Annotated in this window: 46 protein-coding genes and 12 pseudogenes (1 of these 58 cut by a window edge); 30 read left to right on the top strand and 28 right to left on the bottom strand. The window is 68.5% G+C overall.

The window, feature by feature from the left end; translation table 11 throughout:
- A protein-coding gene (tpg, locus tag AB0I23_RS33130) for a telomere-protecting terminal protein Tpg (RefSeq protein ID WP_359114913.1) crosses the window boundary here: on the bottom strand, positions 1 to 196 show its 5' end (the start). It extends 359 nt beyond the left edge of the window; 196 of the gene's 555 nt are visible here — the first part of the coding sequence; the start codon lies at positions 194 to 196; the stop codon falls past the left edge of the window.
- 9 nt (positions 197 to 205) lie between these two features.
- A complete protein-coding gene (gene tap, locus AB0I23_RS33125; protein WP_359114911.1) occupies positions 206 to 2,413 on the bottom strand; it encodes a telomere-associated protein Tap in 2,208 nt (735 codons plus the stop codon).
- A gap of 421 nt (positions 2,414 to 2,834) precedes the next feature.
- Between tap and AB0I23_RS33120 the strand changes: the two are divergent.
- The 5 genes and pseudogenes from AB0I23_RS33120 to AB0I23_RS33100 form a co-directional block, all read left to right on the top strand.
- Positions 2,835 to 3,575, top strand: a pseudogene (locus AB0I23_RS33120) (Mu transposase C-terminal domain-containing protein); the annotation flags it as partial.
- The gene (locus AB0I23_RS33115; RefSeq protein ID WP_359114943.1) at positions 3,569 to 4,489 is read left to right on the top strand and encodes an ATP-binding protein; all 921 of its coding nucleotides are present in this window, start codon (positions 3,569 to 3,571) and stop codon (positions 4,487 to 4,489) included. The pseudogene AB0I23_RS33120 and the gene AB0I23_RS33115, both read left to right, overlap by 7 nt.
- Positions 4,486 to 5,130, top strand: coding sequence for a hypothetical protein (locus tag AB0I23_RS33110; protein ID WP_359114908.1), 645 nt, complete (start codon positions 4,486 to 4,488; stop codon positions 5,128 to 5,130). Before AB0I23_RS33115 ends, AB0I23_RS33110 begins: the two co-directional genes overlap by 4 nt.
- Before the next feature lie 125 nt (positions 5,131 to 5,255).
- Complete coding sequence (locus AB0I23_RS33105) at positions 5,256 to 6,665, top strand: LCP family protein (protein ID WP_359114905.1); 1,410 nt, start codon at positions 5,256 to 5,258, stop codon at positions 6,663 to 6,665.
- A gap of 376 nt (positions 6,666 to 7,041) precedes the next feature.
- The gene (locus AB0I23_RS33100) at positions 7,042 to 7,197 is read left to right on the top strand and encodes a hypothetical protein (protein WP_359114902.1); all 156 of its coding nucleotides are present in this window, start codon (positions 7,042 to 7,044) and stop codon (positions 7,195 to 7,197) included.
- Positions 7,198 to 7,399: 202 nt separating this feature from the next.
- Here AB0I23_RS33100 and AB0I23_RS33095 read toward each other — a convergent pair whose 3' ends face one another.
- Positions 7,400 to 8,341 (bottom strand): MerR family transcriptional regulator, encoded by a 942-nt coding sequence (locus AB0I23_RS33095; protein WP_359114899.1) that lies wholly within the window; start codon positions 8,339 to 8,341, stop codon positions 7,400 to 7,402.
- A 250-nt stretch (positions 8,342 to 8,591) separates the two neighbouring features.
- Between AB0I23_RS33095 and AB0I23_RS33090 the strand changes: the two genes are divergently transcribed.
- Both AB0I23_RS33090 and AB0I23_RS33085 read left to right on the top strand, forming a co-directional pair.
- Positions 8,592 to 9,119 (top strand): DinB family protein, encoded by a 528-nt coding sequence (locus AB0I23_RS33090; RefSeq protein ID WP_359114896.1) that lies wholly within the window; start codon positions 8,592 to 8,594, stop codon positions 9,117 to 9,119.
- A gap of 6 nt (positions 9,120 to 9,125) precedes the next feature.
- Positions 9,126 to 9,275 carry a hypothetical protein gene (locus tag AB0I23_RS33085; RefSeq protein ID WP_359114893.1) on the top strand — a complete coding sequence of 50 codons (150 nt, stop codon included), beginning with the start codon at positions 9,126 to 9,128 and terminating at the stop codon, positions 9,273 to 9,275.
- 430 nt (positions 9,276 to 9,705) lie between these two features.
- Here AB0I23_RS33085 and AB0I23_RS33080 read toward each other — a convergent pair whose 3' ends face one another.
- The 3 genes and pseudogenes from AB0I23_RS33080 to AB0I23_RS33070 form a co-directional block, all read right to left on the bottom strand.
- Positions 9,706 to 10,635 (bottom strand): LLM class F420-dependent oxidoreductase, encoded by a 930-nt coding sequence (locus AB0I23_RS33080; RefSeq protein ID WP_359114891.1) that lies wholly within the window; start codon positions 10,633 to 10,635, stop codon positions 9,706 to 9,708.
- 61 nt (positions 10,636 to 10,696) lie between these two features.
- On the bottom strand, positions 10,697 to 11,029 hold the full coding sequence (locus tag AB0I23_RS33075) for a YkvA family protein (RefSeq protein WP_359114888.1): 333 nt from the start codon (positions 11,027 to 11,029) through the stop codon (positions 10,697 to 10,699).
- Positions 11,030 to 11,045: 16 nt separating this feature from the next.
- Positions 11,046 to 11,185 (bottom strand): annotated as a pseudogene (locus AB0I23_RS33070) (WhiB family transcriptional regulator); the annotation flags it as partial.
- A 252-nt stretch (positions 11,186 to 11,437) separates the two neighbouring features.
- Between AB0I23_RS33070 and AB0I23_RS33065 the strand changes: the two are divergent.
- The 3 genes from AB0I23_RS33065 (at position 11,438) to AB0I23_RS33055 (ending at position 14,180) form a co-directional block, all read left to right on the top strand.
- On the top strand, positions 11,438 to 11,680 hold the full coding sequence (locus AB0I23_RS33065) for a hypothetical protein (protein WP_359114886.1): 243 nt from the start codon (positions 11,438 to 11,440) through the stop codon (positions 11,678 to 11,680).
- Between the two features lie 41 nt (positions 11,681 to 11,721).
- Entirely contained in the window at positions 11,722 to 12,354 is a 633-nt protein-coding gene (locus AB0I23_RS33060) for a hypothetical protein (RefSeq protein WP_359114883.1), read from the top strand.
- A gap of 284 nt (positions 12,355 to 12,638) precedes the next feature.
- Positions 12,639 to 14,180 carry an HAL/PAL/TAL family ammonia-lyase gene (locus AB0I23_RS33055; protein WP_359114880.1) on the top strand — a complete coding sequence of 514 codons (1,542 nt, stop codon included), beginning with the start codon at positions 12,639 to 12,641 and terminating at the stop codon, positions 14,178 to 14,180.
- A gap of 588 nt (positions 14,181 to 14,768) precedes the next feature.
- On the opposite strand, the gene AB0I23_RS33050 is transcribed toward AB0I23_RS33055, so the two are convergent.
- Together AB0I23_RS33050 and AB0I23_RS33045 are read right to left on the bottom strand one after the other, a co-directional pair.
- Positions 14,769 to 14,996 carry a hypothetical protein gene (locus tag AB0I23_RS33050; protein ID WP_359114878.1) on the bottom strand — a complete coding sequence of 76 codons (228 nt, stop codon included), beginning with the start codon at positions 14,994 to 14,996 and terminating at the stop codon, positions 14,769 to 14,771.
- A gap of 17 nt (positions 14,997 to 15,013) precedes the next feature.
- Positions 15,014 to 15,454 carry a VOC family protein gene (locus AB0I23_RS33045; RefSeq protein WP_359114876.1) on the bottom strand — a complete coding sequence of 147 codons (441 nt, stop codon included), beginning with the start codon at positions 15,452 to 15,454 and terminating at the stop codon, positions 15,014 to 15,016.
- A 701-nt stretch (positions 15,455 to 16,155) separates the two neighbouring features.
- Here AB0I23_RS33045 and AB0I23_RS33040 point away from each other — a divergent pair.
- The 3 genes and pseudogenes from AB0I23_RS33040 to AB0I23_RS33030 all read left to right on the top strand — a co-directional run.
- Positions 16,156 to 16,662 (top strand): hypothetical protein, encoded by a 507-nt coding sequence (locus AB0I23_RS33040; protein WP_359114873.1) that lies wholly within the window; start codon positions 16,156 to 16,158, stop codon positions 16,660 to 16,662.
- 56 nt (positions 16,663 to 16,718) lie between these two features.
- Positions 16,719 to 17,935: pseudogene (locus AB0I23_RS33035) on the top strand (ISL3 family transposase).
- Between the two features lie 115 nt (positions 17,936 to 18,050).
- Positions 18,051 to 18,227 (top strand): annotated as a pseudogene (locus AB0I23_RS33030) (IS5/IS1182 family transposase); the annotation flags it as partial.
- 109 nt (positions 18,228 to 18,336) lie between these two features.
- On the opposite strand, the gene AB0I23_RS33025 reads toward AB0I23_RS33030, so the two are convergent.
- The 3 genes and pseudogenes from AB0I23_RS33025 to AB0I23_RS33015 all read right to left on the bottom strand — a co-directional run bounded on the left by AB0I23_RS33025 (position 18,337) and on the right by AB0I23_RS33015 (position 22,309).
- A complete protein-coding gene (locus tag AB0I23_RS33025) occupies positions 18,337 to 21,027 on the bottom strand; it encodes a SpoIIE family protein phosphatase (RefSeq protein WP_359114940.1) in 2,691 nt (896 codons plus the stop codon).
- A gap of 249 nt (positions 21,028 to 21,276) precedes the next feature.
- Positions 21,277 to 21,570: pseudogene (locus tag AB0I23_RS33020) on the bottom strand (telomere-protecting terminal protein Tpg); the annotation flags it as partial.
- 103 nt (positions 21,571 to 21,673) lie between these two features.
- The gene (locus tag AB0I23_RS33015; RefSeq protein WP_359114870.1) at positions 21,674 to 22,309 is read right to left on the bottom strand and encodes a hypothetical protein; all 636 of its coding nucleotides are present in this window, start codon (positions 22,307 to 22,309) and stop codon (positions 21,674 to 21,676) included.
- A gap of 425 nt (positions 22,310 to 22,734) precedes the next feature.
- On the opposite strand from AB0I23_RS33015, the gene AB0I23_RS33010 reads away from it, so the two are divergent.
- Together AB0I23_RS33010 and AB0I23_RS33005 are read left to right on the top strand one after the other, a co-directional pair.
- Complete coding sequence (locus AB0I23_RS33010; RefSeq protein ID WP_436847041.1) at positions 22,735 to 24,249, top strand: Mu transposase C-terminal domain-containing protein; 1,515 nt, start codon at positions 22,735 to 22,737, stop codon at positions 24,247 to 24,249.
- Positions 24,249 to 25,025: an ATP-binding protein gene (locus tag AB0I23_RS33005; RefSeq protein ID WP_359114864.1), complete on the top strand. Its 777-nt coding sequence runs from the start codon at positions 24,249 to 24,251 to the stop codon at positions 25,023 to 25,025. The genes AB0I23_RS33010 and AB0I23_RS33005 overlap by 1 nt, the downstream gene beginning before the upstream one ends.
- Before the next feature lie 153 nt (positions 25,026 to 25,178).
- Here the strand turns inward: AB0I23_RS33005 and AB0I23_RS33000 are convergent.
- The 5 genes and pseudogenes from AB0I23_RS33000 to AB0I23_RS32980 all read right to left on the bottom strand — a co-directional run.
- Positions 25,179 to 25,454 (bottom strand): annotated as a pseudogene (locus AB0I23_RS33000) (helix-turn-helix domain-containing protein); the annotation flags it as partial.
- Positions 25,455 to 25,657: 203 nt separating this feature from the next.
- Positions 25,658 to 26,263 carry an MBL fold metallo-hydrolase gene (locus tag AB0I23_RS32995; protein WP_359114859.1) on the bottom strand — a complete coding sequence of 202 codons (606 nt, stop codon included), beginning with the start codon at positions 26,261 to 26,263 and terminating at the stop codon, positions 25,658 to 25,660.
- Positions 26,260 to 27,360, bottom strand: a complete 1,101-nt coding sequence (locus tag AB0I23_RS32990; RefSeq protein WP_359114857.1) for an S-(hydroxymethyl)mycothiol dehydrogenase — start codon at positions 27,358 to 27,360, stop codon at positions 26,260 to 26,262. Before AB0I23_RS32990 ends, AB0I23_RS32995 begins: the two co-directional genes overlap by 4 nt.
- Positions 27,361 to 27,464: 104 nt before the next feature.
- Entirely contained in the window at positions 27,465 to 27,740 is a 276-nt protein-coding gene (locus tag AB0I23_RS32985) for an aromatic amino acid lyase (RefSeq protein ID WP_359114938.1), read from the bottom strand.
- Between the two features lie 138 nt (positions 27,741 to 27,878).
- Positions 27,879 to 28,694 carry a HalD/BesD family halogenase gene (locus AB0I23_RS32980; protein WP_359114854.1) on the bottom strand — a complete coding sequence of 272 codons (816 nt, stop codon included), beginning with the start codon at positions 28,692 to 28,694 and terminating at the stop codon, positions 27,879 to 27,881.
- Positions 28,695 to 28,775: 81 nt separating this feature from the next.
- On the opposite strand from AB0I23_RS32980, the gene AB0I23_RS32975 reads away from it, so the two are divergent.
- The gene (locus tag AB0I23_RS32975) at positions 28,776 to 29,756 is read left to right on the top strand and encodes a LysR family transcriptional regulator (protein ID WP_359114851.1); all 981 of its coding nucleotides are present in this window, start codon (positions 28,776 to 28,778) and stop codon (positions 29,754 to 29,756) included.
- Positions 29,757 to 29,873: 117 nt separating this feature from the next.
- Here the strand turns inward: AB0I23_RS32975 and AB0I23_RS41820 are convergent.
- Positions 29,874 to 30,493: pseudogene (locus AB0I23_RS41820) on the bottom strand (IS256 family transposase); the annotation flags it as partial.
- A 427-nt stretch (positions 30,494 to 30,920) separates the two neighbouring features.
- Between AB0I23_RS41820 and AB0I23_RS32960 the strand changes: the two are divergent.
- From AB0I23_RS32960 to AB0I23_RS32945, 4 genes and pseudogenes are all read left to right on the top strand, one after another.
- On the top strand, positions 30,921 to 32,261 hold the full coding sequence (locus AB0I23_RS32960) for an MFS transporter (protein WP_359114845.1): 1,341 nt from the start codon (positions 30,921 to 30,923) through the stop codon (positions 32,259 to 32,261).
- Positions 32,261 to 33,721, top strand: coding sequence for an aromatic amino acid ammonia-lyase (locus AB0I23_RS32955; protein ID WP_359114844.1), 1,461 nt, complete (start codon positions 32,261 to 32,263; stop codon positions 33,719 to 33,721). The genes AB0I23_RS32960 and AB0I23_RS32955 overlap by 1 nt, the downstream gene beginning before the upstream one ends.
- A 104-nt stretch (positions 33,722 to 33,825) precedes the next feature.
- Positions 33,826 to 34,620: pseudogene (locus AB0I23_RS32950) on the top strand (Tn3 family transposase); the annotation flags it as partial.
- Between the two features lie 305 nt (positions 34,621 to 34,925).
- A pseudogene (locus tag AB0I23_RS32945) lies at positions 34,926 to 35,666 on the top strand (Tn3 family transposase); the annotation flags it as partial.
- A 127-nt stretch (positions 35,667 to 35,793) separates the two neighbouring features.
- Here the strand turns inward: AB0I23_RS32945 and AB0I23_RS32940 are convergent.
- Positions 35,794 to 36,993 carry a PP2C family protein-serine/threonine phosphatase gene (locus AB0I23_RS32940; protein WP_359114842.1) on the bottom strand — a complete coding sequence of 400 codons (1,200 nt, stop codon included), beginning with the start codon at positions 36,991 to 36,993 and terminating at the stop codon, positions 35,794 to 35,796.
- A 232-nt stretch (positions 36,994 to 37,225) separates the two neighbouring features.
- Here AB0I23_RS32940 and AB0I23_RS32935 point away from each other — a divergent pair, with 232 nt between their 5' ends.
- Positions 37,226 to 38,317, top strand: coding sequence for a recombinase family protein (locus AB0I23_RS32935; protein WP_359114840.1), 1,092 nt, complete (start codon positions 37,226 to 37,228; stop codon positions 38,315 to 38,317).
- Between the two features lie 225 nt (positions 38,318 to 38,542).
- On the opposite strand, the gene AB0I23_RS32930 is transcribed toward AB0I23_RS32935, so the two are convergent.
- Complete coding sequence (locus AB0I23_RS32930; RefSeq protein WP_359114839.1) at positions 38,543 to 39,451, bottom strand: recombinase family protein; 909 nt, start codon at positions 39,449 to 39,451, stop codon at positions 38,543 to 38,545.
- A gap of 272 nt (positions 39,452 to 39,723) precedes the next feature.
- On the opposite strand from AB0I23_RS32930, the gene AB0I23_RS32925 reads away from it, so the two are divergent.
- The 3 genes from AB0I23_RS32925 to AB0I23_RS32915 all read left to right on the top strand — a co-directional run bounded on the left by AB0I23_RS32925 (position 39,724) and on the right by AB0I23_RS32915 (position 43,522).
- Entirely contained in the window at positions 39,724 to 40,833 is a 1,110-nt protein-coding gene (locus tag AB0I23_RS32925; protein ID WP_359114837.1) for a tyrosine-type recombinase/integrase, read from the top strand.
- Entirely contained in the window at positions 40,830 to 42,053 is a 1,224-nt protein-coding gene (locus AB0I23_RS32920; RefSeq protein WP_359114835.1) for a tyrosine-type recombinase/integrase, read from the top strand. The genes AB0I23_RS32925 and AB0I23_RS32920 overlap by 4 nt, the downstream gene beginning before the upstream one ends.
- Before the next feature lie 254 nt (positions 42,054 to 42,307).
- On the top strand, positions 42,308 to 43,522 hold the full coding sequence (locus AB0I23_RS32915) for an MFS transporter (protein WP_359114834.1): 1,215 nt from the start codon (positions 42,308 to 42,310) through the stop codon (positions 43,520 to 43,522).
- Between the two features lie 90 nt (positions 43,523 to 43,612).
- Here the strand turns inward: AB0I23_RS32915 and AB0I23_RS32910 are convergent, their stop codons facing one another.
- Positions 43,613 to 44,497, bottom strand: coding sequence for a Tn3 family transposase (locus tag AB0I23_RS32910; protein ID WP_359114832.1), 885 nt, complete (start codon positions 44,495 to 44,497; stop codon positions 43,613 to 43,615).
- Between the two features lie 115 nt (positions 44,498 to 44,612).
- On the opposite strand from AB0I23_RS32910, the pseudogene AB0I23_RS32905 reads away from it, so the two are divergent.
- Positions 44,613 to 45,956 (top strand): annotated as a pseudogene (locus AB0I23_RS32905) (DUF4158 domain-containing protein); the annotation flags it as partial.
- A 129-nt stretch (positions 45,957 to 46,085) separates the two neighbouring features.
- On the opposite strand, the gene AB0I23_RS32900 reads toward AB0I23_RS32905, so the two are convergent.
- Complete coding sequence (locus tag AB0I23_RS32900) at positions 46,086 to 46,781, bottom strand: HEAT repeat domain-containing protein (RefSeq protein ID WP_359114830.1); 696 nt, start codon at positions 46,779 to 46,781, stop codon at positions 46,086 to 46,088.
- Between the two features lie 431 nt (positions 46,782 to 47,212).
- Between AB0I23_RS32900 and AB0I23_RS32895 the strand changes: the two genes are divergently transcribed.
- Both AB0I23_RS32895 and AB0I23_RS32890 read left to right on the top strand, forming a co-directional pair.
- On the top strand, positions 47,213 to 47,335 hold the full coding sequence (locus AB0I23_RS32895; protein WP_359114828.1) for a hypothetical protein: 123 nt from the start codon (positions 47,213 to 47,215) through the stop codon (positions 47,333 to 47,335).
- Positions 47,332 to 47,613, top strand: a complete 282-nt coding sequence (locus tag AB0I23_RS32890; protein ID WP_359114826.1) for a hypothetical protein — start codon at positions 47,332 to 47,334, stop codon at positions 47,611 to 47,613. The genes AB0I23_RS32895 and AB0I23_RS32890 overlap by 4 nt, the downstream gene beginning before the upstream one ends.
- An 81-nt stretch (positions 47,614 to 47,694) precedes the next feature.
- Here AB0I23_RS32890 and AB0I23_RS32885 read toward each other — a convergent pair whose 3' ends face one another.
- The 4 genes and pseudogenes from AB0I23_RS32885 to AB0I23_RS32870 form a co-directional block, all read right to left on the bottom strand.
- Positions 47,695 to 48,057, bottom strand: a complete 363-nt coding sequence (locus AB0I23_RS32885; RefSeq protein ID WP_359114824.1) for a hypothetical protein — start codon at positions 48,055 to 48,057, stop codon at positions 47,695 to 47,697.
- A 189-nt stretch (positions 48,058 to 48,246) separates the two neighbouring features.
- Positions 48,247 to 48,762: a hypothetical protein gene (locus AB0I23_RS32880; protein WP_359114823.1), complete on the bottom strand. Its 516-nt coding sequence runs from the start codon at positions 48,760 to 48,762 to the stop codon at positions 48,247 to 48,249.
- Between the two features lie 116 nt (positions 48,763 to 48,878).
- Positions 48,879 to 49,853 (bottom strand): tyrosine-type recombinase/integrase, encoded by a 975-nt coding sequence (locus AB0I23_RS32875; protein WP_359114821.1) that lies wholly within the window; start codon positions 49,851 to 49,853, stop codon positions 48,879 to 48,881.
- Between the two features lie 205 nt (positions 49,854 to 50,058).
- Positions 50,059 to 50,226: pseudogene (locus AB0I23_RS32870) on the bottom strand (Tn3 family transposase); the annotation flags it as partial.
- Between the two features lie 222 nt (positions 50,227 to 50,448).
- Between AB0I23_RS32870 and AB0I23_RS32865 the strand changes: the two are divergent.
- Entirely contained in the window at positions 50,449 to 51,150 is a 702-nt protein-coding gene (locus tag AB0I23_RS32865) for a hypothetical protein (RefSeq protein WP_359114819.1), read from the top strand.
- 80 nt (positions 51,151 to 51,230) lie between these two features.
- Here AB0I23_RS32865 and AB0I23_RS32860 read toward each other — a convergent pair whose 3' ends face one another.
- Positions 51,231 to 51,776 (bottom strand): hypothetical protein, encoded by a 546-nt coding sequence (locus AB0I23_RS32860; RefSeq protein WP_359114818.1) that lies wholly within the window; start codon positions 51,774 to 51,776, stop codon positions 51,231 to 51,233.
- 85 nt (positions 51,777 to 51,861) lie between these two features.
- Positions 51,862 to 52,134, bottom strand: a complete 273-nt coding sequence (locus tag AB0I23_RS32855) for a hypothetical protein (RefSeq protein ID WP_359114817.1) — start codon at positions 52,132 to 52,134, stop codon at positions 51,862 to 51,864.
- Between the two features lie 394 nt (positions 52,135 to 52,528).
- On the opposite strand from AB0I23_RS32855, the pseudogene AB0I23_RS32850 reads away from it, so the two are divergent.
- A pseudogene (locus AB0I23_RS32850) lies at positions 52,529 to 54,266 on the top strand (aminotransferase class I/II-fold pyridoxal phosphate-dependent enzyme).
- Positions 54,263 to 55,066, top strand: a complete 804-nt coding sequence (locus AB0I23_RS32845; RefSeq protein ID WP_359114815.1) for a phosphatidate cytidylyltransferase — start codon at positions 54,263 to 54,265, stop codon at positions 55,064 to 55,066. Before AB0I23_RS32850 ends, AB0I23_RS32845 begins: the two are co-directional and overlap by 4 nt.
- 706 nt (positions 55,067 to 55,772) lie before the next feature.
- Here AB0I23_RS32845 and AB0I23_RS32840 read toward each other — a convergent pair.
- Positions 55,773 to 55,997 (bottom strand): ASCH domain-containing protein, encoded by a 225-nt coding sequence (locus tag AB0I23_RS32840; RefSeq protein ID WP_359114934.1) that lies wholly within the window; start codon positions 55,995 to 55,997, stop codon positions 55,773 to 55,775.
- Between the last annotated feature and the right edge of the window lie 446 nt (positions 55,998 to 56,443).

Here is a 56,443-nt window from a genome sequence, read left to right as displayed (position 1 = left end):
CGGCGTGCGGCTTTTTGAACTGGTCCTTGACGTAGCGTTCGACGGTGCGCTGGGAGATGCCCAGTAGTTCGGCCACGGCCCTGGTGCCCTTGTATTGCTTGACCAGGAACCGCATCTGGGCGCCGGCCGACTTCGGGATCGGTCGGGTCGCGGCGCCGGCGGTGGCTTTGTCGAGGCTGTCTCCGAGGATGCCCACCGAGTACTCCTACTCTCCGTCGATCGCGGCGTCGGTTCCCTTGATGTGGCGGGCCGGATTGTGTCCTTCGTCGAGCATCTGCACAGCCCACAGCATTTCCTGGGTGCCCTCGTGCTTGACCATCCCCGGGGACACACCGAGCCGGAACGTACCGGGGGCCGGTTTCCCGTCCGCGGTGCGCGGCAGGACGTCCAGCGGGGACGGCCCGTCGGAGAGGTAGACGGCGCAGTCCGACAGCAGCGCGATCGGGAGCAACGCGTCCTCGTCGAGGGTCAGGTGACCGGAAGGCGCCGGGGCGGTCTGCGTGGCGAGCGCTGTTTTCAGCAGTTTGCGGTGCATGTTGACGCGGGCGGTGGAGATGACGGCGGCACGGATGTCGGGGCGCCAGGTGGGACGTTCCAGTGCGGGCCACCGCTCGCCGAACTTGTATCCGGTGCCCTGGGGGCGCTCGCGCAGCTTGCCGATGCCGCCCTTGACCGTCGACTTGATGGCGGACAGGACCGCGGCCACGGCGGGGTCGGTCTGCTTGTGGGTCTCCATCGCTGCGAGGAACTCGGTCTCGGTCATGCCGGAGACGACGCCGAGGTCAGCCATCGTCTGCTTGTACGCCTCGGCAAGGTGCTTGTACCAGGGATCCAGGTAGGGGCCGGACTCGATACGGATCCACGCTTCCCGCGGCCGGATGGTGACGGGCAGCTTGTAGGTGTCGATGAGCTCGGCGGCGTAGGCGACGGTCGGTGTTGCGTACCAGGCAGGTCCCTCGGGGCGGGTGCCGTGCGGGGTAAACGGACTGGGCAGGCGCGGGTCCAGCTCGATGGCGGACAAGTCGACCAGCCAGCTGCCGGGCGACTTCTTGTCGAACACCGGCTGTGTGAGGTGGACGGGTGCGCCCAGGCCGAGGACGAGCCGGTTCGCGGCAGCAAGGAACGCGGTGTTCACGTCGATGCCGACCGCGAACGCCCTGGTGCACTCTGCGTCGGTGAGCAGTTGCGGATCACGGGTCCACTCATACGCCTCTTCGTCCAGGACCTCCCCCGGGGTGCGCCGGTGAGTGCGCGGGTAGAGAGCGGCAACGATCGGATGCTCGTCCGGGGCTTCCACCGGGGCCGGGTCGACCTGGTCGGTGAGCGAGCCAGGCAGCGGTCCGGACACCCAGGTGCCGGCGTCCTCGTCACGTACAGGGCGGGTCGGCGGGCGCAGTGCGGTCATCGTCTCCAGGCCGGAAACGGCAGTGGAACCGCGGGGGGTGATCACGCGGGTCGCGTACATGCCGAGTACGCCGGCGATGTCAGCCGGGTCCAGTTGGTCGGTGGTGCCCCAGGAGCGCGAGTCGAGTGCGCCCCAGGGCAGGACCGCGAACTGCACGCATTGCCGTCGCCCGTCTGTCGCGGGGCGATAGATCCGCGCCCAGGGGCCGAAGCCGCGCCGGGTCAGCTGCCACTTCGCCTTGGTGATCTGCTTGACGACCTTGTGGTCCCCGGGCAGTCGCAGGCCGCGCCGGTCCTCCAGGCGCTCGGGGAGTCCCAGCCGTACGGCGGCTGCGGCGGTCAGGACGATCAGGGGGTCGGCGTCCTTGCCGGACGGGTGCAGGCGCGGCGCGCCCAGGTGCGTGTCTGTGAGAGTCCAGTCGACCAGCGCGGGGATGGTCCTGGCCGGGCAGTCGAGGACAAGTCCGCCGACGCAGTACAGCGAGCCGTCGCCGTCCAGCACACCGAGCGGACCGTTCGCATAGCGAGGATCGGCGGCGGCCGGAACGGGGGCCGGCTTCGGGATGGCCCTCTGCGTGGCCGGGCGCCGCGACACCCGTGTGGTGATGCCCGCAGAACGGTCCGGAACGACATCCGTGGTGGAAGCCGGAGCCGAGACGGACTGCGGCCCTGTGTCGGGTTCGGCGGCTGGTCCTGCGGACAGCGGGCGAACTTCCGTAGCGGCGCCCACCGACTCCGGTGACGCGACCTGACCGGGCACAGCGGCGTCGGCGGGGTAGAGCTCGGCAAGCTTCTCCAGCAGCCGGGCGTACGCCTCGCGCTGCGGCGGCCGCGGTTCGGTCTTCCCGCTCTCCCACGACACCACCGTCGGCCGGCGCACCTTGAGGGCCTTGGCGACCTGATCCTGGGTCAACCCATGAGCTTTGCGCAGGCGTTCCCGCTCGGCGGGCGGCGGCAGCGGGGAAGCGGACGCGATCAGGGCATCAATCGCGTCGAACAACTCGGACATGAACACCTCCGGAGCCACCCTACAACGAGAATCGCACATTCTGCGTATGAAGATCGTACAATGCGCGTACATTTGACCCGTCGCATCGAAAGTTGACCGCGCGCTGCGCGCGAACTGGATGGTGAAGTCGGCCTGGGGCGCGGTTCCGGTCTTTCGACCGGCCTGTTTCCCCGGAGCCGCTTCCCGAACCGGGCATGCGACTTGGCACCGCACCCGGCTCTCCACAAGCCCCGAGGGGGTTCGTGGTGGTTGTTCTCATCCCGTGGTTGCCCAGGGAGTGGGAATCGTCAGGCCCCGGTAGCGGTAGCGAGTGGTGCCTACCGTGATCGGGTTGAACAACTCCCGGGTCTCCCCGGTCCACCATGACCTACGGCCGCAGTAGCGGCTGAAGATCTTCTTCCGGCCCGTCTTCGGGTGCTCGCCCGGATTCACCGGCCGCAGCACCGAGCACCGCGGCCGGGACCTGGACAAGCAGCCCCTGTGGTCCCTGCTGGAGCTTCAGGAACTGCTGGACGAGTGGATCGTCGCCCAGTGGCAGAACCGCCCGCACGACGGGCTGCGCGACCCGGCCATGCCGGGCCGGTCGTTCACGCCGAACGAGAAGTACGCGGCGCTCGTCGAAGCCTTCGGCTACGTCCCGGTTGCGCTTTCCGGCGACGACTACGTCGAACTGCTGCCCACGTGCTGGCGGGTGGTCAACGACTACGGAATCAAGATCAAGCGCCGCACCTACGACAGCCCCGCCTTGGCCGGACTGAGACGCCAGCACTCCGGCGTCAGAGAAAAGAAGGGCTTGTGGGAGATCCACCACGACCCCTATGACATCGCCCGGATCTGGGTCCGCAACCACCACGCGGGCAGCGGCTGGATCGAGGCCACCTGGAAGCACCTGCACCGGGTTCCGGTGCCCTTCGGCGAACTGGCCTGGGATCACGCTGCCCAGGGCCTGCCCAAGGCGACCGAGGCGGAGATCGCCGACGCCGTCGCCGCCCTGCTGGCCAAGGCCCACGTCGGCCCCGACCAGCCGACCAGACCGAAACGGTCCGCGCGGGACAAGCAGGTCGTCGCCCGCACCCGCTCCGCGCACTCCCTCACACCGCCTCCCACCGTCCCGCCCCCGCCGGCAGTCACGGACGCAGGCCCCGACGAACCAGGCTGCTGAGCGAGGGCGGGTACGAAGGGCTTCAGCCGTTCCAGCGGGAGCTCTACGACGAGGAACGGCTCGATCACCATGCCCGATTGCGGGTGGTCGCCACGTCCACGGTCCGGCACACCGTCACCTGCGGCCGGCGCCTGGTCCTGCTCAATAAGCACGCGATCAGCGCCCGCCGCGGTCTGATCGTCGCCGGCCCCGCCGGCACCGGCAAGACCATCGCCATCACCCAGCTCGGACGAGCCCACGAACTCTTGGACCAGGCCCGGCACCCAACAGTCCCCGGCCGCATCCCGGTCGTCTACATCACCGTCCCTCCGGCCGCGACCGCCCGCATGATCGCCGCCGAGTTCGCCCGCTTCCTCGGCTTGCCGGTCCGGCGCAGTTCCAACATCACCGACCTCATCGAAGCCGTCGTCGGTGTCTGCACCGACACCCGCACCGGCCTGGTGCTGGTCGATGAACTCCACAACATCTCGCTCACCAGCCGCACCGGCGCGGCAGTCGCCGACACGCTCAAGTACTTCTCCGAGCGGATCCCGGCAACGTTCGTCTATGCCGGCATCGATATCGAGCACTCCAACCTTCTGTCAGGCACACGCGGCCAGCAGATCGCCGGACGCTTCACCCTCGTTCCCACCGCCCCATTCCCCTACAACATGGAGTGGAAGGGCCTGGTCGCAACGCTGGAAAGCACCCTGCGTCTCCACCGGCACCAGACCGGCACCCTCACCAGCCTGGACCGCTACCTGCACGACCGCACCGGCGGGATGATCGGCGCGCTGTCCCACGCCATCCGGGGCGCGGCGATCGACGCAATCCTCACCGGCACCGAGGCCATCACCAAGAAATCACTTGCCGCGATCCCCTTGGACCACTCCGCACAGTCCTTCTCCCACCTCTCATCTGGGACGCGTCAGTGAGCAACAACTTGCCAATACCGCCGCTCGTCCCTCTTCCCGTCGACGTCCGTCCGCGGCTCGGCGAGACAACGGTCAACTACGTCCAACGCCTCGCGCGGGCCAACCACCTCAAGCCCAGCGAGTTGATCCGGATTCTGGCGCCACCACCGCACTCGGTCGGCCAGAAGCCTGCCCTGAAGCGCGTTGCCTGGGCCAGTGGCCGCTCGCCAGAGGTCCTGGCCCTCACTCTCGTGGACGCCAGCCCGGCATACCTTCCGATCTGGACGAAGCCCGATCTCCGGCTTCGACGCCATGCTTCGTTGACGCATGACGGCTTCAACAAGACCGGGCTCATCAACCACGAAGCCAGCTGGAGCAAGCAAAGCCTGCGCCAGATCGCCCATCGTTGGCAGATTCCTCTCTGGCTGCTCAAGCGGATCCTCAGCCCACGTTTCCCCAACGAACGACCAGTGCCGCGGCCGACCATGCCGGAAGACACGCACCAACGGCTCAAGGACCACTACGCGCGGGGCCTCACCGCGACGCAGTCGTGGCGATCGTTCCTCGACGACCACGAAACCTGGCTCACGCTGTCGGCCGTCACGCAGCTCTACCTCAGCTTTCAAGACTCCACATCAATCAAGCCGCGCCGCACTAATTAAGCCGGAGCCTCGCTGCACCAACAGCTGCACGTTCGAAACGATCGTATAAAGTCCGGTGATCGACATCGGGCGTCTGGTGTCCGGCCACGCCGGGTGGTCGGGGCGGGGCGCGGGGGGCGATTCACATGGGTGGGACACGCGGACGAAAGAGTGCTCCGGCGGCCGGGCGCTCGCGTAGGCGAGCGGGCGGGAAGTCGGACGGGCTGACGCGGCGGGGCCGGATCGTTGCCTGGACCGCCGGTATCGGCGCCGTGTGCGTCCTCGGCGCCGGCGGTGCCGGTGCGTGGATCTACAACGACCTCGACAGCAACATCCACGGCGCCCCCCTCGACGGCAAGCTCGGCGACGACCGCCCGGAGAACCTCAGTCCCGGGTCGCGGAACATCCTGGTCGTGGGCTCCGACAGCAGGTCCGGGGCCAACGCCCGGTACGGCGGCATGGAGGGGGGCACCATGCACTCCGACACGCTGATGGTCCTGCACATCCCCGCGAACCGGAAGTGGGCCGCGGTCGTGTCCATACCCCGCGACTCCTGGGTGCGAATACCGGCCTGCGACAAGGGCGACGGTACGACCTCCGAGGTCCATCACTTCAAGATCAACGAGGCGTTCTCGCTCGGCGGCACAGGCGGCGAGGTGGCCGACGCCGCCGCTTGTACCATCAAGACGATCGAAGCCAATACTGGTCTGCGCATCGACAACTTCATGTCGGTCGAATTCCAGGGGTTCAAGGGCATGGTCAACGCCCTGGACGGCATAGAGGTCTGCCCTGAGCAGGCCATCCACGACAAGAAGGCCCACCTCGATCTGGAGGCCGGCTGCCAGACGATCAGGGACGAGAAGGCGCTCGGCTACGTGCGTGCCCGCTACAGCGTGGGCGACGGCTCCGACACCGGACGCATCGGCCGCCAGCAGGAGTTCATGTCGGCGTTGGCCGAGAAGGCCAAGTCGAAGATCACCGACCCCGTCGCTCTCTACAAGTTGCTGCAGTCCCTCACCAAGTCCCTCACCACGGACGACGAACTGGCCGGTGCGAAAGCCCTCACCGGCCTCGCGTCCGAGCTGAAGGGCGTTCCCGAGGACCGGTTGACGTTCCTCACCGTTCCCAGCTATCCGCGCGAAGCCGACGTCCCGACGGACCAGGCCAATGTGGTGTGGCAGTACCCGCAGGCCGCCACCGTGTTCACCGCCCTGGCCAAGGACAGGGAGATCGACAAGAAGAGCCTGGAGGCGGACGCGAAAGATCCGCTGTACGCGTCCTCCGTGCACGTGCGTGTCCTCAACGGATCGGACGCCGAGGGGAAGGCCGCCGCGGTCGCCGAGAGACTGCGCGAGGCCGGGTTCACCGTCACGGGCACCGGCAACGCGCCGCACCCCGGCCGCACCACGGTCACCTATCCCCCGGGCCTCGCCGACCGGGCCGCGGTCCTCGCGTCCCAGGTACCCGGCGCGCACGCTGTCGAGGACGCCGCCGCCCCGGCGGGCGAGGTCACCCTGGTGGCCGGCGCCGAACTGGACGTCGACGACCTGCGATAGGGCACCACATCGAGAGACCGAGCGAGCTGTGCTTCCGCGTCTGCGACAGGACGCGGGAGTACGGACTCCGCGTCCGTACCGGATGCCGTCGTGCTGCGGCGGAACCAACGGTGCTGCCGGCCGCGGATTCGCCCGCTGACGTCGACGCCGACAATCGAGCGCACGATCTCGTGGCTGTCCGGCTACCGCAGACTCAGCCCCCGCTACGAACGCAACCCCCGCAACTACCTGGCTTTTCTCGGCCTTGCCGCTGCCCTGTGCTTCTACAGGCGACCCTCAAACTCACCACATAGGACACCGTCTAAGTGACCCAGGTCACTCAAACTTCGATGACACCCGCTCAAACTTCGATGGCACAGGACACTGGAGACCGGACATGGACGAGGACGACTGGCTACGCCGCCATGGTCTGCACCCCTGCGCCCGCTCCCTCGACAGCGTACGAACGCTGCTGATCAACCAGACTCAGCTCGAACGCGAAGCTCAGGGGGACGGCGACACATTGCTGAGGCTTCGGCGCCTGGAGCGGTAGAAGGTCGGTGGCACAGAACATCGAACGTAGCCTGGTGCCGTCAGAACGGCGCCCCAGGAGGACCGCAGAGAACCTCGCGTGCGATCGATCGGAGGACTGATACGCGCGGCCGCAGGAGGTTCGCCGCGAGCGGTGGACAAAAGCGGTGGCCAAAGATCGCGCGAGCAGCAGACCGACCCCACAGCGCCGTTTCACCAGCCGTTCACCATGGCTGCAACCGGGCACGCAACGCCTGGAGGGTCCAGTCGAATGCCGGGGTCAGGCCGTGTGGGGCGGACCAGCCGTTGATCACTGCAAGCAGCTGGAAGTACCTGTCTCGACGCGGGTCGTTCGCGGCCTCCAGCCGAATCAGCAACCTACGCCGGAGCTCAACGTCGTCGGGGCCGGCCAGGACGTACGCGTAATGAGCCGTGATCGCCGCGATGACCGGATCCGCTTGGGGCGAGGCCGGGTCGATGCCGTCTGCAAGCGCGGGGGCAACCCGTTCGCGGACCACCGTCGCAACGTCGCGGCGCAGGCGCGGGGTCCCGTCCTTCACACGCTCGGCCATGTGGTCCACGGCCATCCCCCGCATACCGGCGCGGAAGTCCGGATTCTGGGACAGCTCGGCCAGCTCCACCCACGCCTGGACCTGCTCCGCTTCGGGATTGTCGGGCAGTTCCGGTGTCATCGAGCGAATGACGGCTGCGAACTCGGGTCTGTCGTGCAGGTCGGCGAAGACAGCGTCGAGGAAATCGCCGATCAGGTAACGGCGTTCGTCCTCGGAGAGTCTGGCCAGCTTGTGCATGAGATCCATCTCCTCAAGGGTGGACCCGCGTCTGGCCACTGCCGTCAACACCGCACGTCGCAGGCGCAGGGTCCTGATCTGCACCGCCAGGGCCTCGGCGTGTGCCGCCGCGACCTGCGGGAGCGACAGCTCCCGGTCCACCACCTGCCGGATCGTGGAAAGGTCCAGTCCCAGGTCACGCAGGGTTCGTACGAAGTCCAGGCGTGCGACGGCGTCGATGTCGTAGAGGCGGTAGCCCGCCGGGCTGCGGTCGATCGGCAGCACGATCCCACGGTCGGAGTAGAACCGAATGGTCTTGACCGTAAGACCGGTGCGCCGGGCCAGGTCACCGATCGAGTAGAGCGTGTCGCCGTCCATGCCCCCACTTTCGTGTCTCCCCCTACTGGAGACTCAAGCCCAGTCCCCCCGCTGGTAGCAAGCCACGCTCATACGTGAGTCCCGCCAGGTGCAGTACGGACGCGCTCGAGGTCTCCCGTCTGCGTACACAAGCAGCACGGTCGGCCGCGAACGTGTGGCATACCTGCTGAGTGGTGTACAGGTGCCCTGTTCGGCGCACCGCCGAGTCGTGACCTGTCAAACGTCAGTGGAGTATGCAAGGGTGCGTTACATGGGTACGACACCGGACGGGCGTCCCGTACCGCCCGCGCATGCTGAGGAACGCGTCATGCTGGAAAGCTGGTTGGAGTTCCACCGGGCCACGCTCGTGCTGAAGTGCGAGGGGCTGGACGACCGTCAACTACGTCTGGCATCGGTGCCACCATCACCGATGACGTTGCTCGGCCTCGTCCAGCACATGGCGGAGGTTGAACGCAACTGGTTCCAGCGAGTGTTCGCCGGACAGGACCTGCCACTTGTGCACCAGGAAGGCACTGCGGACGGGTTCACCCTCACCCCTGACCGTGGTATCGACGACGCACTGGCTATCTGGCGCATGGAAGTGGCGCGGGGCCGCCAGGTGATCGCCGCCTCTTCGCTGGACGACTCAGGCAAACTCTCGGATCAGGAGGCTGCGTACATCGGTGGCCAGGGGGTGTCACTCCGCTGGATCCTGGTCCACATGATCGAGGAGTACGCCCGCCACAACGGCCACGCGGATCTTCTCAGAGAGGGCATTGACGGCGTCACGGGCGCCTGAGCCCGGTTGGGCGAGCAGATCACCGGCGTGGCCGGAGCCGAGTCGCGCGGCGGCTGGATCGACAACGCAGAACGGACCGTCGATGAGACGGTGGAGTCGATCTTGTCCGCGACCGGTCCTGCGTCCCATGGCGAAGCAGACCTGGTCCTGTCGTGATCGGTTTCATGGTCCTCGCGATCTGACGAACGACCAGTGGGCCCTACCGCAGCCGCTGTTGCCCACAGAGCACGCACCGACTGACTACCCGGACCAGCAGGGGGGTCGCAACACTTCACGACGAGGTCCTGTAGAACCGCTCCCATGGTGCACGTGCTTCGACCGTTCGGTACTCCCCTGCGATCGTCCGCGACGTACTGTGACGCCGCTCATCCGGTGTCCCGATGTTCACTGATCAGTCCCAGCCGGCTGCGCGTTGGTCGACACGGTCGCCCAGGTGAGTTGAGTGGATGTGGTTCTCACCTCCAGCAGGCAGCGGCCGCCGGGCACGTTGTCGAGCATGCATGGCAACTGCTACTCGCCGAGGGTTACGGAGGCGACCGTACATCGAGAGGCGGACTCTGTCCGACATCCGCCGGGCCGCCCAGAATCAGACGCCCGCCGCCCGGGCCGCCTCGTACACCTCGGCCGCCACATCGACCAGTTCGGCGGCGTCCCGCGTCGTTGCCTGGAGGTCCAGCATGATCTCCGGTACGCCCACTCCCGCATGGGCCACCAAGTCCTCCACGATCTGGGCCACACTTCCCTGGAAGGGCTGGCGGTCCGCACCCTCAAACGACTTGGCGCTGTACCTCGCATTGGCACGGGCACACACCTCGATCGGCCTCTGCCTGCCACGCTCGGCCGCCAGGTCCTGTACCCGCCGCCACTGTTCGGAGAATGTCGAGGGACCCATGGCCACAGGCATCCAGCCGTCCGCGCGGTCCACGAGCCGACGGGTAGCACGTGGGCTGTTGGCCGGCAGATAGACCGGGATGGGGCGAACCGGTTTGGGACCGACCTCGGCCGGCGCAATGGTGGTCAGCTCACCCTGGTACGAAACCGGGTTCGGACCCCAGACGGCCGTGCAGACGTCCAGCAGTTCGTCCAGGACCGCGCCGCGCTTCTCGAAGGGGGCGACCGAGGCCGCCGCGTACTCGTCCAGGGACCAGCCGGTTCCCAGACCCGCGATCACCCGACCGTTGCTCGCGACATCGAGCGAGGCGAGCGAGCGCGCCAGTTGGAACGGTACGTGGAGCGGGGCGACCAGCACGCTGGTGCCGAGCCGGGCCCGGCTGGTGGCAGCGGCGGCCAGCGTGAGCGTGACCAGCGGGTCGGCGACGCTGCGGTAGTGGTCGGGCCACGGCAGTCCCGGTACACCGTACAGCCCCTGGGTGGGAGGGTCGGGAAAGAGGACACGCTCGAAGACCCACAGGCTCTCGTACCCGACATCCTCCGCGGCGCGTGCCACCGTGGCCACATCGCGGCCGATGTCGTACTGCTTCATTTGCGGAAGACCGAGACCAAGCGAGACGGACATGCGTGCACTCCCTGACGAGAACGACTTTGCAACTACCGTATGTCACATACTTCTGTCCCGATCAACTATGTCTGCCATCTCGTCGGACGCGGCGGCCCGGCCACCCTGCGCGAGGAACGCGGTGCCCGAGCTGCCCGGAACCGGGGGCGGAGAGCGAACGCAGGGCCAGCAGCAGGAACGCGATGTCATCCAGATAGACGGGGTCGGGGATCAGGTCGACAGGGCTCACGGTGTAGATCACCGCGGCCCACACCAACGCCTTGCTGCGCAGCGGGACACCCGCGTCGATCAGCAGCTTCCTTGCGCGGAACAACCTGACCAGGAGTGCACCGGCAGCCCCCATCGTGAGCAGTGCGGCGACCACGCCGACGAGAATCCAGGCCTTGGTGTCCATGGTGCATAGTCCGTCCTCATCCGGATTCCTGACCATGCCTGCGCGTGCGTCGCTTCAGCGCACGCCGTTCGGCTCTCCCAGTCCGCCCCATACGTCGGAGTCCTGGCCGTTCTCCATGGCCCACTTCAGACGCTGCTCCCGCATCGGGCATCCCCTGCTTCTCCGGGGGCCAGCCCGGTGTGGTGTGACGTTGTGCGGGTTGATCTTCTGGGACTCGTTCTCGGGGGGTGTGGCTTTGTGGCGGGTTGTTGCGTCAACCGTCGAATCATGGAGTTGCATTGCGGGCCTTCCCGGTGGATGTGCCGTCGGGAGTTCGGTACTGGACGGCCGTCGACGACGACTTCGAGGTGGTGCGGGTCGCAGAACAGCGCCGAGACCGGCGTCTTCGGGGCTCATCACCGGGTCAATGTGATCCGCTACGTCCGGAAGATCGTGAACCGGGTCCGCGTCATGGTCCTCATCGGTCCCGGCCAGGTTCTGGAGGGTCTGCCGGCCGACTTCGCACTGTCCATGGAGGACATCCCGGACGAGCCCGAGGACACCGAGGCCGGGCGCGACCTGCCGGACGAGGTGATGCGGGAGCTCTGCGACAACCTCGATCGCTGGAGAAGATCAACAACCACGAGTTCCGCGTCGCGACCGAGCTGCTGATCGACACCGGGCGGCGGCCCGACGAGATCAGCACGTTGCCCTTGGAGTGCCTGGAGAAGGATCCGGACGGCACCCTCGTCCCGCTCTACGACAACTCCAAGAACTACCGGCTGGGCCGTCGCCTGCCGATCGCGAAGGCGACCGCCGCTGTGATCACGGACCAGCAGGAACGGGTACGGGAGCGGTTCCCCAACACCCCGGCCGGCAAGCTCAAGCTACTGGCGAGCCCGGTGGCCAACCCCGGGGGGACAAAGCCGAGCGGCTCGATCGGCGACGCTCACCGAGCACGGGTCGATGCCTTGCCCGACATCATGATGCCGGTCGTGGTGGAGGTCGAAGGGCAGCTGGTGACAAAGATGCTGCCGTTCGACAAGTCCAAGATCTTTCCTTACGCCTACCAGCACTCCTTCGCTCAGCGGCACGCGGACGCCAATATCGCCCCGGACGTGCTCATGGATTTGGATCTGCTCCGCAGCCGCGAGCGGCTCATGTCGGCCTTCGAGGCCGACGACTGGGCGCGCAGCGAGGCCATGACCTCCGACGGCCTGTCAGAAGAGGAGCGCGCTCAGGTCGAGAAAGCCGTCGCCGTGGTCCGTCGCGGCCGCGTGGTGATGCTGGGCACACCTCGCGTCGGCCAGCCACTTCCCGATGTCAGGCCTTGGAGGCTGCCGTGATCCCCGCTATGCGCGATGGCCGCCCGGTGTCCGCTGCGATGTAGCCCTTGCCAAGCTTTAAATAAAGTGATTCATTCAGCCTGGCTAGTGAATGGATGTATGTCAAGCACGAGGAGATGTCCGTGGCCGTCCACCTGGCGGAGCCCGCTGCGGACGATCGCGCCCTGGCTGTCGCGCCGTCAATGCCGAGCGCTCCCGCGGCGCCATCGGGACCGGCGCCGACAGCGCGGGCTACCCGCTGACGAGTCCCATCACCGACTGCTGGCCGATCTGAGAGGACCCCCATGGCCGCCCACAAGATCACCACTGTCACCTTGGGTGAGGAGCCGATCACCATTGAGCAGTTCGTCGCGGTCGCCCGGCACGGCGCCCGGGTCGAGTTCGATGCGACGTATGTCGACCGAGTGCGCAAGTCCCGCGCGCTCGTGGAGCGCTTCCTGGCCGAGAACCGCTTGGTGTATGGGGTGACCACCGGATTCGGCGACAACGTCACGGAGGTGATCGCCCCGGCGGATGCCGAGCAACTGCAGCGCAATATTGTGCGCTCGCACGCCGTGTCGGTCGGTGAACCCCTGCCCACTGAGATCGTCCGCGCCATCGGGCTGATGGAACTGGTCGGCCTCGGCGAAGGCTATTCCGGCATCCGGCTCGAGACCCTGGAGCTGATCCGGCGGATGCTCAACGCCCGGGTCACGCCGCACGTACCCGGTGAGGGTTCCGTCGGCTACCTGGCCCCAGAGGCGCACATGGCTCTTGTGCTGCTGGGAGAGGGCCGGGCCTGGTATGGCGACGAACTGCTGCCCGGGGCCGAGGCGTTGAACCGGATCGGGGAGGAACCGACCCGGCTCGGCTGCAAGGAGGGTCTTTCACTCACCAACGGGACACACTCGGTCACCGCGATCGCCGTCCTGGCCGCCCATGACGCCGGCGTCGCGGCGGCCACCGCCGACATCGCCGCGAGCCTGTCGGTGCAGGCACTCAAGGGCACCGTTCGCGCCTACGACGCCCGGCTGCACGAGAGGAAGCGGCACCCCGAGCAGGCCGCGGTCGCCGAGAGCCTGCGGCGGCTGACCGAATCCAGCGCGCTCAGCGCCGAATTCCTCGACCATCGGCTCCAGGACGGCTTGGCCCTGCGCGCCGTTCCGCAGATGCACGGCGGTGCGAAGCGGACGCTCGCGCAGGCCCGGGAGGTCATCGTCGAGGAGCTGCACTCGGTGGGCGACAACCCGGTCATCCATCCCGAGGGCGAGGACGGGGTGGCGCTGATGGGGGCGAACTGCGACAGCACGTACGTCGGCATCCAGGCCGACTCCATGGTGAACGCGATAACGGTGCTGGCCAAGGTGTCCGAGCGCCGCACCGACCGCATGGTGAACAGCAACTTCAGCGAACTGCCCGCGTTCCTTACCCCCCGGCCGGGGCTGAACAGCGGCTACATGATCGCGCAGTACACGGCCGCCGCGCTGACCATGGAACTGCGCGGCATGGCGATGCCCGCATCCGCGGACAACGTCACCACCTCGGCCAATCAAGAGGACACGGTCAGCAACGCCTATCTGGCGGCGCTGAAGGCCTACCGGGCGGCGCGCAAGCTCGGCTACGTCGTAGCGATCGAGGTGATGTGCGCCGTGCAGGCGCTCGACCTGCTCGCGCCGCTCTCACCCTCGCCGGCCGCGGAGGCGCTGCGGGCCAGGATCCGGGAGACCGTTCCGACCGTCTACGAGGACCGGGTCTTCCACGCCGACATGGAGCACATCACCCACCTCGTGCGAAACGGGGAGTTGCTGCGGGTCGCCGAGGACGTGGTGGGCCCGCTGGGTCACTGAGGTCGGGCTGAGGACCGGCGGCGCGGTGCGTTATCCGCCCGCCGTCGACGGTCAACCTGACCTGAAAGGGCGAATCGTTAGCTAGAGGCCGCGAGGGGCGCCAGCCGTAGCTGGCGCCCCTCAGCACGTCCCTTCGGGGGTGGAGTCCGGATATGGGGAGCACGGGTACAAACCCCTGCTCGGCGAGATGCTGCGCCTGCGGGCCGCGGGCGAAGAGGCGGAACCGGAAGGCGCTACTGCGGATCTCGACGTGGAGCCGGTACGACTCGGCCCGGGTCGCGAGGGCCGCCTCGGAGTCAGGCGCCGTGCGCTGGTTTGTCCACCGGTCTCGGTGTGTACCAAGCCGGGGCAGTACGGCGCACTGGCCGATCTCCCGCATCGTGGGGGCCGCGAGGTCAGGCTGCCGGGCGCATAGGGCTCGTTCGGACCGCCCGTCGCGCAGCAGAGGTAGTCGGCCCGCAGGATCGGCAGTGTGGAGTTCCCGATCAAGGTGGCGCTGGCCCAGGCGGTCCCGAGGCTGCCCGAGGGGCCGGGGTGGTGGTTCGAGCCGAAGTTCGACGGTTCTCCAGACACTCAGATGTGTCTCACCTACTGGTGCCGTCGTTTCAGGAGCCTGTGCGCGAGGGTGGCCACGGGAGTCTGGAGCGCGTTCTTCGTCGTACACATGACGATGTGCGACCCGTTCCAGGTGAAGGCGATCGGTACGTTGCGCGGGGTTCTGTCCTTGGCGACGTAGGCCAGGCGGGTCACGTCACGGGCCAGCAGCTCCTGGCTGATCGGGCGGTTCAGAACCTCGATGATCTCGTTCGGCTGCATGGTTCGGTTTCTCCTTCTCAGCGCAGTTGCTCGGCCAGTCCGACGATGATGCCCTCCGGGCCGCGGATGTAGCAGAGCAGATAGCCGTCCTCGAACCGGGCGATCTCGCCGACAAGTTCGGCGCCGTGAGGGCACAGGCGGGCCACGGTGTCCTCGATGTCGTCGACGGCGAACATGACGCGGTGCGTGCCCAGAATGTTGTGCGGCCGGTTGCGCGGCCCGGCGCTGATCACCGCGGGGCTGCGGTACTTCGCCAGCTCGAGCCGGCTGTGACCGTCCGGGGTCCGGACCATCGCGATGTCACAGCGGACGCCGTCGAGTCCGGTGCACTGGTCGGCGAAGAGGCCCTCGACCTCCGCCCTGCCCTCCAGCTCCATACCGAGTTCCACGAAGAACGCGATGGTGGCATCCATGTCCTCGACGACGATGCCGACGTTGTCCATCCGCTGAATCGCCATGCTGGTTTCTCCTTCTTCCTCGTGCGGCCGGTGGTGGCCGCTGATGTCCCTGGGACGGAGCCGGTGGCACGTTCTCGACATCCTCAGACCGCCGAACTCCGAAAAATCTAGATCGCGCCTCAGCACCGCTACAGCAGACCCGCGAGCCAGGCGCCACCACCGAGGGTGAGTGCGGCGCAGGTGGCCGCTCCCATGAAGACGATCAGCCGCAGCATGCCGTCCCCGCTTTTCAATGCTTCCTCGACGATTCGCAGCGTGCGCGCTTGAGCATTGCGCCTCCCCAATTAATTCACGGTGCCGGGTCACCCTTGGCGGGTGGAGTTCCCCGTGCCGCCCGCCCTCGCCGCACCCGTCCGGGCCCCGCCGCGCGGCGCCGGCGCGAGCTGGGGGCCGCGCTGACCCCCGGCGGGCCCGAGCATCCGTGGACGGGAATGCAGATCAGCGCTGGATGGGGCTCTGGGAACAAGCTCCGGTACGTCACCGTCCAGCCGAACCTCGTCGCCGAGGTACGCGCTGACACAGCGGTCGACCGCGGCCGGCACCGGCACCCAGTGCGCTACCTGCGTATTCGGGATGACCTCACCCCTGGCGACATCACGGCGGCGGGGTGACCGATGCGTCGGCGCCTGATGTCTCATGAGACATCAGGAAGTCTGGAGAACGACGGGCACCGAGTTGTACTGCGGCGCACCGATGACACCGTGATTCTGTATGCCCCGTCCGGGAGGGTTGTCACGCCGTACTGGATGGACCTGGCCCTGGCCGGCATGGCGCTGCGGCCGGGCACGGTGCTGGACGGGGAGGCGGTGGTCTGGCGGGATGGGCGGCTCGATTTCGGAGCCGCTCAGTCGAGGGCCGCTTCGTCCGTGACCCGGGCCCGTGCGCTGGCCGCCCGGCACCCGGCCTCGTATGCCTGCTGGGACCTCGTGCAGCACCCCGCCCCGGCAATCGGTGACACCCGCACGCTCCGCCACACCACCACCGGCGCACACCACCTCCGAGCCGAGTACAGCCGCCGTTACGACGCTCTGCGTCGGCGCCTGACAGCCCTGGCCTTCGGCTTCGTCACCATGGCCTCAGAAAAGCGCCAGGCCCTCACTGCTGGTGTCCGCGATGACTGGCCGGAACCGGGCGGGGAGGCCGTCCAGGCGGTCGGGTCCGGCCTCAGCCGCCACGGCAGGGGCGGTCTCGGCGGGTCTGTACGGTGAACGGCTCTGTCCCGTAATCGGTGGTGACCGTACGTCACTGTGTGTCAGGCTGGGGCGTGCTTGAGGTCAATGCCCTTGTGGGTGTGGTGTTTTCGGGTCTGTCTGCCCTGGTCATCGAGGGTGTGGCGGATGAGGGTGAGCTGGTCCGGGTGGTGGCGCGTACCCGCGATGATCCGGTGCCGTGTCCGGTGTGCGGGACGCCGACCGGGCGGGTGCACGGCTTTCACGGCCGGACGGTGGCGGACGTGGCGGTACGCCACCATCGTGATCAACGCCGAGACCGGCGAGCGGATCGACGTACTCCCCGACCGCAGCGCGGACACCCTTGAGGCGTGGCTGCGCGAACATCCCGGCGCTGAGATCGTCTGCCGGGACGGCTCAGGCGCCTACGGCGAGGCCATACGCCGGGCCCTGCCCGCCGCGGTGCAGGTCAGCGACCGGTGGCACCTGTGGCACAACCTCTGCGACAAGGCCCTGGCCGAGGTCCGCTCCCACAGCTCCTGCTGGGCCACCGTCAACCCACCCCGCCCCGAGGGAGCACGCGGGCAGACCACCCGCGAACGCTGGCACCAGGTCCACGACCTCCTCGGCAAGGGCGTCGGCCTGCTCGAATGCGCCCGCCGCCCGAACCTCGCCCTCAACACCGTCAAGCGCTACGCCCGCACCCAGGAGCCCAACGCCCTGCGCCGGGCCCCGCAAGTACCGGCCCACCCTCGTCGACCCCTACCGCGACCACCTGCGCGCCCGCCGGGCCGCGGACCCCGCCGTCCCCGTGCTTCAGCTCTTCCGCGAGATCAAGGAACTGGGCTACACCGGCAGCCTCAATCTGCTCTACCGCTACATCACCCAGGGCCGGGCCGAGGGCGACCGGCCCGTCATCACCCCGCGCCGCCTCGCCCGCCTTCTCCTCACCCACCCCGACAACCTGCGGGACAAGGACGCCGAACTCCTGTGTGAACTCACCGCCGCCTACCCCGAGATGACCGAACTCGCGCGTCTCGTCAAGGAGTTCGCTGAACTCCTCACCCCCGCCACCGGCAACGACACCAAGCTCACCGAGTGGATCACAGCCGTCCGCGCCTGCAACCTGCCCCACCTGCACACCTTCGCGAACGGCCTCGAACTCGACCGCGCCGCGGTCAACGCCGGCCTCACTCACCCCCACCACAACGGCCGCACCGAGGGCGTCAACACACGCACCAAAAGGATCACGAGACAGATGCACGGCCGAGCCGGATTTCCCCTGCTCCGCCACCGCATCCTCCTCCAATGACCACCACATAGCGCTACCACCGATTACGGGACAGAGCCCGGTGAACGGTGTAACTCCCGATCTGGAAGCGATAGTTGATGGCTGACGTGATGAGTGACATCGAGGCCGGGGAGGCCGCCGCCTGCAACGCTCCGGTGACCCGAACCGGCCGTTCCACAAGGTCAGGGAGGTCGTGGCGGCCACGGGCGTCCTCAAAGGCCGGCGGCGGCGGGCTTTGGACTCCACCGTGCTGGACGACGCGGTCGCCACCCAGGACACCGTTACGCAACTGGTTGCCGCGATCCGCCGGGTCGGATCGCCCCGCACATCAGGTTCGACCAGCACCTGCAGTGCCGGCCGCAGACCCGGATCCAGATCCGCGACCCGCACCAGCAGTTGCGCTGCAACCGAATACGCCGCCGTCACAGCTCTGTGTCAGTCCATAGATCCAACAGGTTGTCGCCGAGGCCCGCACCGGGTTCGGCTGCGGCGTCGTGGAGGGATTGTTCGGTCCAGATGACCTTGCCGCAGGCGCCGTACCGGGTGCCCCAGCGCTGGGCGAACTGAGCGACGAGGAACAGCCCGCGGCCGCCCTCGTCCGTGGTGGCCACCTGCCGCAGGTGGGGGGAGGTGCTGGAGCCGTCGGCGACCTCGCAGATCAGGTGGTTGCGGTCGTTCAGCAGGCGCAGCCGGATGGGCTGGGTGCCGTATCGGATGGCGTTGGTGACCAGTTCGCTGACGATCAGCTCGGTGGTGAAAGCGACCTGGTCCAGGCCCCAGGTCTCCAGCTGGCGGGTGACGTCGGTACGGACGCGGGAGACGGCCGCCGGGTCGGAGGGCACCTCCCAGTCCGCAACCCGGGCCGGGTCCAGCAGGTGGGTCCGGGCCACCAGCAAGGCGATGTCGTCGCGGGGGCGCTCGGGGAGCATGGTGGCGAAGACGGTCTGGCAGGTGGCCTCCGGGGTGCGGTCCACACAATCGGCCAGGGCCGTGCGCAGCTGCTCGATTCCGGTGTCGAGGTCGCGGTCCCGGTCCTCGATCAGCCCGTCGGTGTAGAGGACCAGCTGACTGCCCTCGGACACAGTGAATTCGGCTGTCTCAAAGGGAAGGCTGCCGCCCAGGCCCAGCGGGGGACTGACGGGTACGTCCGGGAAGGTGACGGTGCCGTCGGGGTCGACCAGGGCGGGGCCGGGATGGCCGGACCGGGCCACAGTACATCGGCCGGAGACGGGATCGTAGATGGCGTACAGGCAGGTGGCCCCCGTGACCCCCTGGCCATCGGCCTCGTCGTGGTCGATGTGGGCGACCAGCTCGTCCAGGTGGCTCAGGAGTTCGTCCGGGGCCAGGTCCAGTGCGGAGAAGTTGTATACGGAGGTGCGCAGCCGACCCATGGTGGCGGCGGCGTGCAGGCCGTGGCCGACGACGTCGCCGACCACCAGGGCCACCCGGGTGCCGGGCAGGGGGATGACGTCGAACCAGTCGCCGCCTGCCCCGGCCTGGGCGGGCAGGTAGCGGTGGGCAGCCTCGACGGCGGTCTGCTCGGGCAGGGTGCGGGGCAGCAGGCTGCGCTGCAGAGTGGCCGCCAGGGTGTGCTCGCGGGTGTAGCGGCGGGCGTTGTCGATGCACAACGCAGCACGTCTGGCCAGCTCCTCGGAGAGGGAAAGGTCCTCCTCCCCGAAGGGAGGGGAGGCGTCCGCCCGCCAGAAGTTGGCCATCCCTAGCACCACCCCGCGGGCCTGCAGCGGCACCGAGATCAGGGAATGGATTCCGTACTCCAGCACCCGCCGCGCCCGCTCCGGATCCTGGGCCCGCCAGCCGTCGGAGTCGGCGAGGTCCGACTCCAGCACAGCGTGGCCGCCGGCCGCCCCGGCGGCGATGGGGTTGGTGGAGGCGAAGCGGATCAGCTCCCCCACGGGGTAGAGAGGCGGGTCGCCACGGACGCCGCTGACGGCGGTGCGGCGCATTTCGGTACTTGCCTCGGCCGGCTCCTCGCCACGCAGCACCGGATCCAGCAGCTCCACAGTGACGAAATCGGTGAACTGCGGGACGACCATCTCCGCCAGCTCCTCGGCGGTGCGCACCACATCCAGCGTGGTGCCGATCCGTACGCCCGCGTCGTAGAGCAACTGCAGGCGCTCACGGGCCACCTCGGCCCGGCCTGCGAGTGTGCGCAGTTCGGTGGTGTCGCGCAGCGTGGCCACGCTGCCGACCGGGCCGCCGTAGTGCTCGACGGGCCGGACGTTGACGGCCAGCAGCCGGTCGCCAGCCAGATGGACCTCGTCGGTGGCCGTCCGTCCCGAGGAAAGCAGCTCGGCGGCGCCCGGGGGCAGGCCGAGGTCGGTGATCTGGCGCTGCTCCGCGTCCGCCGGCAGCTCCAGCAGCCGCCGCGCCTCGTCGTTGGCCAGCAGCAGCCGCCCGTCACCGCCGACGATGAGCACGCCCTCGCGCACCGCATGCAGCACCGCGTCATGATGCTCGTACATGCGAGTCATCTCGGCGGGGCCCAGTCCGCGGGTCTGGCGCAGCAGCCGCCGGCCAATCAGCGCCGACCCGCCCGCGACCAGGGCGACCGCGCCGCCCGCGGCGCCAAAGAGCACCGGAAGCTGCCCGGCCACCGCTTCGTTCACCTTCTTGACCTTGATCTCGGGGGACACGACGCCGGCGACCGAGCCGTCGGGCCGGAAGACGGGGACCTCCGCGAAGACCGAAACGCCCAGCGGAGTCACCTCGGAGTCCGTGAGGGCCGTGCCCCTCACCGCCTTCCGGTAGGGGTCGCCCTTGACTACGTGTTTCCCGATCCGATGCGGGTCGGGGTGGGTGTACCGGATCCCGTCCGTGCTGATGACCACGATGGCGTCGACGCCGGACCGCTTCTGGGCCCTCTCGGTGAATGGTTGCAGTACCGCGCTCGGATCGCGGCTGTCCAGCGCCTGCACGATCCCGGGGGAGTTCGCGAACGCCTCGGCGACGGAAAGCACCTTGTCGCGGGCATTCTCTGTCCCTTGGTGCCGGGCCTGGACCGCCAGCGTCACCACCATCGCGGCCACGAGCAGCACCACGACCGCCAGCTGCAGGAGGAACACCTGACCGGCGACGCTCCGCGCGCTCACCAGGGAGCGCAGGCGCCGCCCGGGCGACCGGTGCTGGATCTCCCGTTCGTTCGCGGGACGAGTCGGCTGCTCCGTTCCCGGACGCGGAACCTCACGCCGTCTCCGCGCACGCCAACCAGCGAACCGACGGGCGAGCTGTCGGCGCGCAGTGCGCCGGGGCGGCCAGGGCGTGGTCATCTTCGGCCTCGTATTCGTGGTGCGGATTCGGGAGCGGGCCGCCAGAGCGCTGTGCGGCGGCCCGCCGAATATGGTTTATGGCAGGCCCGAAATTCGACTGTGCCAGAACCGGAAATCTATTGACTGGACGTGCGTAAAATCCGCACGCAGGCCAGCGGCGCTGGTGCCCCATTCCGTGAAATACGACTCAGTGATGACCCCCGCGACGATCGGATGCAGCTCCTCCTCCATCGCACCATCCTCCCGAAGCTGGAGGATCTGCGCGGCGTAGGTGGGTGAGATCGGCGTGGTGATGGTGCGCTCGCGGCCGTCGTCCGAGCTGCCCTTGCAAACGAATCCGAAGTACGCCGTCACCTCTACCATCATGCCGCTGGAGGTGGCTGCCTGCTCGCGCGCCTGTGCCCTGACCTGCGGTTGCCACTCAGATTCGGTTGCCTACACCAGGCGGCCTGGAGCCGCTTCTGAGGCTTGGTCAGCTTCCCAGCGCGGTGAACCAGGGCGCGGCCTTGCGCGGGTCTTTGAGGCGCAGCAGCGAGGCGTAGGCGAACAGGATGCGGTGGGCGGGGCGGTTGTCGGTGTCGCCGTAGAGCAGGACGTCCCTGAAGGGGTACGGGAGGGACTGCTGGAGGACGCAGACGCCGGCGGCCGCCCATGCCAGGGCTGTGGTGAGGTCGCCAGTGCCGTTTTCGGCGTCGGTGAAGTCGCCTTCGTCTTCGAGGCCGGCGTACTCGTAGGCGAAGGTGGCGTAGGAGTCGAGATCGCGGGGGTGCAGCAGGCGGCCGCCGATCGTCACGTTGGCCTTCTCGTACGCTGCGTCGTGTTCCTCGCTGGACTCCTCATCCGGGGTCCAGATCCGCTCCATCCTCCACTCCCGCCGCGGCGGCAGAGCAGCGATCTTCTTCTCCAGCGGAGACAGGCCACCCGGCTCATCGGCGAACTCGGCGTAGTGCGCGGCCGAGTCGAACAGGTACGCCTGCGACTCCTGTGTCCACGTAAGCAGCGGTCGGTCCAGTTTCTTCAGCGCCTTCGCAGCCGCCTTCCCGGTCGGCGCGAGCCACGGCATCACGCCCTCCAGCGCGGCCTTGGCATCCTTTTTCTCCAGCCCCATCCACATGGCTGTCAGTGTCCCCCGTCCCGTGGACGGGCGGGGCAGAAGGCCGGAGGCTTCACCAGTACGAGGCGCGGCAGGATCCTCGGATCCTTTGGCTGGCGGGTGTGCCGGGCGGTGCCTTGCGTTGGTGCCGTGGAGCAGGACTTCGCCGGCGTCCGTCGGCGCGGTGCCGTCAGGGACGGTTCAGTCGCGGTGGCGTTTCGTGTGCGTGCACGGGTGTATCGGAGGGCAATGGTTGCTGTCAGTCGTATGCCGATACCGGTCAGTTGGGTGCTGAAGGGCTGGGATACCTGAGACCAGGGCGGCAAGCCGTGCTGTCCAGTATTCGGCGGAGAGGGGCCACACATGCCGGGAAGCCGTGGCGAGGATCCCGTAGATAGTCCGTGGCAGTGTTCCCGCAGGCGTCGGGGCGGGCGGCGGCGATGCCCCGGCTGCTGGACCTCGACGGGCGTGGAGAGCTGACGGCCACGCATGTGCGCCTGGTGGCACGGGCGTTGGGGAAGTCGGAGCGGACGGTGTGGCGGTGGCTGGCCGCTGCCCGGGAGGATCATCGCCTCGCCCGGATGGAGTCGTCCCATTTCACGGTCACCACGGAAGTCCGGCGGCTGCTGGCGCTGTGGGGCGGTAACGCCTCCCGGGTCCACGCCGAGCTGGTGCAGCGGGCGGCCGACGATCCGGAAGCGCCCGCGGTGCCGTCGCTCTCCACGTTGCACCGGGCGATCCGCCGGGACCTGACCCGCGGGGAACGGGCCGGCCTCAAGAGCGGGGAAGCGGCGCGGGGCGCGCATGACGTCTTCGGGCAGCGGCCGGCGACGCACCGCAACGCGGTGTGGGAGGGCGACCACAAGCACGTGCCCGTCGGGGTCGATGTGGAGGGTGAGCTGGCCACTTCGTGGGTGACCTGGTTCATCGACTGCGCCACCAAGGCAATCACCGGGGTGGCGGTCACCGCGCCCGCGCCGAGCCGGGACGCGGTGCTGGCGTCCTGGCGCATTGCGATTACCCGCACCGAGCCGTTCGGGCCGGTGGGCGGGCTGCCCGGTCAGATCCGGGTCAATCGCGGCAAGGAGTTCCTGTGCGCGACGGTCACCGCGGCGATGGGCGCGCTCGCCGTCCCCGTGACCGATCTGCCCGCCTACACCCCGCATCTGAAGGGCACCATCGAGGCGCTGAACGACGCGGTGGAGGAGATGTTCCTCGTCTCACTCCCCTGCTACACCGGCCGCCAGAAACTCACCGGCGGCCATCTCGCCGACCCCGACGCCCCGCCCCTGACCTACGAGGCGTTCGTGGGCCTGCTGCTGGACTGGGTGGCCTGGTGGAACACCTGCCACCACCCGTCCGCGTTGAACGGGAAAACCCCCGTCGAGGCGTGGCAGGCCGACGCGACACCGCTGACGGATGTGTCCGCCGGGCAGCTGGCGACGTTCGCGCTGGAGGACGACGGCCGTACGTACACGATCAGCACCAGCGGGGTGCGGTGGCGCCGCCGGGACTACCTCGCCCCCTGGATGAACGGCCGTACCGGCACCAAAATCTCGGTACGGCACCTGCCCCACCACGACGACACCCTTGAAGTCTTCGACGCCGCGACCGGCCGCCACCTCGGATCGGCCTTCCTGGCCGCCGCCGCGAGCAGGGAGCAGATCCGCTCCGTCCAAGCCGCACGCACCGCGGCCGCCCGCCGGCTCAAAGCCGATCTGAAAGCCGCGGAGAAACTACGCCGCCGGCGCTTCGAAGCCTCCACCACCGCCGCCCCGCCCCGTCCTCTCACCTCCCCGTCCTCCGCGCAGGCCGAAGCGGAGCTGGGCGCAGCAGCGCAGACGAACCGCCGTGCGCTGGCCCGTCCCGACTTCATTCCGCACGGCCCCGCGCCCGAGACGTGGGCCCGCCCCAGGCCACCACGCACGCCCACCCCTGATGAGGACCAAGACTGATGATCGCTGACCTGGACTACGGACTGCTGCCCGACGAGAGCGAAGACCACTTCCTCGGCCTGGAGCAGGCACAGCTCGTGGGCACCGGCACGCTGCTGACCACGCGGGACAACATCGAGGCCGTCATCGAGGCCAAGGCCATGATGTGCGTCTACGGGCCCGCCGGATCCGGCAAGACGATGTCGGTGAACTCGGCCCTGCGCCACCTCGCCCCGGACATCACCCACCGCTTGGAACTGCGGGCCGGACCGACCCCGCGCGACATCCGGCATGGTCTCTTCCAGGCCCTGGGGCTGCCGGGTGGACCGCCGGCCCGTCCGATCGAGTTCGACACCCTGCTCAAGGAGGCGCTCGCCGAGGAGTTCCGGGTCCTGGTCTGCGACGAGGCGCAGTGGATGAAGAAGACCGGGTTCGAGTTCTGGCGCCATCTGTGGGACGACAAACGCACCAACATCGCGGTGATCTTCGCCGGGGGTGACGGCTGCTACAAGGTCCTGCGCCGCGAACCGATGCTGGCTTCCAGGATCTTCATCTGGCAGGAATTCACCCGCATGTCCAAGGACGAAGTACGGGCCACGATCCCCGCCTTCCACCCCGTCTGGGCAGACGTCGACACCGCGCTGATCGACGCGATCGACAAACAGGCCGCCCGCGGCAGCTTCCGCAACTGGGCCAACATCGCCACCCACATCCCCGCCGGCATGAAGAAACTGAACCTCAAGAAAGTCGACGAAGACCTCGTACGCTGGGTCTACAGCAAAATCGGCGGCATGTAGTGACCGCCGTTGTCCTCCCGGCCGTCACTGTCCTCATCGACAAAGACGACCAATGCTGCCTATAAGGACTGTCCGGTAAATGTGGTCACACCGGCACCGCTCGCCGGGTATCGGTGGATGATCGGTGTCATGGATGCCGGCGCAGTGGCGTGGTTGGGGGCGGGGGCTGCTCTCCGGCGGTGGAGTACCCGGAAGGGGAGGGTCCAGGCAGGCCAGGCCGATCTCGTTGAAGCGGGGGATCACATCGCGCACGGTGTCCTCGTCGGCCTGCACCCGCTGGGCGATCACCGGGACACGGTTCCCGGTCGAGGCCGGCAGCATCGTCGCGCGCCGGTACCGCACCGTGCTGGTGCTGCCCCGGCGCACGATCTGCTGCAGTCGATGCCCCTCCTGGTCGGTCGGTCTGCGCGCACGGACGGGCTCGGCCACCGCGCCTCTCCAGCGGTCGGATCGGACGGCACCGCACCTCCACCCGTCACGGCTGCCAACCCGGCGAACCTATGCGGTCATAGCACCAGCGCGTCAGCGAGCGGACTGGCGGCTGTTGTCGTCGGTCGGGCAGGGGTGGTCAATGAAGGAGATTGCGGGCTTCGAGCGCGTCGGGGACCTGCTTGCCGGTCGATGGTGGTTCGTCATTTCTTCCGTTCGGCGCCGATGGTGGTGTCGGGACCGTGGCCGGTGTGCACCACGGTGTCGTCCGGCAAGGTGAGGAGTCGGTCACGGATCGAGGCGCGGATGGTGTCGTGGCCGCTGTAGGAACGGCCTGTCGCGCCGGGGCCGCCCTGGAAGAGGGTGTCGCCGGTGAACACGCATCCGAGTTCCTTGGAGCGGAAGCAGACCGCCCCTGGTGCGTGCCCCGGGGTGTGGATCACCTCCAGGAGCACGTCCCCGACCTCGATGACCTGCCCGTCGGCGAGATCGACGTCCCACCGTTCGGTCGGATGGGTCAGCTGCCACAGTGGCCGGTCGTGGGGGTGGAGGAAGATCGGCGCCTGGGTCTGCTGCTGCAGCCGTGGCGCCACCCGGACGTGGTCGTCGTGGGCATGGGTGCAAAGGATCGCCTTGACCCTGCGGGCGCCGACCACAGCGAGAATCCGGTCCACGTCGTGAGGTGTATCGATCACGACGCATTCTTGGTCGTCGCCGACCACCCATACGTTGTTGTCGACCTCGAAGACCTGGCCGTCGAGGCTGAATGTGCCGCTTGCGGTGGTGTGGTTTACCCGGGTGCGCGTCACAGGACGACCACTGAACGCAGCACCTCGCCGCGGCCCATCCGTGCGAAAGCCTCCTCGATGTCGTCCAGGCCGATTCGCTCGGTGACGAAGGCATCCAGATCCAACCGCCCCTGCTGGTAAAGGTCCACCAGCATCGGGAAGTCCCGCGAGGGCAGGCAATCGCCGTACCAGCTCGACTTCAACGCCCCACCGCGACCGAACACGTCCAACAGCGGTACGTCGGGAATCCGCGTGTCCGGAGTCGGTACCCCGACCAGCACCACCGTGCCGCCCAGGTCCCGAGCGTAGAACGCCTGCCGCCAGGTCTCCGGGCGCCCGACAGCGTCGATGGTCACGTCTGCCCCGCAGCCATCGGTCAGCTCTCGGATCGCCTTCACCGGATCGGTCGCCGCACCGTTGATCGTGTCGGTGGCGCCCATCGACGACGCCCACTTCAGCTTCCGGTCGTCCACGTCCACCGCGATCACCTTCGCGGCGCCGGCGAGCCGGGCCCCCATCACCGCCGCGGATCCGACACCGCCGCAGCCGATGACGGCTACCGACTGACCGCGGGTCACCTGACCGGTGTTGATTGCCGCGCCGATGCCGGCCATCACCCCGCACCCCAGCAGCCCGACTGCGGCCGGGTCGGCGGCCGGGTTCACCTTGGTGCACTGGCCGGCGGCCACCAAGGTCTTCTCCGCGAACGCCCCGATGCCCAGCGCCGGGGTGAGTTCTGCACCGGCATCCGGGTCGCCGTCGGCCAGCGTCATCTTCTGCGTGGCGTTGTGGGTGGCGAAGCAGTTCCACGGCTGACCGCGGCCGCACGCACGGCACTGACCGCACACCGCACGCCAGTTGAGGATCACGAAGTCCCCTGGCGCCACCCCGTTCACCCCCTCGCCGACCGCCTCGACCACGCCTGCCGCCTCATGCCCGAGCAGGAACGGGAAGTCGTTGTTGATCGCGCCCTCCCGGTAGTGCAGATCGGTGTGGCACACCCCGCAGGCCTGCACCTTCACCAGCGCCTCGCCGGGCCCAGGATCGGGGACGTTGACCCGGACCACCTCGAGGGGCCGGTCCTGACCCCGCGCGACGACTGCCTTCACTTGTTGCATGTGTGCTCCCGTGTTGAAAAGTTCGATCCTTCGGCGCCGCTGTGCCGGCCTGTCACCCGCCCCGGAATGGCCGCCCATCAGCGCGGCCTGGAGGAATGCAACCCTCAGGCCTGCGCCCACCTGGGCAGGCAGGACCCGGCCAGTAGCTGGGCGAGGCGAATCGTGAGGGCAGCCCGGGTGAGCCCTGCGGATTCAACAGGCCCCACCCCGGCACGGTGGCTGCAAAGCAGCGGCCTCAGGTCAACCACGCTCTCCTCTGCGGCTGCCTGAGCCGTCCGATTCGTTCCCCCGCCAGTGCTGGCCCCGTAGACGCGGTCACGGCTTCGCTCCGATCGAGCCTCACTGGCCCGTGTGGCCTTCTCCCATGCTTCGGGCGCAATGACCGCAGACCGATCGGCGTACGACCGGAGAGATCAACTGTGATGGCGGACGCACGATCCGACTCCTCAGGCCTACCAGTGAGAGGGGTCCAGTGAGAGGGGTCACTCCCGCAGCTCACGCTGCGGGAGTGACCTCGTCTAGGCGGTGCGGCCGTAGAACAGTTCCTGGGTCAGTTGGTTGAGCTTGTCTCCGGGCTTCGCCGAGTACGCCAGTACGGCGTTGATGCGAACCTCATCGGCTTCGATCGGCGAGACCCGATGAAGGGAGTACTGCCCCCGGAACATGCTGAGAGTTCCCGGGGCGTTGTAGAGCTTGATCCTGCCCGGCAGGTCGCCCTGCAGGGCCGACGTCACGTCGGACTTGTTCTCGTCGTCCGCGCTGCGGAGATGGTGGTGGTACTCGTAGTCCCCTCCGACCGTGGAGGGCTGAAGCATGAGGGTCACTGCGAACGGCGATCGGTCGAAGTGCCAGCCGAGCTCGTCCCCCTTCTCGAACAGCATGAGCGAGGCGGCGCCGAGCGGGTCGGCGTACGGGTGGAACTCAGGCATGCCGAGGGCCTCGCCCAGGAACCTGGTGAGGTCATCGCACTCGTAGGCGATGCGGAGGGGTGAGCTGGGGCCGATCAGGTCCCAGGCAATCGCCGACTTTGAGCTGTGCTGCAGCGCTGCGGCCGGATCGTTTTCTGACGGTTCGTCAGGCACGGGCTCGAAGTACACGTTGTGCGTGTCGTCGGTCCGGTAGGCCACGCCGTGCTTCTCGAGCGCCTCCGTGATAAGAAGCTCCACAGCCTCGGGGCGGACAAAGCCGGGCAGCTGACACGCGCCCTCGAACGCGAGCGACGCACGGCAGAAGGCCACAAGAGCTCGGCCCCTCGGGCTGTCGAGCTTGTCGATGGGGTAGCGATCAAGGTCGATCACCTGCTCTACGGCGGTGATCAGAGAGGACCCACTCATGGGGACGCCTCCTTCCTGGTCGGAACGATGTCGCGACAAGACTGGCCCCTGCTGGCCGATAAGCACCAGCGAGCGTAAGTTGTGGGGGTCATAAATTTCCCTTATGGAGGAACGTTGACTACTCCTTTGTGGGCCCGGCTTGATCTACGCTATTTCGTGACGCTGAGGCAGGTGGCGCGGTCGGGTTCTTTCACGGAGGCTGCAGCCGAACTCGGATACACGCAATCCGCAGTGAGCCAGCAGATCAGGCGGCTGGAATCGGTGATCAAGCACCGCGTCATCAATCGTTCGGTCGGCGGAAAATCTGTATCTCTGACTCCGGCCGGAAGGATACTTCTTCACCATGCCGAGTCCTTGACGGCAACCCTGCAGAGGGCCGCTACCGATATCGAGGCGCTTTCTTCGGGGTCGGCCGGAATCCTGCGCGTCGGTTGCTACGAGAGCGTGGGGGCACATCTCATACCGTCGGTCCTGGCCGGCTATCAAAAGCAATTCCCCCGGGTACAAGTCGTTCTCACCGAGCTACCGGACGACGGGGAGCTGCTTGAGCGCGTAGAGCGCCACGACCTTGATCTGACATTCGTGGTCTTCCCTCTCCCGGATGGCCCCTTCCAGACTCAAGCGCTCCTGAGGGACCCGTACGTCCTGGTGACTGCCTCGCACTCGCCGGTAGCCTCGAGCGTGGAACCGATCGATCTCGACGAGAACACAGATCTGCCTCTGATGTCGTACGGCGAACTCCGGTCGGCTCACACGATCGAAACGCGCTTGGGTCGACCGGCCTACAGGGACCGAGTGGTCTTTCGGAGCAATCACAACTCCACTCTTCTCAGCCTCGCTGCCCAAGGCTACGCAGCCGCAGTGATGCCATGGCTCGGAATCGACCACTCCCGGGACGACCTATGCGTGCGTCAGCTGGCCAAGGTCAGTCCGCGCATCGTCGGGATCGCCTGGCATCGGAATCGACCGCTGTCGGACGCGGCTTCCGGATTCATCCACGAGTCGCGAGTGGCCGCCTCAGAGCTGGAAGCCCGAATGCCGAAGACATTGGGTTTCGAGTAGTTTCGAGTACTGAGCGTGAACTCGTAGTGCCGTAGGAGCTGGCGACTTCCTGTCCGTGCAATATCACCGGCGCATGCGGTATCCACTGCTCGCGGCAGCACCCGCGATCGCCGGGTACTTCCTCCCCCCAGTTGTCAGCGAACTCGGCGAACCGCTCCGGAGCAGCCTCCTCGGTCGCCGCGGTGCAGAGGGGCTTGAGCATCTTCGCGATCTTGTCCCAGTCCCGGCGGGCGCCATGGCGGGAGAAGTTCTGCATCAGGTGCACCACGCAGGTCCGCACGGCGGTGCGCGGCCAGACGGACTCGACCGCCTCGGGCAGCCCCTTGAACCTGCCGCAGAACTGCATCTGGACGTCGTTCCCGCCGCGGTTCTTGATCTCGGTGAGGATGTGCGGCCAGTGCTTGGCGCCCTCACCGCCGTCACCGGCCCGCAAGCCCGAGGATTCTCCGCCGGCCGCCGGCGGTGACCGTCAGGGCCGCGCATGCGGGCCGGTTGGCCACTGCACCATCGCGGATCTGCGTGTGGATCGCGTCGAGGAAGAGCACCGGGCAGCCGGCGTGCGGGGGTCGGTTCCGCTGCTCGGCCCTGTCGTCGAGGACCTTGTCGGTGGTCGTGGAGATGGTCTGGCGGGAGACGTCGGCGCCGCAGACCTGCGCCAGGTGGGCTTGGACGTCGCGGTTCGTCAGGCCCTTCGCTGCAAGGGAGATGACCATCTCGTGCACGCCGGACAGGTGCTTCAGGCCCGCTCACCGGGCTCCTTGTCGGGCTGCGCGCCCGCTTGCGCGGGGCCGAGGCCGGGTGTGCGGCAAAGCCGGCGGCCGCGGGGAGCCGCCTGAGTGACCGGCCAATACCCGCTGCGCCAGGCCCCGCGACCGCAGCTTCCTGTGCAGACCATCGTTGTGGACCAGGCCTCGCGGGAGTTGTGCGCCCAGCTCTGACCTGCGCATCGATGTACCGATACGCAAGGCGTGACGCGGCGGCACACACCGGTCGCGGGCGAGTCGGCGGTGGAGCGTCAGCCGGCCGGCGCCCGCTGCGCGCATCAGTGCCGGGGGCGCGCGACAGCACGTCGATGCATAAGAAATTTCAGCCAGGCATTGTCTGACTGGATTACTTCATGCACGATGAGCGCACCTCATCTGCATCTGCCCTACGGAGGCGTGTATGGACAGCAAGGTAAGGCGGGCGAATGCCGACCGCAGTCACACCGGCATCGTCAGGGAGCCCCTCACGGTGTTCCATCTCCGTGTCACCGCAACCACGTTCGGCGCCAACTTCTCCGACGGTTACGCCCTCGGCATCATCGGGGCCGTGCTCCCGGTACTGGCCCACACCATGGGGCTCTCCGGCGTCTGGCAGGGACTGCTCGGCTCATCCGCTCTGATCGGGCTGTTCTTCGGCAGCATCCTGCTCGGGCGCCTCGCCGACCACATTGGCCGGCAAAAACTCTACCTCTACAACTTCGTCCTCATCGCCCTCGCGTCCGCCGCCCAGTACTGGGCCCACGACCCGCTCACCCTGTTCCTGCTCCGGCTCGTCATCGGCTTCTGCCTCGGCGCCGACTACGCCGTCGGCCCCACCCTCCTCTCCGAGTTCGCCCCCCGACGCCTCCGCGGAATCCTCCTCGGCTCACTCACCGTCCTGTGGACCGTCGGCTACGTCCTCGCCAACATCCTCGGCACCTACATACCGCTCACCGACTCTGCCGCCCGCTGGCTGCTCGCGTCCGGCGCGCTGCCCGCGCTGCTCGTCCTGCTGCTGCGCATCGGCACCCCCGAGTCCCCCAGCTGGCTCGACAGCCGCGGCCGCCATCAGGAGGCCGCCGCCATCCGCCGCGACTACCTCGGGCAGGACACCGCCCTCCCGGTCAGCACCACGGCCGTTGAAGCCCCGGTCACCCGCTACGGCGCCCTCTTCGCCAAGGGGCAGCGCCGCAACACCTGGTTCGGTGTCCTCTTCTACAGCGCCCAGGTGCTGCCCTACTTCGCCATCTACACCTTCATGTCCAGCATTCTGGAAACCCTGCACGTCTCCGACCCGGACGCCCAGAATCTGCTGCTCAACCTCTTCCTGCTGGCCGGCGGTGTCATCGGACTATGGCCCGTGCAGCGGATGGGCCGACGCCCGTTCACCGCCTGGACCTTCGCCATCATGACCGCCTGCCTCGGCGTCATGGCGCTGCTCGGCAACACCTCCGGGGCCTGGCTGATGGTGCCCTTCCTGATCTACACCTTCGTCATGGCCGCCGCCTCCAACATCACCCAGATCTACCCCGCCGAGCTCTTTCCCACCGCACTGCGCGGCTCCGGCGTCGGCTTCCTCAACGGCGCCAGTCGCATCGCCTCAGCCGTCGGCACGTTCGTGCTCCCGGTCAGCCTCAGCTCTCTGGGGATCGGCTGGTCCATGGGCTGGCTCACCCTCGTCCTGCTGCTCGGCACCGTCGTCAGCTTCGCCTGGGCGCCCGAGACGAAGGACACCGTCACCACCGAGGAATGGATCCACTGATGTCGCAGACACTGGTACTCGACGGCACCACGCTGACCCCCTCCCAGGTCACCGCCCTCGCCCGCCGCCGGACCACCTCCGTCGTGGCCCCCGCGGCCCGGCAGCGCGTCACCGCCACCCGCGCCGCCGCCGCACGCGTCACCGCCCGCCGCCATGTCTACGGCCACACCACCGGAGTCGGCGCCAACCGCACCACCCCCGTCCCCGACGCCGCCGCCGACACCCACGGCCTGCGCCTGCTGCGCAGCCACAGCGGCGGCATCGGCCCTCTTGTCCCCGAGGCCCAGGCCCGCGCCATGCTCGCCGTGCGCCTCAACCAGGTCCTCGGCGCCGGCTCGGCCCTCGGCGACACAGTCGTCGACGCCCTCGCCCAGGCCCTCGCCGGCGGACACGCCCCCGCCGTGCACGCCCTCGGCGCCATCGGCACGGCCGACCTCACCGCCCTGGCCGAACTCGGCCTCACCCTCGCCGGAGAACTCCCCTGGCAGGGTGGCGACGGCCCCGCCCCCCTGCCCGTCCCGATCACCCGCTGGGACGCCCTGCCGCTCATGTCCAGCAGCGCGCTGACCATAGGCCAGTCCGCCCTCGCCGCAACCGATCTGCGGCTGCTCCTCGACCGGCTGCCGCTGGTCGCCGCACTCACCCTCACCGCCGTCCGCGGCGGCACCGAGGCCTTCGCCTCCTCCGTCCACGCCCGGCGCCCGCATGTGGGCGCCGGGCAGGCCGCCGCCCGTATGCGCGAGTTGCTCGCCCACTCGGACTGGCAGCCCGCCCTTGTGCAGGACCCCTTCGGGTTCCGCTGTCTTCCCCAGGTCCACGGCGCGGCACTCGACTCCTGGGCCGCGCTCGACTCCGTCCTCACCATCGAGCTGAACTCCTCCGTCGAGAACCCCCTGCTCGACCTCGCCCCGGACCAGCCCGGCCACGAGGACTACCACCACCACGGCGGCTTCCACATGGCCAGCCTCGCCCTCGCCCTCGACCAGTTCCGCCTCGCCCTGCTCGGCACCGCGTCCCTGTCCACCTCCCGCCTCGGCGTCCTGGTCGAACCCGCCTTCACCGGCGGACTGCCGCCCTTCCTCGCCCAAACCGACGACGGCAGCAGCGGCATCATGATCGTCGAGTACGCAGCGCAATCCGCCCTCGCCGAACTCCGTGGCGGCGCCCAGCCGGTGACCGTCGGCCACGCCGTCATCTCCCGTGGCGTCGAGGAGCACGCCAGCTTCGCTTCCACCGGTGCACGCCGAATCCTCGAGGCCGTCAACCAGGTCTCGCTCGTACTGGGCTGCGAACTCGTCGCCGCCGTGCGTGCCCTGCGGATGCGCGGGCTCAAACCCCCGGCCGGAGAACTCCGCGACTTCCACCGCGCCGCCGCGGACGCCCTCTCCCCGGACCTCGCCGACCGCAAGCTCACCGACGACATCCACACCGCAGCCGCACTACTGCTCCGTCCCACCTGAGCCGTCACGAAAGGCGGGTCATGGCCCTCAGCCGCAGCCCACACAGGCCCTCCACGCGGCCTGCTCCCTCAAGCACGCCCCAGCCTGACACACAGTGACGTACGGGCCTGTCCCTGACTGAGGACGCCGGCGAGCACCTGGCCCAGCTCACCCGCGGGCTGGACGCGGCGTGGCGGCAGATGGCCGACCGCCTGGAGGAAGCCGGCGACGACGCGAAGGTGGAGATCGTCGTCCCCGAGGGCGGCGGCCGGGCCCGCCTTTCGGTGGACAAGCTCGGCGCGGTGGGCGAACCGGGGTCCCTGACCTGGCTGAAGGCCACCACGGAGGCCATGCTCCCCAGGATCGACCTGCCGGACCTGCTGTTCGAGGTTCACTCCTGGACCGCGTTCCTCGACTCCTTCGGGCACGTCTCCGACCGGCGCACCCGCATGGAGGGCCTGCTCGTCTCTCTGGTCGCCCTGCTCGTCTCGCAGAGCTGCAACATCGGCCTGACCCCGGTCATCGACCCGGAGAACAAGGCCCTGACCCGCTCGCGCCTGTCCCACGTCGACCAGAACTACGTGCGCGCCGATACCATCGCCGCGGCGAACGCCACACTCATCACCGCCCAGTCGCAAATCGAGCTGGCCCAGATGTGGGCCGGTGGCCTGCTCGCCTCCGTCGACGGCCTGCGTTTCGTCGTCCCCGTCAAGAGCATCAACACCGGCCCCTCACCCAAGTACTACGGCTACAAACGCGGCGTGACCTGGCTGAATGCCGTCAACGACCAGGTCGCGGGGATCGGGGCCATGGTCGTGCGCGGCACCCCGCGCGACAGCCTCTACACCCTGGACACGCTGCTGAACCTGGACGGCGGGGTGAAGCCGGAGATGGTGGCGATCGACAACGCCTCGTACTCCCGTACCCTTCAAGCAGGCTCGATCGGGCTTGAGCGGCAGCCCCGGGACACCGGTGCGCTGCTCGCCCTCGCTGCTAATTAAGAGCTGCGATCAGGATCGCTACAGTACGGGCGTGCAGGTGGGCACCCGGTCGGGCGGTAAACTCCGCGTCCGGCCAGGAAGGCCGGATGCGACTCGTAGCAGCCTGCCCGTCAAAGGGCTCTTCACGACTCCGTCGGCCGGCCTTCCGGGACGCCCCGTAACTGCTGATTAAGAGTGGCGACTCGATCGCTCGTACGGACTTGCCTGCGGGTGTCCCGACTGTCGACATGGCCTTCGGCCTGTACAAGATGTTCGGCTTCCGCTTCGCCCCGCGCTTCCGCGACTTGGCCGATCAGCGGTTCTGGCGGGCCGACCTGTCCGACGATGGCGGGGAGCCGGCCGCCGGGTACGGGCCGCTGGAGGCCGTAGCCTGCAACAAGGTCAACCTCAAGCGCATCGAGACGCAGTGGCCGGACATGCTCCGGGTCGCCGGGTCGCTCATCACCAACCAGGTCCGGGCCTACGACCTGCTGCGGATGTTCGGCCGCGAGGGCCACCCCACCCCGCTGGGGGCGGCGTTCGCCGAGTATGGGCGGATCGACAAGACCATGCACCTGCTCGCCCTGGTCGACCCGATGGACGACACCTACCGGCGGCTGATGAACCGGCAGCTCACCGTGCAGGAGTCCCGCCACCGGCTCGCCCGCGCGATCTGTCACGGCGGCCGGGGCCAGATCCGCCAGGCGTACCGCGAGGGCCAGGAAGACCAGCTCGCCGCCCTCGGTCTGGTCCTCAATGCCGTGGTGCTGTGGAACACCCGCTATCTGGACGCCGCCGTGGCCCGGCTCCGCGCGGCGGGCCACGACATCAAGGACGAGGACGTGGCCCGCCTCTCCCCGCTCAAGGACCGGCACATCAACTTCCTGGGCCGCTACCTGTTCAACATCAAGGCCAGCGGACCCGGCCAGGGCCTGCGGCCCTTCCGCGACCCCGATGCCATCGAGGACGAAGGGGAAGACGGCTGAGGGCCGGCGCATCCGAGACGGCCTGCGCCCCCTGCGCGGCCCGGCCGCGGCCGGCGATGGCGACGCGGACGGTGGAGAGGAATGACCTCTTCCCGGCAGCGGTCTCCGGATGGACACGGGGAAGTGCTTATCGGCCGGCTCCGGCGTGGGCGTGGCGGCCGTCGTGGTGGGGGCCGTGCCAGTCGAGGCACAGCACCGTGGCGTCGTCGGGCAGGTGGCCGCCGCAGGCGTCGGTAACCGCTGCTGTCAGGACGCGCACGACCTCGCGGGGATGTTCGAAGGCGGTCTCGCGCATGAGGCCGGGCAGGTCGACGGACTCGGCTTGTCGTTCCTGCATGCCGTCGCTGTGGAGCAGGAGCCGGTCGCCGGGACGCAGGTCGAGGAACTGTACGTGGTACGGGGTGGGTCCGGGGGCGCCGAAGAGCAGGTCGACGTCCAGGCGCACCTCGTTCACCGTGCCGTCGCGCAGGAGCAGCGGCCAGGGGTGTCCGGCGTTGACGAGCTGTGCGCCGGTCCCGTCCAGGGCGATGCGCAGGAGCTGTCCGGTGGCCATGGTGTGGTGGCCGTGGTCGAGGAGAGCCTGGTGGATCCGGCGGGCCTGCTCGGTCAGGCTGGCGCCGTCGCGACGAGCGCCGCGCGAGGCGTTGACCAGGAGGGTGGCCATGAGTGCGGCGTCGACGTCGTGGCCCATGGCATCGGTGACGGAAAGATGCAGGGTGTCGTGGTCGAGGGCGTAGTCGTAGGTGTCCCCGGCAGCGTCGTCGGCCGGGACCAGGCACGCGGCGAGCACGAACTGTGCGGCTTCGCAGGAGGGCGCGTCGGGCAGGAGCTGGCGCTGGATCTCGGCGGCCAGGCTGAGAGGGGTAGCGCGCTGACCCCACCGGTAGAGGTCGGTGAAGCGGCGGTCGGTGACGATGATGTACGCCAGCGCGTGCGCGGCCTCGCCAACCTCGTCCAGGATCTCCTGGCTGACGTGCGGCAGGGACAACTCCAGGACGCCGATGGTGTCACCGCGGTTGGTCACCGGGGCGAACACCCGCTTTCCGCGCCCGGCGTCGGGGGCCCGCACCAGCTCCTGGGTGCGCAGCACCTGGTCGTAGACGCTGCCGGCCAGCTGGATCTGATCGGCGTCGAGGCCGGCCCGCGGGGCGATACCCTCGTCGACCCGCACCATCTGCCGGCCAGCGACGCCGACGAACAGGAACGACACCGCCCGCGCGTCGAACCGGTCGCGTAGATTGCGCGCCACCACAGCGAGAGACTCCCCCGGTGCCGCGTCCTCCGCAGCGGCGAGCACCTCGGCCAGCCCGAACGGGTCACCAAGCATCCTTGCCTCCGCTCATGCGAATGTCCCAGCCTGACCGCGGGCACTGCCCGCATGCGATCTCACACCGGTTCCACCTCGGCGGCGGGCAGGCACGCCCAGTCCCTCGCATAAATGACCACTTGCGAGAGTTCTGCGAACACCCCGGAGCCGATCGTGAATCCGCAGGTCGTCGTTCGCAGAGGTCCTCTCAAAACCGGTGAGTTGTGCGAGGCGGTTCTGAGACACTGCCGGGGTGGATCTGACGCCCGATCAAGCAGCAATCGCGGTAGAACGAAACGACTGTCCGAAGTGTGAAGCCCCGGTCGGCAGCGCATGCCGCACCCGCAGCGGAAAGTGCGCGACGAAGTACCACACCGCCCGCTTCATCCTCGTCCCCGCGCTCCGCGAGGAGCTTGAGGTGATCGTGCCGGAGGACCGCTGCCCGGGGCGGCCGTGGAAGCCGGGCCCGCCCGTCGAGGCGGCGCCAGCCACCGCGGTGGCGAAGCCCATCCGGATCGGGTACGCCCGCTGCTCGACCGCCCAGCAGGAACTCGCCTCCCAGCTCGCCGCGCTCGAACCGGTCTGCAAGCGGATCTTCTCCGAGAAGATCTCCACCCGGGTCAAGACCCGGCCCGAGCTGGAGAAGGCGCTGAAGCTGGCGTATGACATCAAGGAGGCAGCCCCCGACCAGGAGGTCATCCTCACCGTCCACGAGCTCAAGCGCCTCGCCCGCAACGCCGCCGAGCTCATGACCCTCTCCGGCCAGCTCCAGGACGCTGGCGTCCAACTCGAACTCCTCACCGGCCCGCTCACCGGCATCTACGACCCCAACGGCATGGGAGCGATGTTCTTCGCCGTGCTCGCCGTCGCCGCGCAGCTCGACCGCAACTACATCCGCGAGAAGACCCTCGAAGGCCAGCAGACCGCCGCCGCCAAGGGCAACCACGGCGGACGGCCCAAGGTCATCGACGACGACATGCTCACCTTCGCCGTCGCGCTGAAGAACAAGGGCGTCCCCGTCCCCGACATCGCGAAGAAGCTCACGATCAAGACGGGCAAGAACGCGGGGCGCCACCCCTCGGTCGCCTCGCTGTACCGGGCGCTCGCCGAAGCCGAGGAAACCGCCGAGCCCAACGACGCACAAGTCATCAGCCCCCGCCGCCCGATCCGAGCCCGCATCACGGGCCCCGGCAGCGGCACCGACCCGGAGTTGATGGAACGGCTCACCGCACAGGTCCTCGACGGCGACACCGTGCTGGACGACCTGGCCCGCCAGGCCGAGGATAGCTCCGACGACGTGGTGGCCCAGCTGCTCGTGCAGGCTCGGAACGGAGACAACCAGTGATCCCCATGCCGCCCCATCGCTGGAAGGGCCCGGCGTCCTCGGCGCCACCGGACCCGGAGAACACGGTCTCTTCGGCCCTGGCCCGACCCCACGGAGCCTGAAGTGGACAACGCCGACCCCGGCCACAGCGCACCGGAGCGCTCTTCGCAGTAGGAGAACCCCAGCAAGACCAATCTCACCGGGATTTCCTGTACCTCAACTACTCACACCCGGGGGTGATCTTGGTTACTGGTCGAGGTTGCTGACGCGGTTCGCGTACTCGCGGCGGGCCTTGCGCTGTGCCGGGATCGCCGCGGCGTTGTCGAGGGGCTGGCAGCGGTCGAGGAGTTGGCGGTGTACCGCCGGGCCGGCACTGACGCGCAGGGTGTAGCCCTGGCCGCGTCGTACGGTCACGCCCTGGTCGAGCGTGGCGCGCTCGGCGGGCTCCAGGTCGGCCGTGCGGAGGAAGTCGGCGACCTTGCCCGGCATATCGAGGGTGACCGGCAGCTCCGGGGCCGGGGCGTCCTCGGCGGCGGCGGTGCGGTCGGGCAGAAGGTCGGCGACGGCGGTGCGGATGGCGCCGCGGCTGACGTCGTGGTCGCGGGCGAGGGCGGCGATGGAGCGGCCCTCCAGGTACGCGGTGCGGACGTCGTCGGTCTTGTCGGCTGGGACGGCCGGGCGGCGCCCGCCCTTGTTGCCCTTGGCCTCGGCGGCCCGCAGTCCGTCGTAGGTGAGCTCGCGCTGGAGGTCGCGTTGGAGTTCACCGGCGGCGGCGAGGGTCTGCACCATGAACTTCACGGTGGACAGCAGTTCGCCGGTGCGGGGGTGGCGGGCGGTGAGGTCCATGGCGGAGAACGCGCCGTCGTGGATGCGCAGCGCGACCTGGTCGCGGTGGAGGACGTCGAGCACGTCGAGGATGTGCCCGGTGCCGCGTACGAGGCGGAACATCTCGGAGATGTGCACGGTGTCGCCCGGCCGGGCGTAGGCGAGCAGCTCGCCGAACTTCGGCCGCTCAAGGGGGTGGAGGCGGCTGGAGGTGCCGGCCTGTTCCTCGAAGACGACCGGGTCTTCGATCCCGGCCTCGGTAAGGACGAGGTTTTGACGGTCGGTCGACTGCTGGTCGGTCGACACCCGTTTGTAGACCAGGTTGGCCATGCCGCTCCCCGCTCTCGGTGGTCGCATTCGACCCTAGCTGTCAGCAAACCCTGTCATCATCCGCCATCGGATCTGATTGGATCGGCGCCGCCGTCGGGCCCCGGAAAGTCCGGGTTCATTGGACGCCCGGCGCGTCTGTCGTCATTCGTTCGTTATCTTGAGCCGCCCGACGGGCGTCCCTGACGTTGAGCAAGCCCAGGTGAAGCCCCGGGAACTGCCTGATGGATGTGGTTATCTGCCGCTGTCCATCACGCAGATTCCCCGGAGGTCCGATGCTCGTACAGCGCGTGGTGATGCCGTCCTCGCCGCTTGAGTCATGGACGGTGCTCGGCGAGGACGCCGCCCCGGTCGAACCGATCGAGCGCTACCTGGCCTATCTCACCGATATCGAGCGGTCACCTAACACGGTCAAGGCGTATGCGCATGACCTGAAGGACTGGTTCTCCTTCCTCGGCGTCCGGGGCCTGGACTGGCGGGAGGTGCGACTGGAGGACGTCGGCGAGTTCGTCGCCTGGCTGCGGCTACCGCCAACAGCCCGGGCTGGGGCGGTCGCGGTGCTGCCGTCGGTCGAGCATCACTGCGGCGAGGCGACGGTGATCCGAAAACTGTCGGCGGTCAGCGCCTTTTACCAGCACGCCGCACGCTATGGCGTCGATCTGGGCGAGTTGCTGACGACCTGGCAGCCGGCCGGGCGCCGCAGCACCGCGTGGAAGCCGTTTCTGCACCATGTGAGCAAGGGTCGACCACAGCAACGGCGGGCTATCTCGCTGAAGACGGACAGGAAACTCCCGCGCATCCTTGCCGCCGCCGAGGCCCAGGCCATCCTGGATGCTTGCGAGCGGCTTCGGGACCGGCTGCTGTTCGCCGTCCTGGTCGACTCGGGCATGCGGATCGGGGAGGCCCTCGGGTTGCGGCACGAGGACTGGGCCGTCGCTGAGCGGGAGTTGTCGGTGGTGCCGCGGCTCAACGACAACGGCGCCCGCACCAAGTCGGCGCGGACAAGGACGATCCCGGTCAGCGCTGAGCTGATCCGGCTGTATGCCGACTACATGCACACCGAGTACGGCGACCTCGACTCCGACTACGTCTTCGTCAACCTCTGGGCCGCCCCGCGCGGGCATGCGATAAACTACGCGGCGGCCTACGACCTGGTCAGACGGCTCCGTCGAAGGACCGGCATCTCCTTTGACCCGCACTGGTACCGCCACACCTACGCCACCAGGCTGCTGCGAGGCGGCACCCCGGTCGAGGTCGTCAGTAAATTGCTGGGGCACGTCAGCCTGACCACTACGACCGAGACATACGGACACCTCACCGCCGAGGACGCTCGGAAGGCGCTGGAGGCCGTCGGCTGGTTCGACGGTACGGAGGTGCGGCTGTGAGCGAGACCTCGCACATGCCTGCCGACCCGGGAAAGGCGGGGCCCGAACGCCCCAGGCTTCAGCTGCATACAGGGCAACGCGTCGAGGAACCCACTCCGCGAAATGTCTGGAACATCGAGTACGACCGGGAGGTCTGGCGGCTCCGCGAGCTGGGGATCAAGGCCAAGATCGCCCACATCCGCTTCGACCGGATCCCACAGCTCTGGCTGAAGGATCTGGCAAAGCGGTGGGCCCGGTGGCGGCTCAGCACAGGGCTCGGTGCGGAGTCCGCAGCCTCCGGCACACGAGCCATTAGTCACTTCGCGCAGTTCCTCGCATCGCCGGCGGTCCGCGTCGTCCGCCTTGATCATGTGGATCGGCCGTTGTTGGAGAGGTATCTGTCCCATCTGCACGCCGACTATGCAGGTCGAGCGGTGCACCGGAACTTCATCGGACAGCTCAATATCTTCTTCCTGGCCATCCGTCAGCACCGCTGGAACGACGCCCTGCCCGCAAGCACTGTGTTCTTCCCCGAGGACTTCCCCCGATACGACGAGCGGCTGCCCCGGGCCCTGAGCGAACCAGTGATGACGCAGTTGGAGCAGCCCTCGAACCCGGACCGGTGGAAGACCCCGGCCTACCGGCTGGTCACGCTCATCCTGATGCGCTGCGGCCTGCGGATCACCGACACGGTGCGGCTGCCGCACGACTGCATCGTCCACGACGCCGATAGGGCCCCCTACCTGCGCTATCTGAACCACAAGATGAAACGTGAAGCGCTCGTCCCCATCGACGAAGAGCTTGAACGCGAAATCCGAGATCACCAGCGCCACCTTCATGATCGCTGGCCGCACGGCACTCCGGTGCTCTTCCCTCGATCTCTCAAGAACGCAGACGGGCACGAGCCTACGGACGACAACGTCTACCGGAGGGCGATGCACCAGTGGTTGAAGGCATGCGACGTCCGTGACGAACACGGTCGTCTCGTGAAGGTCACCCCTCACCAGTTCCGTCACACGCTGGGCACACGGTTGATCAACCGGGACGTCCCGCAGGAAGTCGTGCGTCGGATCCTCGACCACGACTCCCACATGATGACCGCGCACTACGCCCGGCTGAGCGACACTACGATCCGTCGGCATTGGGAGCAGGCCCGCAAGGTTGACATCACCGGCCAGACCGTCGCCCTCGACCCCGCAGGGCCGTTGGCCGAGGCGTCCTGGGCGATCGGGCCATGCTGACAGAGCCCCGAGCTGCCTCGTGAGCTGCTTCACGGACGCTGTCCTCACCGCATCGCCGCAGGTCAGCGAGACGCATCATTTCGGTGCTCAAGATAACGAACGTTTGCCGACACCGGCCTTCAGGGGATGGAACACGCGTCGGGGCCCTGCGTCGCCGTTAGGGCACGCGATCTTCGTACGACTGCGGCGGGTTCTGCGGCGCTGTTAGCCTGCGGTCCATGATCAAGGGCGGTTTGGCAGGTCGAATAGGCCGGATGGCGGGGGACAGTGGGCCGGAGCGCGTGCTGGTCGCCGCCAGTTTCGTCAACCGGGTCGGCAATGGTCTGTTCAACGCGGCGTCGGCGCTCTATTTCACCTTGGTCGTGGGCCTGCCTGCGGTGCAGGTCGGCGCCGCGCTCACCATCGCCGGAGTGATCGGCTTGTGCGCGGGGATACCTGGGGGTCATCTCGCTGACCGGCGCGGCGCACGCGTGATCATGATGCTGGCCCTCGCGGTCCAGGCGGTATCGATGGCGGCCCTCGTCCTCGTCGAGAGCTGGGCCGCGCTCACGATCATCGCGACGGTCGACCAGATCGCCGCGGCGGTCGGAGGGGCGGCGTGGGGGGCTCTGGTGGCCCGGGTCGGGGGTGAGCGACCGGCCATGTTCCGGGCGAAGCTGCGCACCTTCGTCAACCTGGGCGTCGTCCTGGGAACGGTGGGTGCCGGGCTGGCGCTGGCCGCGGACACCCGCGGCGCCTATGTCACGCTGATTCTCGGCAACGCGGCGAGCTTCGCCCTGTGCGCGGTGCTTCTGCTTCTGCTGCCCCGCTATCCGGTGCTGGCAGCGCCGCCGCAGCAGCGGCGCTGGCTCGTCTTCGCGGACCGTCCGTTCCTGACGTTCACCGCCCTCTACGGGGCCATGGGACTGCAGTACCCGGTGGTCTCCCTGCTCCTGCCGATCTGGATCTCCGAGCACACCGAAGCGCCGCGCTGGACGGTGGCCGCGCTGTTCGCCGTCAATGTCGCCTTCTGCGTACTGATGCAGACCAGGATCGGCTCCCGCATCGAGACCCCGTACGACGGCGGCAGGGCGTTTCGCACTGCGGGGCTGCTCTTCCTCGTCAGCTGTCCGATGATGGCGCTGGCCGCCTACGCCCCGGTCTGGGCGGCAGCAGGACTGGTCCTAGCGGCGATCTTCGTCCACAGCCTCGCCGAGGTCTGGGAGTCCTCGGCGGGCTTCGCCCTGGGCTTCGGTCTTGCCCCCGACCATGCCCAGGGCCAGTACCAAGGCGTCCTCGGCCTCGGCTTCAACGCGGGCCAGGCTCTTGCCCCTGCGATCCTCACCACGGTGGTGCTAGGCCTCGGCACGGCGGGATGGCTGCTGCTGGCGGTGTTCTTCGCAATGCTGGGTGCTGCTGGCCCATCTCTTGCCCGCTGGGGTATGCGGACCCGGCCGCAGCCCGGCGTTGCTGCGGAAGCGACGAGATGACCAGGGAGTAGGTGCCAGGAGCCTTCCGCGTGGCATGGAACAGTGTGTGTGCATCGCGTGGCCGCTGGAGTAGCGACATGACATGGGTGGTTAGGCCGCCTGACCGTAGCCGTCCGGCGCGGGCGGGGCGTCACCGCGCAGCGGGCTGAAGTCGACGTCCAGATGCGGGTCGTACGCCTCGGGCACGAGGCCGAGCTCATGGGTGGAGTACTCGCCGAAGCGGCGGACGTGCTCGGTCAGGTACGGCGAGATGTGGGCCAGGTCCTCGGGGTCGATGACGTAGCCCTCCTCCTGGAGCTGGCGCACGATCTCGGCGATGTCCAGGGCGTTGTGGAAGATCACCGCGTTCGTGAGCAGCGCGTTGAATTTCGCGGTCTTCTCCTGCTCGACGGGGTCGTTGTCGGTGATGACGCCGCCGTTGCCGAAGCCGATCCACTGGGAGAAGCCGTTGAACGCCTCGACCTTGTTCGTCGCGGCGGTCACCCGCCGGCGCAGCGGGGCGTCCGAGAGGTAGCGCAGCAGCTGGACGGTGCGGATGACGCGGCCGACCTCGCGGAACGCGGTGTAGGTGGCGTTCTTGCGGGAGCCGGCCCGCAGGCGCCGCAGCAGCAGCGTGGAGGAGATGGCGCCCTCGCGCACGGAGACGGCCACCCGCATCAGGTGCCGGAACTGGGACTCGATCAGGTCGAAGTCGATGACGTTGCGGCCGCTCTCCCCGAACAGGGCGTCGATGTGCACGTACTCGGTCCGCTTCGTGGGCCGGTAGAAGGTCAGGTCCTTCCAGTTCCTGATCCTGGGCATCAGGTCGAAGCCCAGCAGGTGGGCGAGCGCGAAGACCGGGAACGACTGGCCCTGCGTATCTGCGTGCACGGTGGTCGGCTTCACCTCGGACGTGTTTTCAGCAGGCCCTCGATGATGTAGACGGCCTCCCACACCCCGCACGTGATGAAGTGGGTGAAAAGGGTTGAGGAACATCGGAACGAAAACCGGCGCTAAGCCTCCCGCGCCCCTGAGAGCGCTTTGACCTGGACTTCTTCGAGGGCGGAGCCTTCAGCAGTCGTGTTGATCATTGACTGTGTGGAGGTCCGGGGTGCCGGTCGAGTTTCTGACGGATGCACAAGCCGCTGCGTACGCGGCGTACAACGGGGCACCGTCCCGTGCGGAGTTGGAGCGGTTCTTCTTCCTGGACGATGCCGACCGGGAGCTGATCGAGGGCAAGCGGCGGTCCCACAACCGGCTCGGCTTCGCAGCCCAACTCACAACCGCGCGCTACCTCGGGGTGTTCCTGGACGACCCGACCGACGTGCCAGCCGAAGTCGTCGACTACCTCGCAGAGCAGCTCGGCATCGCGGACGCGTCGGCACTGAAGGCGTACGGGGAACGGGAGAACACCCGGCTGGCCCACGTCCGTGAGCTGCGGAAGGTCCTGGAGTACACGGAGTTCACCGAGGCGGAAGCCGAGCTGCGGGTGTGGGTGGACGCGCGGGCCTGGACCACCGGGGAGGGCCCGAAGGCGCTGTTCGACGCGGCGGTGGGGTGGCTGCGCGAGCGCCGTGTGCTGCTGCCCGGCGTGACGACGCTCGCCCGGCTGGTCGCCTCCGTACGGGAGGCGGCGAACCAGCGGCTGTGGGACAGCCTCTACGGGCTGCTGAGCACCGGTCAGCGGGCGGTGCTCGACTCCCTGCTGACCGTTCCGCCCGGCGCGCGGGTGTCGGAGCTGGACCGGCTGCGGCGCGGCCCGGTGCGGATCTCCGGGCCCCAGATGAAGTGGGCGCTTGAGCGGGCGGCGGAGATCGACGCGTTCGGTATGGGTGAGCTGGACGTGTCCGGGATACCGCCGCGGCGACTGGCAGAGCTGTCGAGGTACGGCGTGGACGGCAAGGCGTCCCTGCTGCGGCGCCACGGCGATTTCCGGCGCCTGGCCACCCTGCTGGCCACCGCGGTCTACCTGACGAGCAGGGCGGTCGACGACGCGCTGGATCTGCTGGAGGCGCTGATCGCGACGAGGCTGCTCGCGCGGGCGGAGCGGGAGACGGCGAAGCAGAAGCTGAAGACGCTGCCGAGGATGGAGCGGGCCGGGATCAGGCTGGCGACCGCGTTCCGGGTCGTGTTCGACACCACGAGCGAGCAGGTCGACACCGAGTCCGGGGAAATCAGTCCGCCGGAGGTGGCGACGCTGACGGCGATGTGGGAGCGGATCGAGGAGGTGGTGCCGCGCGAGGAGGTGGTGCCGCGCGAGGAGGTGGTGCCGCGCGAGGAGCTGGCCGCCGCGATCGCCGCGCTGTTCGAGCTGGCGCCGCCGATCGACTCGGACGCGGCATGGCGGACGATGCTGGTCACCCGGTTCCCCACCGTACGGCCGTTCCTGCCGCTCCTTGTCCAGGTCGTCGACTTCGGCGCCACCCCGGAGGGCCTGCCGGTCCTCAAGGCGCTGAAGGGGTGTGACCGAGATACGCGGCAAAGGGGCAACGGGATGATCTTGAAGCCCTGAGTGCTCGTCGCCCGTCACCCATTCGGCGCAGTGTCGTTGGTGGTGGTCGCGACTTCTGGTCAGGCTTCTGCGCTATGCCTGTTCGAGAGCATTTCGCAAGGTGCTATCAGCATGGTCGTCGAGGGTTGTAGCGATCTTGCGCAGCTCGGCACGTCGTTCCGTGCTGCCTCTTTCGGCCAGAGTGTTAGCCCACGCTGTCTTTTGTGCGTCGGTGATTCCGACCGTCTCGTTGAACAGCGCATACAAGGCATACCAGCGCACTGAGTCGTTCTCGTCCTCGGACAGCGTCAGGAGAGCCTCGACAACTCTGGCCTCGGTGTTTTCCTCGTCGGCCAGCGCAGGAAGCGCGGCAGCTACCGAGAACCGGACGGGCTGTGCTGTGTGCGCCTGGTAGCTGAGTACCAGATCGAGGGCCTCCCGGGCATAGTGGTAACCCAGTGCGGAGATCATCCATCCCAGAACCCAAGGGTCCGGCTCGTCGGGCATCTCCGCCACGATGGCCTTGATGGTCTTCGTGGTGAACGGCCGGTGACCCGTTCCATCGTCGTGGCCCAACTCGCGCAGAATCCGTGCTCCCAGCTCTCGCTCATCCGGCGATTCGCGTGCCAGCAGACGAACCGCGCGTTCAAAAACATAGGAGGTCGGCCGGTGCTGCAACGCTTCCAGCGCCGGAAGGCGGTCGTCGTCTGTCTCCTCCGTCCTGACCTCGAACAGCGCTCTCTGGAACAGCTCGTCGTCCGTCGCTGCCTCGGCGTCATCGACTCCCATGCTGCACTTCCTTAGGTTTCCGATGAGTTGCACTCTCCTACAGTCAGCAGGGGCGAAACTGTCTCTCCTACCGCCGCGCGGAGGAAATCTTCGAGGAGAACACCCGGCTGCTCGCCAACCCCCTCGCCTCACCCGAGGACATCGAGGACCTGGACGGCTGGACCCTCCACCGACTCCACCACAACACTCTGACCCACGACGCCGAGGACAGCACCTCCACCCCGATGCTGCTGGCCCGCTCCCGCCACGCCTCCGTCCGCTCCCTGGAGCGATACGCACGGCCCGGCGTCGACTCGGTCGCCCGGCACGTTGCCGAACGCGACCCCGCTGCACGCCGCCGCACGTAAGTCCGAGCGGATCAGGGCTTCAAGATCATCCCGTTGCCCCTTTGGCGCGTATCTCGGTCACACCCCTTCAAGGACGAGACCCGGATGCCGTTCGACGTCCGCCTGCCCGAGCGGCCCAAGGCTCGGCGGCTGGTGTGCGGGCAGTGCTGCAACGACGGCGTGGACGAGATGGAGCGCCTGGCCGCGCTCGCTGGAGAGCCGTCGTGACGGCCGTCGAGCCGGGGACGGACAGGTTGCTGGTCGCGGAACTGGTGGGACTGCTCAACGACGCCGAGCACTATGACGGCCCCGGCTCCACCCCCGACAGCCGTCTGGCCTACGTCGACTGCCGGGCCGCCCTGCTGCACCGGCTCGTCGACGCCCTCGGTGACGAGTCCTCCCGCTACCTCGCCCTGGACGCCGAGGACCGCGCCGAAGACGTACGGGCCAGGGCCGATGCCTTGGCGCGGGAGTGCGGAGACCCGCCGCCCGCACCGCGCCAGTAGCAGTGATGTGGGTACCACAAGGGTGCTGGACAGTCCGTGATGCGGATCCACCCGGGCCCGCGCTGGCGCCTGGCCTGACGGTCAGACAGCGCGCAGTCGAGGGGGGTCAGGCTGCTCCGGCTCGACCTCCGCAACAACCGTGAGGGGAACAGGGGTCTCGGCCTGGGTGGTCTCCTCCGCCCGGCGGCGCAGCTTCGACTTAAGGCTGATCAGCCCGCTCTTGACGTGCGGCGCGACAACGACCCCCAGCGCGAAGCACGTGCCGGCGATCGCCAGGGCCGTCTTGGTGCCGTCGAACAGCACGGCGTGCGTGACGAGCGTGTTGTCGTCATCCCGCGCCAACGGGCTCTTTCCGCCCGGAGTACTCGACTGCGAGAAGCGCGTGTCGGAGGGACGCCTCGTCAGCATCAGTTCCCAGATCCAGTCACCCCGGTTGAACTCCATGACGCAACTGTAGAGGCGACCAGGCACACCGCGGCCCGGAATGCCATGTTCCCCACTTTGGTCAGCGGACGGGGACCCGAGGACCTTGACACCCTTTCAGTCGAGGTCTTCGCGTCCCCAAGGGGTGGCCTACCGGCCGCCATAGCGCCAGGCGATCTGTGTCTGTTGGGTACCGTCGTGTCCCCGGCTCTACTCCTGAACGAGGTCGTAGACAGCCCGTTGAGGGTCGGTTTTGACGATGAGCCCGTCCGCGCACAGGTCGCGCATGATCTGCCGGACCCGTTTCTCCGCTGCCTGTTGGTCTTCCCACGTGTGACCGTGGTCGCCGAGAGCCTTGATGGCACGCTGCGGGTCCCAGGTGCCGCCGAGGGCGCGAATCGCCTGGGCGAGGACATGCCGGTCGGGATGGTCCTTCTTGCGGTGGTTGGCGATGCTGGCAGGGGCGCCGCTGTAGTTGCAGTCGGCGCACTTCTCCCACGAGCAGTCCGGATCGGTGACGGCGGCGTGGCGGACGGAATGGTGCGAGCCGAAGCCGTGGGCGTGGAGCAGTTGAGCGACGGACCCGTCGTACTTGAGGGCCATGAGCGCTGCTTCGGCGATCTTGTCGTGGCCGGCGGCGAAGAACTTGCCCAGGCCGACGTCCTTCCCGCAGCCGCACCAGCACTTGCCGGTCGGGATGAGGCGAGGCTTCTCATTGCTTGGCATGAACCCAAGGTAGCAATCCTTGGATTGAAGTCAAGGCATAAATTCAAGGATGCCATTCAAGGGTTGCGCTGCGCGAGCAGGCGTACAGCCGCAAGCCGACTTCATGCACAGCAGGGTCAGCGGCGCGCGTCGCCGGGGGCGAGCAGGCTGGTCAGCTCAGAGATCGCCTCGGGGGACGGCTTGAAGTACCGGCGGACGTTCTCCGGCTTCTTGTGCCGGGACTTGGCCATCAGCATCAGCAGGGAGGCGCCCTGCTCTCCGAGGTGGGTGAGGGCGGAATGGCGGTACTCGTGCAGGTCCCAGCCTGTCCCCGGTCCGCGCACGGCGGTGTGCTCATCGAGCAGGGCGCGGGCCTGGCCGTAGGAGAGGCGGGCCAGCCCGGTGTCCGGGCACACGTCGCGCGGGCTGACCACCTTCCCCGGACCGGGACGGCGATGGGTGACGAACACCGGGCCACGGGTGCGGCCTCGCAGCAGGCGAGGCAGGAGCCGGGCGGTGCCGGCGTCCCAGTAGACCGTCTCCAGCACGAAGTCCTCGCGCGCCTGTCCTCGGCGGCGGGCCTTGCTGCGGGCGCCCTTGGCCTTGACCGGGCAGCGGCGGGCGGCGAGGTCCAGGTCCTCGATGTTCACACCGAGGATCTCCTCGGACCGCCCGGCGGTCTCGTAGAGCATCCGCCACAGCGTCTTCTCCCGCAGGTGGACCTCGCGCCGGGCGATGAGCCGGTCCACGGCCATCTTCGAGCGGGCTGGGGTCTCGGAGTCCGGTACTGCCAGCCGCTTCGTCCAGGCCGGGACCGCCGGGCCGTCGTAGCCGTACGACTCGCACCAGCCCAGCCACGACAGCACCGCTGCCCGGCGCGCGTTCCAGGTGTTGACCGCCGCGGTGCCCCACAGCAGTTCCAGGGCCTCGCCGATCTCGTCGTCCGCGACCGACCCGAGCGGGCGGGCCTCTCCGATCCGCTCAGCGGTCTTGCCGACGCCTGTCGAGTAGCTGCGGACCGTGTTCGGGTTGCGGAGCGAGTCGAGGAAGGCGTCGGCCGCCGCGCGGACGGTCAACGCCTTCCCGGCCGGCAGTTGCACGACGGTGGGCACCGCTTCCCCCTTGCCGCAGATAACAGGGCCGCTTCATGTACGGCCCGGAGAACGTCACCGCAGGTGACGAACCAAGCTCCCGCAGATAATAGGGCGTTATCCGTGGGAAGACTTCAGACCGGTCCGGTCACCGATGCTCCGTCAGCACCCCACCAGGCTCGGTCGAGGCTTAGCGCCGGTTTTCGTTCCGATGTTCCTCAACCCCCGTGAACAGCGCGATGTAGCTGTCGGAGATGTGGTGGTACGCGATGCCGCCCGGCTTGCCATACCGCACGGACGTCTCGGACAGCAGGTTGTTGAGGTAGGTGTCCATGTGGGTGCCGTCCGCGGCGACCGCGGAGCCGTCGCCCCACGCCTGCGAGATGTCCAGGCGGGCGTGTGCGTCACCGGGAGGACGGGCAGGCCCGGACTGCGTCGTTTTCGCGTTATGGCCGGTTTGATCACGTGATGCCGAGGGTGGTCAGCGGCCGGGTGGTGTCGCGGGAGTGTCTGTGCAGTCCGGCGGCAGCTTGCGCCGGGAGGGAACCACGGCCCTGGGCGGGCTCGTGTCCTGATACGGGTGGTAGGAAAACCGGGCGAGGTTCGTGGGGGAACCATGCAGATCATCGAGGTGACCGGGTATGCCGTCCGATCTGCTGTGATCACCATGAGGCGGACAGGGACACCACTTGAATTCGTGATCTTCCCGATGCTGCATGTGGCTTCGCCGACGTTCTACTCCCAGGTCCGCATCAGACTCAGGGAATGCGACCTCATAGTCATCGAGGGAATCCGAGGGAAATCGGTCGGAGTGAGTGCCCTCACGCTTGCCTACCGGTTCACCCCACGCCGGCGGCGCAACGGCCTGCAGGAGCAGCGCGAAGAGCTGCTGCTTCCCGAGACCGTGCAGGTTATCAACCCGGATGTGACCGCGGCGGAGGCGATCGCGGACCTGAAGACACTGCCGCGGTGGATGTACTTGCTGCTCATGGTCGCGGCTCCCGTGATGGGCCTGGTGTTCGCGCTGCGCGGGCCGCGCGCCTTCCTCGATGAAGACCTGGTAGTCGAGGATCTGCCGTCGACGCTGCGGGCGGAGATGATGGCCGACGATCCTGTGGAGCACGCGATGACCGGTCGGCGCGACCAGCGGTTGCTCGACGCGCTCGGCAAGATCCACGCGGAGCGCGGCGACGAGCCGATCCGGGTGGCCATCGTCTACGGAGCCCGCCATGTCCCGGCGATCGTGTCGGGGCTGAGGGATCGTTACGGGTACCGGCCACGTGAAGCGGAATGGCTTACCGTCCTTATCCCGGCGTAGATCGCCGGGCGAAACCGGTTCTGCGCGGCCCGGCAGACAACGGCGTAACGGCTGGTTTAATCACATGATGCCGAGGGTGGTCAGCGGCCGGGTGGTGTCGCGGGAGTGTCTATGCACTCCGGCGGCGATGTTGTCGCAGCCGACCAGGCGCGGGTGCCGATGGCCAGGTTGCACAGGATCGCCATGGCACGGGGTGCGGTCGCGGTCCGGCTGCGTAGTTGCGATCCTCGGTCGCCCCGGAGGACGACCGCCACCGCGTTGCAGTAGTTCCGCACGTCCGCCGGAGAGGTGTTGCGATCCTCGGTCTCGAATTCGTAGGTGACCTGTTCGGTGACGGTCAGGGAGACGGTCACCGTGAACTCTTGGTCGTCCTCGTCCGTGTGTTCCGTCTGCTCGGGCTCCGGCCGGCGGGCGTTGGCCAGGCTGCCGGAGGAGTGCGGGACCGGGCCGGGCCCGCTGGGTGCCGCTTCGGTGGCGCCGGCCTCGGTGTCATGGCCGGCGTCCTGGGCGCTGATGTCGGCGGCGGCGCCGGCGACGGGGATCTGGTCGCCGGTTTTCAGCTGGCCCGCACGGGCTGTGGGTTCGCCGGCGAAGGAGTAGTCGAGGTGGTTGGTGCCGTGGTGCATCGCGGTGCCTTTCTGTGTGGTGTGGTCGAGGGCCGGCCCTAGGTGCCAGTCAGCTGCCTGGCGGCCTGGGCCGGGCGGCGGGTCCTCAGGTGCGGCTCTTGGTGCCGGGAGCGCTGTACGGCCACAGAATCGCGTCACCGCCCCAGTCCCACAGCTCCGGCTCGGCCTGCTCGCAGAGCAGCAGGCAGAGCAGGCCGTCGTCGCCGGCGTCGCCCTCGTTGTAGGCCGGCTCCGGCAGGATGTCGAAACATCCGCCGACGCCCTCCATACGGTGGACCAGGCGCAGCAGGTGCATCGGTCGCTGCGGGTCCAGCTCCCCCCATGCCTGGCGCAGTTCGGTGTCGGCGAGAGTGGCCAAGCCCAGAGGGGTTTCGAAGTCGCACACGATGCCGCCGGCGGTGTCCCGGATGCTGTGGAGCCACAGGACGTCGTCCTCGCTTCTCGTGCGGAGCCAGGTTGCAGGGAGAGGTATCCGAGGGTGGCGTACCGGAGCTCGATCAGCCCGGTGCGGGCCTCATGGTCGAGCCGGATCCAGTACTCCATGTCGTGCGGCGGGTAGATCGCGTCAAGATGGCGAGCCCGGCTCACCGGCAGGCCGAAGTCAGGGTCGGTCTGCGCGTTGACGAGGTCCTGTCGGCGATGGGTGGCGCTCGGCTTCCCCCGTGACCGGGGTGAGTACACGTACTCAGGTGTCGTCGGCCGGACTCCTCCATGCTGGTGCGCGAACGCCGGACCGTCTCAGGGGGACACGCATGGATCACGCCCTGCAGCTGCGCGCTGCCACGCCTCGGGATCACGACTGGATCCACGAGTTGCGCCATCGCGTGTACGCGGAGGAACTGGGACAGCATCCGGTGGATCCGTCGGGGCGGCTGAGCGACGGGCTCGACGGCGACAACATGTATCTCGTGGCCGCGCGCGGGGAGACGCGGATCGGCTTCGTCAGCCTCACCCCGCCGTGGGTCGGCCGCTACGCGCTGGACAAGTACCTGACGCGCGAGGAGCTGCCGGTCCTGTCCGAAGAGGCGCCGTTCGAGATCCGCGTCCTGACCGTCGAGGAGCGCTGGCGGTCCACCGTGGCGGCGCCGCTCCTCATGTACGCGGCGCTGCGCTGGGTCTCGGCCCGGGGCGGCCGCCAAGTGGTGGCGATGGGACGCACGGATCTGCTCGACATGTACCTCACCAGCGGGCTGCGGCCAGTGGGGCGCACGGTCCGCTCGGGCGCCGTCTCGTTCGAGGTGCTGAGCGGCTCCGTGGCCGAGCTGACAAGGACGGTCCGGGAGCGCCACGGCCGGACCGTGGAGCGGCTGCGGGCGGGCCTCGACTGGCGGTTGGACATGGCGTTCGCGCCGCGCGCGGACGGCTGCGAGCACGGCGGTGCCTTCTTCTCTGCGATCGGTACGGACTTCCGGACGCTGACTCGCCGTCACGAGGTGGTCGCGGCCGATGTGCTGGACGCCTGGTTCCCGCCGTCCCCGGAGGTCCGCGCGGTCTTGTCGGAGGATCCGGGGTGGGTGGCGCGAACCTCGCCGCCGACAGGCGCGGAAGGGCTGCTCGCGGAAATCGCCGGGGCCCGTGGGCTGCCGGTGGAGTCGCTGGTCGTCGGGGCGGGCTCGTCCGACCTGATCTTCCGGGCGTTCGGCCGGTGGCTGACGCCAGGAAGCCGGGTGCTCCTGCTGGATCCGAGCTATGGCGAGTACGCCCATGTCACCGAGCGGGTGATCGGCTGCCGGGTCGACCGGCTCCGGCTACGCTGGGAGGACGGCTGGCTGCTCGATCCGGCCCGGCTCGCCGCCGCGACCCGGAGCGGACAGTACGACCTCGTGGTGGTGGTCAATCCGAACAATCCGACCGGCCGCCACGCTCCCGCAGACGCTCTGCGCGCGGTGATCGAGGCCTCGCCCGCGCGGACCCGATGGTGGATCGACGAGGCGTACCTGGGCTATGTCGATCCTGCGGACTCGCTGGCCGGGCTCGCGTCGGTCGACCCCCGGGTCGTGGTCTGCACCTCGCTTTCGAAGATGTACGCGCTGTCGGGAATGCGGGCCGCGTATCTGGTGGCCGACCCCGACACGGCCGGGGGGCTGCGCCGCTGGACGCCGCCGTGGCCCGTGAGCCTGCCGGCCCAGCTGGCCGCCGTCACGGCGCTGGGCACGTACCGCTGTGCTGCGCCGGGGGCTCGCCGCCGGGCTCGCGGAGCTCGACGGGTTCTCCTCGGTCGACGAGGGGGTGGCGAACTTCCTCACGGTGACCCTGCCGCCGGGCGGACCGAGCGCGGCCCGGCTGGTGCACGAGTGCCGCCGCCACGACGTGTACCTGCGGGACCTGTCACCGATGTCCCCGGCGTACGAGGGGCGGACCGTCCGCGTCGCTGTCCGCGACACGGCGGAGAACACGCGGATCGTGGCGGCGTGCCGGAGCGCCTTGGACGCGCTACGCGCGCCGGTGGCGGTGGCGTCGGGCGTGCCGGACGGGCGGGTCTCCCGGTGACAACGGTCCCCGGTCTCGTGCCGTACCTCGGCGGGGCAGTGGCGATCGGAGGGCTCGTGGTGGCGGCGACCCGGCGGCGTGAGCTGATGGTCCGCTGGTGTGTGTGGGCGCTTGGAGTACCACTGGTCACCGGCGCGTTCTGGCTCGGTCCGCCGGGGATCGCGGTGCTCGCGACCGTGGTCGGGGTGGTCGCGGTGGCGGAGTTCGGCGGGCTGCTGCGGCTGGGCCCGGTGGACCGGGCGGTGCTCGGCGCGGCGGTCGTCGGGCTCGTCCTGACCGCCTGGCTGGCCCCCGGTGAGGTGCTCCGGGTAACGGCGGTCGGGGCGCTCGCGATCGCCGGGGTGCCCCTGCTGTCGGGCGACTCCGAGCACGGGTTACGCCGCCTGGGAGCGGGCCTGCTCGGGCTCGTGTGGCTGGGTGCCCTGGCCGGTCTCGTGCCGTCGGGTGCTCTGGGCCTCGTCCTGTTCGTGGCCGTGTCGATCGCCGACATCGTCGCGTACGGGGCAGGTCGCCGTCTCGGCGGCCCCCGGCTCTCCCCGCTGTCCCCCGCCAAGCGGTGGAGCGGCACGCTGGCCGGGGCGGCGGCCGGTCTCTTGACGCTCGCCGTGCTGTCGTCCCTGACCTGGCAGACGGCAGTGGCCGTGGCGGTCGGCGGCCCACTCGGGGACCTGCTGGAGTCGATGGTCAAGCGGGGTGCCCGTGCGAAGGACGCCGGCCGTTGGCTTCCCGGCTCCGGCGGTCTGCTGGACCGGATCGACTCCCTCCTCGTCGCCCTGGCGGTGCTGCTGGTGCTGGGCTGAGCCACGGTCGTGTCCCCCGAAACTCCGTTCGTCCAACGGCAGGATCGCGGTCCCTCTCATTGAGGAGTCCCGGCACTACATTGCGCTGACCATGCTCTCCCCGCACGCGTACAACGCCCCTTCGGGGCCGCTTGTGGGCATGGACCCTCTGCGCAGAACGTGCACCCACTGCTACACGGCCCTCGGGGCGGCGAAGGCGGACCTGCACCGGGCTCTCTCCCGGTGGCGTGGAGGGGCCTCACTCCCCCGCAGACCGTACGTGCCGAGGCCGTGCCTGCCGAGGAACTTCTCGAAGCAACCGTACGCGCAGCAGGCGAAGATCTCCGCCCCTGAGCCGTACCGCCGGAGTGCTCTGGCGAGCCTGCTCTACAGGTGGGGGGAGGATCGTGCTCCGTCGCTCAGAACCACGGACAAACTCGCTCTGGCTGGCGTGCAAAGGCATGTGAAGCAACGTCAGCTCGCGTACGTGGACGACAGGGCGACCACAGTCCACCTCCGGCGATTCAGGTGCGTCGGTACGCAAGAGGGCCAGCCGCTCGCGGCTGGCCCTCTTGCGTACCGCGTTCCCGCAGCATCGATGGCCTCGATCAGGATGTCTACGCCCTGCTCACCGTCTACCAGGCTCTGATCCGCGCCGGTGGCCCGTTGTCCGCCAGCGGGGAGATCGAACTGTCCCTTGACAGAACTCACAGTGCCCCTTATCAGGTCAGGAGCACCCCACGACTCGGAAGGCCAGACAGACGACGACAGTGTGATCCTCGACCGGCGTGCCTGAACGGTCCCAGAAGCGGCGGTGCACATCGCGCCAGTCCTCAAGAGACGCGTCGCCCTCGCCCTCGGCCTCGGCGTGCTCCCACGTCACTTCCGTGAAGGGCTTCACCTCCACGCCGGTGTACTCGAGGGTTGTGATCGATCGCCCCTCGTTGTCCAGGAGCGCCTGCCGCTCACCGACGTACTCCAGTCCCTCTGCCTCCTCGGCGTACTCGTCGAGCAGGGGCTGTCTTTCTGCCGGCCAGAACCAGAGAGTTCAGCTCGGCCCGCATGTCGCCGGCAATGCCCAGTTCCAGTGCGCGCATACCGTTGACTCGCGGCCACATGATCTCTCCACCTCGTGCGGAGCAGTTTGTCGGCCCCTGGGATGCTTTCGCGTGAGGGGGGCTCCGCGTCCCTCGATGTAGAGCTTGTACCAATCGTTGTCACCAGTCCCCCACGACCGCCGGCCCCGAATCGGAAGGACGGGAGAGGAACCCGGCCCGGGGGCGGCTCGTCACAGGGGCAGTATGGCCTCCACCTTTCACCGCACAGCCTTCGTCACCGCCACCGTCCAGGGGGACCCCATGCGTACGCGCGCCGCACGAACCGTCGATCTGCTCGTCG

Origin of the sequence: Streptomyces atratus (genome assembly GCF_040655115.1) — a bacterium.
Taxonomy (GTDB): domain Bacteria; phylum Actinomycetota; class Actinomycetes; order Streptomycetales; family Streptomycetaceae; genus Streptomyces; species Streptomyces atratus_D.
The sequence above is the reverse complement of the archived record's forward strand: the minus strand, read 5'-3'. Positions and strand labels throughout refer to the sequence as shown.

Excerpts from the sequence above, each read along its gene's own strand:
- AB0I23_RS33005 (WP_359114864.1), top strand. The coding sequence starts at position 24,249 with ATGATCGCTGACCTGGACTACGGACTGCTGCCCGACGAGAGCGAAGAC.
- AB0I23_RS33095 (WP_359114899.1), bottom strand. The coding sequence starts at position 8,341 with ATGGACGGCGACACGCTCTACTCGATCGGTGACCTGGCCCGGCGCACC.
- AB0I23_RS32910 (WP_359114832.1), bottom strand. The coding sequence starts at position 44,497 with ATGTTCCTCAACCCTTTTCACCCACTTCATCACGTGCGGGGTGTGGGA.
- AB0I23_RS32895 (WP_359114828.1), top strand. The coding sequence starts at position 47,213 with ATGCCGTTCGACGTCCGCCTGCCCGAGCGGCCCAAGGCTCGGCGGCTG.
- AB0I23_RS33075 (WP_359114888.1), bottom strand. The coding sequence starts at position 11,029 with ATGGACACCAAGGCCTGGATTCTCGTCGGCGTGGTCGCCGCACTGCTC.
- AB0I23_RS33080 (WP_359114891.1), bottom strand. The coding sequence starts at position 10,635 with ATGTCCGTCTCGCTTGGTCTCGGTCTTCCGCAAATGAAGCAGTACGAC.
- AB0I23_RS33055 (WP_359114880.1), top strand. The coding sequence starts at position 12,639 with ATGGCCGCCCACAAGATCACCACTGTCACCTTGGGTGAGGAGCCGATC.
- AB0I23_RS32980 (WP_359114854.1), bottom strand. The coding sequence starts at position 28,694 with ATGAGTGGGTCCTCTCTGATCACCGCCGTAGAGCAGGTGATCGACCTT.
- AB0I23_RS32955 (WP_359114844.1), top strand. The coding sequence starts at position 32,261 with ATGTCGCAGACACTGGTACTCGACGGCACCACGCTGACCCCCTCCCAG.
- AB0I23_RS32930 (WP_359114839.1), bottom strand. The coding sequence starts at position 39,451 with ATGGCCAACCTGGTCTACAAACGGGTGTCGACCGACCAGCAGTCGACC.
- AB0I23_RS32900 (WP_359114830.1), bottom strand. The coding sequence starts at position 46,781 with ATGGGAGTCGATGACGCCGAGGCAGCGACGGACGACGAGCTGTTCCAG.
- AB0I23_RS32925 (WP_359114837.1), top strand. The coding sequence starts at position 39,724 with ATGCTCGTACAGCGCGTGGTGATGCCGTCCTCGCCGCTTGAGTCATGG.
- AB0I23_RS33045 (WP_359114876.1), bottom strand. The coding sequence starts at position 15,454 with ATGGCGATTCAGCGGATGGACAACGTCGGCATCGTCGTCGAGGACATG.
- AB0I23_RS32915 (WP_359114834.1), top strand. The coding sequence starts at position 42,308 with ATGGCGGGGGACAGTGGGCCGGAGCGCGTGCTGGTCGCCGCCAGTTTC.
- AB0I23_RS33050 (WP_359114878.1), bottom strand. The coding sequence starts at position 14,996 with ATGCAGCCGAACGAGATCATCGAGGTTCTGAACCGCCCGATCAGCCAG.
- AB0I23_RS32865 (WP_359114819.1), top strand. The coding sequence starts at position 50,449 with ATGCAGATCATCGAGGTGACCGGGTATGCCGTCCGATCTGCTGTGATC.
- tap (WP_359114911.1), bottom strand. The coding sequence starts at position 2,413 with ATGTCCGAGTTGTTCGACGCGATTGATGCCCTGATCGCGTCCGCTTCC.
- AB0I23_RS33015 (WP_359114870.1), bottom strand. The coding sequence starts at position 22,309 with ATGGGGCTGGAGAAAAAGGATGCCAAGGCCGCGCTGGAGGGCGTGATG.
- AB0I23_RS32885 (WP_359114824.1), bottom strand. The coding sequence starts at position 48,057 with ATGGAGTTCAACCGGGGTGACTGGATCTGGGAACTGATGCTGACGAGG.
- AB0I23_RS33105 (WP_359114905.1), top strand. The coding sequence starts at position 5,256 with ATGGGTGGGACACGCGGACGAAAGAGTGCTCCGGCGGCCGGGCGCTCG.
- AB0I23_RS33010 (WP_436847041.1), top strand. The coding sequence starts at position 22,735 with ATGCCCCGGCTGCTGGACCTCGACGGGCGTGGAGAGCTGACGGCCACG.
- AB0I23_RS33090 (WP_359114896.1), top strand. The coding sequence starts at position 8,592 with ATGGGTACGACACCGGACGGGCGTCCCGTACCGCCCGCGCATGCTGAG.
- AB0I23_RS32940 (WP_359114842.1), bottom strand. The coding sequence starts at position 36,993 with ATGCTTGGTGACCCGTTCGGGCTGGCCGAGGTGCTCGCCGCTGCGGAG.
- AB0I23_RS32990 (WP_359114857.1), bottom strand. The coding sequence starts at position 27,360 with ATGCAACAAGTGAAGGCAGTCGTCGCGCGGGGTCAGGACCGGCCCCTC.
- AB0I23_RS32860 (WP_359114818.1), bottom strand. The coding sequence starts at position 51,776 with ATGCACCACGGCACCAACCACCTCGACTACTCCTTCGCCGGCGAACCC.
- AB0I23_RS33100 (WP_359114902.1), top strand. The coding sequence starts at position 7,042 with ATGGACGAGGACGACTGGCTACGCCGCCATGGTCTGCACCCCTGCGCC.
- AB0I23_RS32880 (WP_359114823.1), bottom strand. The coding sequence starts at position 48,762 with ATGCCAAGCAATGAGAAGCCTCGCCTCATCCCGACCGGCAAGTGCTGG.
- AB0I23_RS32960 (WP_359114845.1), top strand. The coding sequence starts at position 30,921 with ATGGACAGCAAGGTAAGGCGGGCGAATGCCGACCGCAGTCACACCGGC.